This is a genomic window from Bacillus sp. FSL R5-0709 (genome assembly GCF_038004785.1).
Taxonomy (GTDB): Bacteria; Bacillota; Bacilli; order Bacillales; family Bacillaceae_G; genus Bacillus_A; species Bacillus_A mycoides.
This window is the reverse complement of sequence record NZ_JBBORT010000001.1, coordinates 4,749,611-4,807,281: the sequence shown is the minus strand read 5'-3', so window position 1 is coordinate 4,807,281 and position 57,671 is coordinate 4,749,611. Positions and strand designations below refer to the sequence as shown.

Here is a 57,671-nt window from a genome sequence, read left to right as displayed (position 1 = left end):
GCAGTTAATCACCCACCTAACTTCTTTGTTTTCGCTGAATTTTGAGGTGGGGGTCTTACTGCCCGTTAAAGCGGGGTAAAAAGGGAGGTCCTAGCTCATAGCTAGGGCTATTTTTTTATGGTAAATTTACATGAAAAAACCAATTATTTAGGAATATATTAACATATAAAAATATTTTAAAATTTATATTGCATTTCAATTAGTTAACGCTTACAATTTGATTTGTAGGTGGTATCAATTTCAGACTTTCAAGTATGGTAGGAGAGAAGAGGCTACCTTTTATAAATTGCAATTTATGTAAACGCTTACTGATTTTAGATAACAGTTGAATAATATTTAGGGGTTTTAAATTTTTTTAACATCAATGGTCAGACGTCATTCGTTATACGTTATACGACCAATAACTCGTGAGAGAAGTGGAGGATTCACATATGAAAATAGTAATGTTTCTAGTCGGTTTACTTGTAGTGTTTGTACTAGGTTTCCTTATAAGTTCAGATCGTAAGAAAATTAAATATAAGCCAATTGCACTTATGCTTGTAATTCAATTGGTACTTGCGTATTTCTTACTAAATACAAAGGTCGGATTTGTGTTAGTAAAAGGAATTGCAGATGGGTTTGGCGCTATTTTAAAATTTGCGGAAGCTGGGGTTAATTTCGTATTTGGTGGTTTAGCGAACGATGGACAAGCACCATTCTTCTTAACAGTATTATTACCAATTATTTTCTTAGCAGTACTAATCGGGATCTTACAACATATTAAAGTTTTACCGATTATCATTCGTGCAGTCGGTTTCGTATTAAGTAAAATTAACGGTTTAGGAAAACTTGAATCATATAACGCAGTAGCAGCTGCAATTGTTGGTCAAGGTGAAGTATTTATTACAGTAAAAGATCAACTAAGCAAATTACCGAAAAATCGTTTATACACACTTTGTGCATCATCAATGTCAACAGTATCAATGTCAATCGTCGGTTCTTATATGAAAATGATTGATCCGAAATATGTAGTAACAGCACTTGTACTAAACTTATTTAGTGGATTCATTATCGTTCATATCATTAATCCATATGACGTAAAAGAAGAAGACGATATTTTAGAATTACAAGAAGATAAGAAACAAACATTCTTTGAAATGTTAGGCGAATATATTATGCTTGGTTTCTCTATCGCTGTAACAGTAGCGGCGATGTTAATCGGTTTCGTAGCATTAATTACAGCAATTAACGGTGTATTCGATTCAATTTTCGGAATCACATTCCAAAGCATTTTAGGATACGTTTTCTCACCGTTAGCATTTGTAATGGGTATTCCAACATCAGAGATGCTAACAGCAGGACAAATTATGGCAACGAAATTAGTAACGAACGAATTCGTTGCAATGCTTGACCTTGGAAAAGTAGCTGGTGATTTATCAGCTCGTACAGTAGGTATTTTATCAATCTTCCTTGTATCATTTGCGAACTTCTCATCAATCGGAATTATCGCAGGTGCAACGAAGAGTATCGATGGCAAACAAGCAAACGTTGTATCTTCATTCGGATTAAAACTTGTATACGGTGCAACGTTAGTAAGTATATTATCAGCGATTATCGTTGGGGTTATGCTTTAATAAAAACAAACGAAGTCGTTTATCTCTCACTTCGGGGGATAAACGACTTTTTGTTTAACTTGCTTTATCCAAGTCCTTCTTAAACCGTGGTTTCTCTAAATAAGTTCCCAATCTCCACACATATTCCACAGGCCCCATTCGGTATTTCTGTAGCCAATAGGTACTAACGAATAATTGAATCGTATAAATTCCAATGGTTAAAAGAATACCGAAGAAATAGCCAATTTTACCGTATAAGCCAAATCCATATGCGTAAAAAATAGTTGTTGCGATAATAGATTGCGCTAAGTAATTACTAACCGACATTTTTCCCATGTTCGCCATGTATGTTAGTAAACGCGCTACCTTTTTGTAATGGAATAATAAAATAATCGTGCTTCCGTAAAAGAAGGTCATGGTTACTGGTAAGACTATCTTGTAACATAATTAAAATCGGATGCTTTACGAACATGGTTAAAATTTTGATTGTAAAAGAAAAAATACCAGTAATAAGCCAGATTTTTTTGACAGCAGGTATATGTTTATCAATCTCAAATAGCCATCCCTTTTTTCCTACGTACATGCCGAGTAAGAAGAGTGGAGACATAAAAATTAATGCGAAAATTGACAGGATAACTAATCCGAAGATACCGTTAATTCCCATGTAATCAAAAGGATTTTCAGTTAATCTAAAGTTGATATGATCCATATAGCTTCCAGTTTCATGAACTTTATGCTCTTTTTCAATATAAGGTGCGACATCATTGAATGTGTTTGATGTTGGTTCAGATTGATAAGATGCGAACATAATGAGTGCTAATAAAATGGATGCCCAAATGAGTAACGTTTTTGGTTTTCGATTGATGAACATCATTAAGAAAATCCCGACAATCCCGTAGGCAAATAAAATATCTCCCTCCCAAACAAAAGTGCCGTGAATGTAGCCTAGTAGTAAAAGAATGCTAATACGCCTTATATATGTAGGGAAAAACTTTTTTCCTTTTGCGATAATACTTTTTTGTAACAAAATAATGCTAAGCCCAAATAAAAAAGAGAATAGGGAAATAAAATTCTGTGTGCCGAAAAATTGAATAAACCAATTAGCACTTTCATCGAGTTTTCCGAAAATATAAGTGGGTTTTTCATTAGCGAATAACCCGAATTGAATTAATGTTATATTAACAAGTAAAATGCCAAATAAAGCGAAACCACGAATGGCGTCAACAAATTCTACACGTTGGTTCATTTTTTCTCTCCTCATATATTGTTTTATATTGAAAATAATACCATTTATTTACTGGTACTATGTCAAATACAAGGAAATTTAAGGTGATTTTAAGCTAGAGAGAAAATAAAAAAATCACCTTAATACATTCATTAAGGTGATTGAAATATTATTCAGCTGGTGGCGTAAATGTACGTTTCTCTAATTCAGCATCTAGCATAAATAATGCGTTTGAATCGCTTGTAATACGTTTTAATTTTTGGATGATGCTATCAAATGAAGCTTCTTCTTCTACTTGCTCGTCAACGAACCATTTTAAGAAGGTAATTGTTGCGTGTTCACGCTCATCCCAAGCGATATCAGATAAGTGATAAATGCGCTTCGTTACTTCACGCTCGTGCTCAAGTGCTACTTCAAAAGCATTCAATACAGACTCATATTCGTTATTAGGATGATCAAATCCAGTAATAATAGCGCGCTCGCCGCGGTCATTAATGTAGTTGTAAAGTTTCATTGCGTGGAAACGCTCTTCTTCAGCTTGTACAAGGAAAAAGTTAGCGAATCCATCGTAGCTTTCCGCTGTACAGTAAGCAGCCATTGCCATATAAGCGTGGGCAGAGTAAAATTCAAAATTCATTTGTTCATTTAGTGCGTCGTGCAATTTTTTAGATAACATAAAATCCCCCTTATTATTTTGACAAGAACATTATATCACAATTGATAATGTTCTCATTTAGATGTTTCGAATCTTTTTGAAAGCTTTGTAACGTGTGTTTCCATAATGTCTTGTAAATCCAAATCATATTTTTGTGAAAGAACAATAAGATTAGATAGTACATCACCAAGTTCTTCTTTTAGTTCTTGTTTTAGCTCTTCTTGTGTTTTCGTTTGTTCATCAGGGCGATCACGACCGATTTCAATTGCGCGAACAACGCGTGAAACTTCCCCAACTTCCTCAGTTAAGAAATTTAAGCGAATAAAGGAGTTGTACTGTGACCAGCTTCGTTTTTCGTAAAATTCCTCCACCCATCTTTGAAATGCGACGATATCCATTTCTTCCTCATCCCTTCAATATGTTGTACAATACTCATTGTATCATAACAATATATAGTTTCGGGGTGTAGGAATGAGAAAGATTTGTGTGTTTGCAGGTTCAAATTTAGGGGGAAGACCAGAATTTAAAGAGCAGGCAATAGAGTTAGGGAAAATGTTTGTTGAGAACGATTATGAGCTTGTATACGGCGGTTCATGCGTTGGATTAATGGGAGAAGTAGCAAACGAAGTTCTTCGTTTAGGTGGACGTGTAACAGGTGTTATGCCGCGTGGTTTATTCCGTGGTGAAATCGTTCATACAGGATTAACAGAATTAATTGAAGTAGAAACGATGCACGAACGTAAAGCAAAAATGGCAGAGCTTGCGGATGCTTTCATTGCATTACCAGGCGGATACGGAACATTTGAAGAGCTATTTGAAGTTGTATGTTGGTCACAAATTGGTATACATGATAAGCCAGTTGGTTTATTAAACATTAAAGACTTCTACGGACCAATTCTGCAAATGGTTGATCGCGCAGCTGAAGAAGGCTTTATGAACCCGTCGAATAAAGAGTTGATTGTTTCAGCTGAGACGGCAGCTAAATTAATTCATGAAATACAAAATTACGAGCGTCCTGTTTTGGGAACTAAGTGGAAGCAGTTATCATAGTACATTTTTATAGTGGATTTTGGAAACACATGTCTTTTTATCGCAAAAAGACATGTGTTTTTAATTTGGTTAAATATATTGATAGTGAGATGTGAAATCGTTCCAAGAGGGGAAGTAGATGGAGGTATGTTTTGCTGATTTAAAAAAGAACATCTGAATAAAAGGTGAGTAAGAAATTATTGAGTGATATAGAATTGTTCCGTTAAAGGGTCAGATTGTGGAAGATGGCGAATGTTTTTTATGAAGTTAATAGAGGTTTTTCTAATCGGAATCAGAATAAATTTTATAAATCTAATCCTTTGGGAATTTTTAAGCAGCTATGTATCATAATCTAATCAGTAAAATGAAAATTGGAGGAGAAATGAGCATGGGGCGTTCGGTATTAAAAATGTATAACTACCACTTATGGGCAAATGAAGTTATTTTAAATCGCTTAAAAGAACTACCGCAAGACATTTTCCATAAGGAAGTTAAGAGTGGTTTTTCTTCGGTGGCAAAAGTAATGTCTCACATATACCTCACAGATTTAGCCTGGCTTGAGATTATTTCTGGTAAAAGTATGAGTGATGCAATGGTACACACAGACCAATTGAAAGAACAGCTAGAAACAAAAAATATTGAGGAAATGGAAACTAGTTTTTATGAATTATCTAAACGATATAAAGAACTTTTAAGTAGTCAACAAGATTATGAAAAAGTGTTTGAGGTTGATAATCCGTATGCTGGGCTCCTGGATACGACGGTTTCTGAAACAATACTACACGTCGTCACCCACGGAGCATATCACCGTGGGAATATAGCCACAATGTTGCGGCAAATGGGGCATACCTCTGTTATGCAAGATTTTGGACTATTTCTATATTCAAAATGAATTCTTTTTATTTACCATAGAATATGGATTGTATGATGTTTTTGAGGACTGCTTTTATTAGTGGTTTAAGCTTAATTATGTATTAGAGAAAAAAGGCATTCCATATTATTTCGGAATGCCTTTATCATTTTGATTACTTTGTTTTTTATACAGGTACCAGCCACCCCAACCGCCACCAATAGCTACAACAACGAGGAAAGCATAGTCTTTAACCTCGACACGTATATTGAAAATATTAGCTATAAGTAAGAGAATCCCAACTGTTATTAACGCAAAAAATGCTCTAATTAAGTAGTCTTTCAACTGAACCACTCCCGTCATTTAAGTAGTAAATGATGAACTTGGACAAGCTTTTTGGATCTAATTACTAAAGGGTGTTTCCTATATTTTAACATAAAAGAGATTGTAATATATTGATAAAAGTAGTGGAGGGGAGTGCTATTATTGTCGTGATTTGTTGGTAAAGCGATATTCTTTGTCGAAACGTTGATATATCGTGAGTTGCGATCGATATAATTTTATGTATTATCAAGTGCGACCAATCAATAGAAAAAAGCGACTCTGAACGAGCCGCTTCCGCTTTAAGTGGTATCCAGCTCCAGCGGCTAGAATCTCCGGTCATTTCGCTCTCTCGCTCGAAGCAAAAAGCGCTTCAAGGTCGAGAGCTCCAATGTCCTGCGATTCTGAGCGAGCCGCTTCCGCTTTTAGTTGATATCCAGCTCCAGCGGCTAGAATGTTCGGTGGCTTCGCTTTTTTCTGCGAGGCAAAGAGCGCCTCTACGTCAAAAGCTCCATCCCCCTCACATTCTGAGCGAGCCGCTTCCGCTTTTAATGATATCCAGCTCCAGCGGCTAGAATCTCCGGTCATTTCGCTCTCTCGCTCGAAGCAAAAAGCGCTTCAAGGTCGAGAGCTCCAATGTCCTGCGATTCTGAACGAGCCACCTCCGCTTTAAGTGGTATCCAGCTCCGGTGGCTAGCTCTTCGTGTCTAAGAACCTTCCACATAAGAAGGCAAAAAGCGCCTTCTATGTGAAAGAACCTTAGCCAGTCAGAGCTGAACGAGCCACCGGAGCTTTTAAATATATTATTGATTCAAGAATGCACGTAGCATCCAAGCGTGTTTTTCTAGTTCTGTGTAGATGCCTAGCAATAGGTCAGATGTCATTTCGTCGTCAGATTCTTGAGCGATTACCATGCCTTTTTTCAGTTCAGTTAGCATCATTTCGTAGTCTTTCATGATTGCTTCGACCATCCCTTCTGCAGTTTCTCCGTAAGCTGCTTCTTGAATAGAAGATAGTTCTAAGTATTCTTTCATTGTTGCTACTGGTTTGCCGCCAATTGCTAAAATGCGTTCTGCGATTTCATCGATGTGAGTAGCTGATTCTGTGTAAAGCTCTTCAAATTTTTCATGTAGTGTGAAGAATTGAGGTCCTTTTACGTACCAATGGAAGTTGTGTAGTTTTGTAAATAAAACGCTCCAGTTTGCTACTTGTTTGTTTAATGCTTCGATTACTTGTGTATTCATTATGATCAATCTCCTCTTGAGTTATTATTTTATATGAATTACTAATTTATAATTATTATAATCTAGTAATTTGTATAAATCAACCCTTTTGCTGGAATTAATTTGAACAAATTATGAACGGTTGTAAATAAAAAATCCCTATTACTATGAAGTAATAGGGATTTTTTATTATATAGCTCCAGCGGCTAGAATATTCGGTGGCTTCGCTTTTTCCTGCGAGCCTCTTCCGCTTTTAGTTGTTATCCAACTTGTTTCTTCTCTTCTAAATCTTCCCCATCCCAACACTCTGTATTCTTTAAGCCAGGGATAGAACTTGCAATGAAAACAGGATCTTTTCCTTGTTTCTTTTGTTTAATATAGTCTACTAATGCTGCGTAGGCGAACTTGCTAAGGAATGAGATGGCAATTAAGTTTGTAAATACCATTAGTCCCATAAAGAAATCAGCTAAACTCCAAACCGTTTGAAGGGCAGCGATAGATCCGAAGAACACCATTCCGACAACTGCAACACGATAAATCAGTAACCATGTTTTGCTTTCTTTAATGAATGCGATATTTGTTTCACCATAATAGTAGTTTCCTAGTAAAGAACTGAAAGCGAATAGGAAAATAATAATCGCTAAGAAAGTGCTTGCCCACGGTCCAATTTGTGAACTTAATGCTTGTTGTGTTAATTCAATACCTTCTAAATTCGATCCTTTGTAAAGTCCAGAACATAATACGATAAACGCTGTTGATGTACATACTAAGAATGTATCTACGAAAACACCTAATGCTTGAACAAGTCCTTGTTTTACAGGGTGAGATACATCTGATGTTGCTGCTGCATTAGGAGAGCTACCCATACCTGCTTCTGTCGCGAATAAACCGCGCTGAATTCCGAATTTGATTGCTGCTCCAATACCACCAGCGATAGCTTGGTCTAAACCAAATGCGCTGTTAAATATTTCTGTAAAAATGCTTGGTAACATAGTGAAGTTGTTAATTACGACAAAAACAGCTACGCCGATATAAATGATTGCCATTGGAGGAACAATCATTTCTGTAATACGTGAAATGCTCTTGATACCACCAAAAATAATAACTGCAACTAATAAAGCTAATAGAGCTCCTACGATCGTTCGCTCTAGTCCAAAAGCATTTTCAAATGCTATTGTTACCGTGTTTGCTTGTACAGAATTGAAAATTAATCCGTACGCAACTGTAATAAGAAGTGAAAACCAAACACCCATCCAGCGTTTGTTTAACCCTTTTTCCATGTAATACGCTGGTCCACCACGGAATCTGCTTCCATCTTTTACTTTATAAATTTGCGCGAGCGTACATTCTACGAAACTAGTAGCTGCTCCAAGGATAGCGATAAACCACATCCAAAATATTGCGCCAGGTCCACCCATTGAAATGGCTAATGCTACACCAGCTAAGTTTCCGATACCGATACGTGCCGCTGCACTTAAGCAAAATGCTTGGAATGGAGAGATGCTATCTTTCTTTTTTTCTTTTCGATTAAATCCTTTACTAATTAAACTGACCATCTCACGGAAATGAGTAATTTGGACAAATTTTAATTTGAAAGAGAAATAAAGACCGAAGCCGATTAACATTGCAATAAGAATATATGACCATAAAATATTATTCGTTACCTCAAGGAATCTGCTAAAGATATCAACCATATAATACACTTCCTTTTTTTCATAATAAGAAAATTATATGCAAAAAATATACCAGAATCAATTTTTCTAAAAAATCATGTTACTTAAACGTGCTTTGTGTTATGATTATGTTACATCGTAATATTTTTAGAATTATTTACATTTTAAAAAACTAAATTTAAAGCGAAAAAGAGGGGATAATTTGAAAGAAGAATCTTTATTGAAAGTAAGTCTTAAGAGTTTGAAAATAAGAAGTAATTTATTTTTTATCATTACATCTTTAAGTATCTTTTTAGGAGCCACTTATTATTACAATAAAAGATTTCCAAGTCATAGGTATCCTGAATGGTTAGAATTTCTAAAATTGATTGGATGAACAAAAGACAGAAAAACAGAAAATTAAAATAAAGAAGTTATGGAGGAGCTAAATATGAATATTAGAGAAAGTGAACTTCCGGGTATTGGTTATAAATTTCAAATCGTTACGAAAGGTAACGAAAAGATGGTGATCGTCATTCATGATGATGGGCGTAGAGAAATGTATCATTTTGATTCAGATCATGAAGAAAGCATCTCAAGTATTTCATTACGTGACTCAGAGGCGAGACAAATTGCAGCAATATTAGGTGGAATGGTATACAAACCTAGAGCATTAGAAAATGTTGAGATGGTCTTTGAAGGTTTAGCAATTGAGTGGTTTAAAGTGGAGAATGCAGCTCCGGCAATCGGAAAAACAATTGGCGACCTTGAAATAAGAAAAACATATAGCGTAACGATAATTGCAGTTATGAAAAAGAATATGAAAAAGCTATTTAATCCAGGTCCAGACACGGTGATTGAAGAAGGAGATATGCTTGTAGTTTCTGGTGAGAGAGAAGAAATTAAAAAGATTATTAATGAATTACTTTCGAATAGGGGGACTGACTAGATGGATACTTTAATTTTTGAAGTTGGTACAGCTTTAGTTTTAGTAGCAATTGCGGCGGTAATCGCTGGAAAGTTTAAATTCTCAGTAATTCCTTTTCTAATTGTTCTTGGCATGTTAGTAGGGCCGCACGCGCCGACAATAGGTGTTATCGATCTCAAATTTATTGAAAGTGCAAGTGTGATATCCTTCCTTGGAAGGATTGGTGTTCTGTTCCTTCTTTTCTATCTGGGATTAGAGTTTTCGATGAAAAAACTAATTAAATCTGGACGTTCTATCGCGATTGGCGGAACAATCTATATTTTGATTAACTTTTCACTAGGATTATTATACGGATTTATAATGGGATTCCCGTTACTCGAAATCTTAATTATTGCGGGTATTATTACGATTTCTTCTAGTGCTATCGTTGCAAAGGTATTAGTTGATTTAAGAAGAACTGGTAATAATGAAACCGAATTAATTTTAGGAATTATTATGTTTGAAGATATATTCCTTGCTGTATATTTATCAGTAGTTTCTGGCTTAGTTCTTGGGGATCACGCTTCCTTCTTAGGTGCCCTTACGTCAATTGGAATTGCTTTAGGATATATGCTTCTATTCTTTATTGTGGCTAGAAAAGCAACGCCGTTATTAAATAGATTGCTCAATATTAGTTCAGATGAAATTTTTATTATTGTAGTATTTGCTTCGTTGTTCTTTATTGCAGGTTTTTCAGAAACAATTCACGTTGCAGAAGCAATCGGGGCACTTCTTTTAGGGTTAGTTTTCTCTGAGACAGAGCATAGTGATCGAATTGAACATCTTGTTGTTCCATTTAGAGACTTCTTCGGAGCTATCTTCTTCTTCAGTTTCGGATTAAGTATCGATCCGTTTTCATTGGGCGGAGCAATATGGTTAACGTTAGGTGCTGTACTTCTGACGATAATCGGAAACTTTGTAGCAGGGATGATTGCAGGAAGACAAGCTGGATTATCTCATAAAGCATCAACAAATATTGGATTAACAATCGTTTCAAGGGGAGAATTCTCAATCATTATGGCTAATATCGGTATCGCGGGTGGGTTAATGTCGGTATTGAAACCATTCTCAGCACTATACGTGCTTATACTATCGATCTTAGGTCCACTTCTGACGAAAGAGTCAAAGAATGTATATAAATTTTTAAATAAAATCTTTAAGTGGGATACGAAGACTAGATAAATTTTGAAAAAATAAAAGTACAAGATATTTACTGCTTGTACTTTTATTTTTTGCAATGAAAACAGTAAAGAGAGGTAAATGATGTTAGGAGAGTTGATTCATTCAGTTTTAGTTTTTCTAGAAGGACTTGGTTATTGGGGAATTATGCTGGGATTAATGATAGAGGTTATCCCAAGTGAAATCGTATTATCTTATGCAGGTTATTTAGTATCAACAGGAAGCATTACATTTTGGGGGGCTGTCGCGTTCGGTACAATTGGTGGTGTAATCGCACAACTATTCATTTATTGGATCGGTCGATACGGAGGAAGACCTGTTCTTGAGCGATATGGAAAATATATTTTGATTCAGAAGAAACATATTGATTATGCTGAAGCGTGGTTTAATCGTTACGGAACTGGTGTTATTTTTACAGCGCGTTTTATTCCTGTTGTGCGTCATGCTATTTCGATACCAGCGGGTATTGCGAAAATGTCACATGCTAAGTTTATTACGCTAACTACACTAGCTATTATTCCATGGTCAATTGTATTTGTATATTTAGGTTTTAAATTAGGAACAGAGTGGGAAAGTATTAATAAAGTAGCTGGGCCATATGTGAAATACTTTGCACTTGCTGCTATTGTTTGTGCAATTGGTTATTTTATATTAAAAAAAATGATGAAAAAAAAGTGATTACGGAAAAAGAATCTATGCTGACATAGATTCTTTTTTATTGTCATTTTTTAAAGGATGAAAGTGTATGTTTAATATTTACCATATTGTGGCATATATATAGGAAAAGGGAGTTTAGGAAGGGGATTATTGAGAAATGGAACTCCAGTTTCAAAATGTATATCAACAAGTCGAGAATTGGTATGTGTTGGATTCGGAGCTTCCTTGGGATGTCAAAAAGTTGAGAAATGATTTGTTTTCTCTTATTGAAGTAAGTGCAACGCCAGTTATTTTTTGTGATACGTGTGATGCGAATCATGTACTTTTATCATTAGGAGAAGAAGAAGAGGAGTTTTTATTCCCAGTAGGTGGTTTTTATCATAAAGAAAAACAATTAATTTTCGTTTGTATGTGGGAAGAATATGAGCAAGTGCTCAAAACGCTATTGCATGAATTCAGGCATGCGATGCAGCATAAGGACGATGTACTATATGTTGGAAATGAACTATACGAAGAAAGATGGATTGAGAAAGATGCGAGGCGTTTCGCGGAGAGGAAGCTAGATGAATATAAAAATAGAAATTTAATCTGAAGCATAGTGGATAAAAATCACTGTGCTTTTATTTATTGCTAATTAAAAATAAGTAGTTGACCTTTAATAAGTTTAGTTCTAAACTAATAGTATCAAATGAGCGAGGTGATGGAATGAAAGCAGGGGAAAGACTTGGAGTACTATTATGGTTTCGTTTATCACGCTTTTATAATAGAAGTATTCGTGAGACGAATCAGCATTTGAAAAAGTGGAATGTATCTGCCGCTCAGTTTGATGTATTAGTTCAAATTGGAGGAAACGATCGTTTAACGCAGCAAGAACTTGGAAATAAGTTGTTTGTTACGAAAGGAAATGTTACTCAACTTTTAAATAAGATGGAGCAACTAGATTGGATTCAGCGTGAACAAGAAGGTACTACGAAATATATTTCATTAACAGAAAAGGGAAAGGTTCTATATGAAGAAATAGTCCCGCCGCAAGAAACATTTCAAGCAGAGCAATTTGATAAGTTAAATAGAGAAGAACAAAAACAATTATTAGAATTACTGAAGAAGTTGCAGTGATAAAATTAAAAATAAATATCTCGATTTCGAGATAATATGAGGTGAAGGATATGTTTAGAAAAGTTGATCATAAAAATATGGGAAGAGCAAATCACAGTTGGTTAAATACACATTTTCATTTTTCCTTTGCAAATTATTATAATCCAAACAACATGAATTTTGGAGCAGTACGTGTTATGAATGATGATTTAATAGCGCCACAAACTGGTTTTGATATGCATCCGCACCGTGATATGGAGATTATCTCTTACGTTATAGATGGTGAATTAACACATGAAGATAGTATGGGGAACCGCGGGACAATTGAGCGTGGGCATGTTCAATATATGAGTGCAGGTACTGGTGTATTTCACAGTGAGCATAACTTAGGAAGTGAAACATTACGTTTATTGCAAATTTGGATTTTACCAGACCGCGACGGTCATAAACCAAACTATGGTGAGTTTAAATTTGATTGGAGTAAACGTGAAAATGAGTGGTTCCATATGGTATCTCCTTCTGATGGAGATGCACCAATTCATATTCACCAAGATGCAAATTTATATTCTTTATCATTAGAAGCTGGTAAAGAAATTCATTTCCCTGTTAAAGAAGGACGTCAATTGTACATTGTACAAATTGAAGGTAGCAGCGTTGTAAACGGTGAAACACTCGTAATGCGTGATGCAGCGGAGGCTGTAGAAGAATATATTCGCATTCAAGCGAAAGAGAAGTCTCACTATTTAGCAATTGAAATGAAAATGCAATAAAGTGAGGCTTTAATCAGTGGTGGCTTTCCAGCATATAAATAGCGGAATGAAAAGTTATAGGAAAGAGGACATCGTTTTTCGATGGCCTCTTTTTGGTGAGTTTAATTATCAGAAAAAACTTTCTCAATTTTTGAGAGCAGGTATTAGAGAGATTATTCAGAATATTTATAAAGGTGTTAAAAACTTTTAGGGAAATGGGGAGTGTTAGATTGAAAAAGCAAGTAATTTCATCAGCATTAGCATTAACTGTTATCGCAAGTGGGTTTGGGGCATTTGGAGCAACTACGACGAAAGCAGAAGAGCAAAAAATCCAGTATCACCAAGAGTTTAAAACACCAGCTTACATAGGTGAAGAATGGAAAGCGCCGGAAGGACTAGATAAAAAAGAGACGGTCTTTCAATATTTAGAGAGTAAAAAAGATATGTTTAAACTAGCAGGAAATATTGACAAACATTTCAATATCGTTGGTGAAGAAAAAGATGCTGAGTCTGGTACAACACATGTGAAGTTAGTTGAGAAGCATAATAACATTCCTGTGTATGGTTCAGATCAAACAGTTACGCTTGATAAAGAGAACAATGTAAAAGCATTTTTCGGACAAGTTATTCCGAGTTTAGATGATAAAAATATTCCTACATCTGCAAGTATTAGTGCGGAACAAGCAGAAACGATTGCAAAAGCTAATATTGAGAAAGAAATTGGTAAAGTAAAGAATTATGATGGTGTGAAAAAAGATTTATATGTGTATGAAAAAGATGGTCAATACTATCTTGCATATCTTGTAAAAGCGTCGGTTTCGAAACCAGCTCCAGGATATTGGCATTACTTTGTTGATGCAACAAATGGAAATGTTATTGAGAAATATAATGCTGTAGATAACATTACTGGATTTGGTTACGGAGTATTAGGTGCTAGACAATCATTTGAAATTGCTCAAGATACGAAAACAGGAGCGTTCAACTTATTTGATGGTACACGAGGACAAGGTGTCCATACATTTGATGCAGAGAATATGAACGAAGACTGGTTTAATTTATTCTCACAAATTCTTGGATATACAGGAGAAGAAATTGGAAGTAAATCTAAGTTCTTCGAAGATAAAGCGGCAGTTGATGCGCATGTGAATGCAGGAAAAGTATATGATTATTATAAAAAGACATTTAACCGTAACTCTTTCGATGATAAAGGTGCAAAACTTATTTCTGCTGTTCACGTAGGTGAATCTTGGAATAACGCAGCGTGGAACGGTGTACAAATGATGTATGGTGATGGAGATGGTAAGACATTTATTCCATTATCAGCTGGCCTAGACGTTATTGGCCACGAATTAACGCATGCTGTAACTGAACATACAGCAAACCTTGTATATAAAAATGAATCAGGAGCGTTAAATGAATCGTTATCTGATATTATGGGCGTCATGGTTGAGAAGAAGAGCTGGGATTTAGGTGCTGATATTTATACACCTGGTAAACCTGGAGATGCACTTCGTTCTCTAAAGGATCCAGCATCTATTCCAAACCCATTAAAACCAGGTGAAGGTTACCCAGATCACTATAATAAACGTTATACTGGAACAGCTGATAATGGCGGCGTTCATATTAACAGTAGTATTAATAATAAGGCGGCGTATTTAGTGTCTGAGGGCGGCACGCATTACAATGTGAAAGTAACTGGAGTGGGCCGTGAAGCGACAGAAAAAATTTACTATCGTGCTCTTACAAAATATTTAACTGCAAACTCTGATTTCAAAATGATGCGTCAAGCTGCACTTCAATCAGCAGAAGATTTATTCGGTAAAAACTCTAAAGAGGTACAAGCTGTAACGAAAGCTTATGACGCTGTAGGAGTAAAATAATAAGAGAAAAAAGACCTGACTGGATTGTCAGGTCTTTTCCTTATTTAGTCACGAATACCTAATGCGATTTTCGCCATACGCGACATACGTTCTTTTGTCCATGGCGGATTCCATACAACGTTTACTTCTATTTCATTTACTTCAGGTACGTTCGTTGATAATACTTTTTTAACGTCTGATACGATTTGGCCAGCCATTGGACAACCGATAGAAGTCATCGTCATTGTAATGACAGCATTATTATTTTCATCCGCTGTAACGTCATAAACTAATCCGAGATTGATAATATCAACACCTAGCTCAGGGTCAATAACAGCTTCTAAGTTTGCATATAACTTTTCTTCAAATGCTTGTTGTGACATGTGTAGCACCCCCTAAATATTAATGATATCGGTTCTCATTATAACGGATATGCGGGATAAGTGCAGGAAATGAGCTCAAAAAAATATTCCTCCCTGAGAGAGGAATATTTTTTTGAAAAGCTATTCAGTTTTAAAATGAGATACAAGCTGATCTAATTCTTCAACTGTTTGTTTCATTTGTTTTGCAGTGAGAGTCATTTCATTCATCACGATGACTTTCTGTTCAGCAGATTGTGCCGTTGCGGCTGTTTCACTAGATACTTCATTTGAAATAGAAGCGATGTTATTAAGTGAAGCGTTCATTTCTTCAGCGCTTGCAGCCATTTCTTCAGCAGTTGCTGATATGTCTTGCATTTGAGTTGATACTTTATTTACTTGTTCAACAATTGTTGTGAAAGAAGTACCAGCCTCACGAACGACAGTAATGCCTTCAAATGCTTCAGAGCGGCCTTGAGACATCATAGAGCTAGCAGTTTCCGTATCATTTTGAATTTGATGAAGCAATTGGTTAATATCTTTTGCCGCTGTTTTTGATTGTTCCGCAAGTTTACGAACTTCATCAGCTACGACAGCAAATCCTTTTCCTTGTTCACCAGCACGAGCCGCTTCAATAGAAGCATTTAAAGCAAGTAGATTCGTTTGCTCAGCGATATTAGAAATAGATTGTACAGCCGTATCAATATATTTCGTATGGGTGATTAGACGTTCGACTACTTCTGATGTAGCATTTACAGCTTCATGTATCGTTGTCATTTGTGAAACAGATTTTTGGATAACAGTACTTCCGTCGTTAGCGTGTTCATATGTAGCTACAGCAAGTTCGGCTACAGATGAAGCAGATTCAGCGATACGCTGAACACTTATTGCCATATCATCCATCGCAGTCGAGCTTTCTTCCATACTAGAAGTTTGCGATTGAATACTTGAATTTAAGTTGGACATCGAGCTTTGAACTCTTATTGTTGCCTCGCGTGATGTATTAGTCTTTTCTAGCATATTTTCAGAAGCTGTTTGTACTTCTACAGATGTTTTTTGAACACGATTAATGATATGCTGCAAGTTTTCTAACATTTTATTAAATGATGTGGCAATAGCACCGATTTCATCATTGCTATTTACTTGTAGACGGGCTGTTAAGTCGCCTTCTTGAGAGGCTAATTCTTTTAGTTTAGTATCAATTTGTTGAATTGGTTTTACAAGCTTACCAGAGAACCACCATGCAAGAATAATTGCAGTTACAATACAAATAACAAGTGATAAGAAGACAACATATTCAATTCGTAGTGAAGATTGATCGATTTTTTCAATAGATTGTTCACGTAATTTAGCTTGTTCATTAGTGTAATTTGTGAAATCACCGATTACTTTATAAACAGTGCCATTCTCTGTAGAAGCTACTTGTAAAGCTTCTTCCCATTTTTGTTCTTTTGCAAGAGTGAATACTTTCTCTTCAATGAACTTTCTCCAAGTGGATCCTAATTCCATTGTGCTTTTCACGGACTGAGAAGTGTTAGGGTTAGAAAGAAGTTGCCCTTTTGTATCTTCAAGACGTTTACTCATCTCATTAAACTTGTCTAATTCGACTTGATCATGTTGTAGTAAATAACCTCTTAAAGCAGAAAGTTGTACTTGATAAGCGTCTCCGCGCTCTTTCAATTCTGTTGCAAGAGGAGAAATTTCTTTTTGTAATGTTTCAGCTTTATGAGACTGATCCATGGTAAAGAATAAAATAAAAGCTAAGGCGATGCCGAATAAAGCGCAAATCATTCCCATCATGAACATTAGTTTTTTTCGAATGCTAATAAAATTCATATGATAAAAATCCTCCTTGTAAAATCTTAGTATTAGAATTAATTAATTAATGTAAAAAATTGAAAGAAAGCTTTACTCCATCTGGAATAAAGCTTTCTTCTTTCCTTTAGGAATTATAGCAGACAGAATGGGAGATAGAAAGAGATATTTTAGCGTGAAAAAAGAGAGACTCTAAATCGCTCTTTCTAACAATTTAGAGTTCGTAGAAGTATAAATGAAATTTTCATTTTAACTATTTGTTTTGAAATGAGAAACGAGCACTTCAAGTTCTTGCACAATTGTTTTCATTTCTGATGATTTTTTAGCAACGACACTCATTTTGTTTACTTGGTCACCAGCTGAAGTTGCTGTTTTCGATGTTTCGGCAGCAACTTCATTTGAAATAGAAGCGATATTATTTAAAGCTGCATTCATTTCTTCAGAACTTGCGGCCATTTCTTCAGCAGTTGCAGATATTTCTTGTATTTGTGTAGAGAAATTGTTAATGTGATTAACAATTTCTGAGAATGAAGATCCAGCGGTACGAATGACTGTAATTCCTTCAGAAGCTTCTGACTGACCTTGTGTCATCATGTCATTTGCTATTTTTGTGTCCGCTTGAATTTGATGAAGTAAATGGTTAATGTCATTTGCTGCTAGCTGAGATTGTTCAGCAAGTTTTCGTACTTCATCGGCAACAACAGCGAATCCTTTTCCGTGTTCACCAGCACGGGCCGCTTCAATAGAAGCATTTAAAGCGAGCAAATTCGTCTGCTCGGCAATATTAGAAATAGATTGAAGTGCAGTATCAATATGATTCGTATGTGTAATGAGTCGCTCTACCACTTGTGATGTAGCGTTAACAGCTTCGTTAATTGTATGCATTTGTGTAATAGATTTTTCAATGACTTTATTTCCATCATCTGCTTTTTCAGAAGTTGTAACAGCTAGGCTAGCGGCAGAAGAGGCAGCTTGTGCAATGCGCTGAACACTCGTTGCCATATCATCCATTGCGGTTGAACTTTCTTCAATGCTAGAAACTTGTGAACGAATATTGTGCTCAAGAGCATTCATAGTCTCTTTAGTTTTTGCGGTATTTTCCATAGAAGCAGTTGTTTCGATAAACACATTTTCAGAAGCTTCTTTTACACTTGTTGATGTTTGTTGAACTTGCTTTATTATACGCTGTAAGTTAGCAAGCATTTGATTAAAGGAATTTGCGATGTCACCAATTTCATCTTTACTCGTTACGTGTAATCTAGCGGTTAAATCGCCATCTTGAGAAGCTAATTCTTTTAACTTCGCATCAATTTGTCGAATCGGTTTAACGAGTTTACCAGAGAACCACCATGCCAATAGAATAGACGTTAATGTACATGTAATGAGTGAGAAGAAAATAATATATTGAATAAGGGATGAAGAAGACTCTACGTCGGCAATTAATACGTCCCGTTTGTCATTTTCTTCATTTGCATATTTAGTAAAACGACTTAAAAGATCATTTACATAATCTGTTTGAGCAAGAGCAATTTTGGATGCTTCATCCCATTTTCCTTCCCGTGCAAGAGGGAGGACTTCATTATCTACGACGCTGCGCCATTTTGCTCCCATTAAAATGGCCTCTTTCATTCCTTCTGGGAGTTTTTTATCACTTGTTACTTTCTCCCTAGTATCAGCTAGTTTTTTTCCTTCCCGGTTGAATTTATCCAATCCTTTTTGGTCATGTGATAGTAAATATTCTTGTAAACCAGCGACTTGCGCTTGGAACCAATCGCCACGTTCTTTTAAAATCGTTGCTCTTTTCGATACATCATTCTTTAATGTTTCGATTTCACTTGCTTGATTCATCGCGAATGAAAGAATAACAATAAGAGCAATGCTAAATAAGGAAGAAATGCTTAAGAGTGTGAACAGTAGTTTTTTTCGAATGCTAACATATTTCATTGTTACCCCTACCTTTTTAAAAACTATTTATTGTAATTTATAAATATTGAGAACGAAACTAATAAAAACATAATTAAGAAGTTACTAATCTGTTCAATGAAAATTATAGCAGATAATGGAATATGGCATATTAATGTGATTAAATGTTCTTAAAATGTATACATTTGTATATCAAAAAATTCATAAATAAAAATCAGAAATGGTATTGTAATTTGAAATAACATCCTGTATACTTCTAATTAGTTGATAACGATTATCACTATCAACTGAACATTACTCTTCGTTATGTTGGTCATACCCCTTTTTGACGACGTAAGTCAGAGACGAATGTTGAAATATCTTGTGTCCTATTCTACAGAATTATGGTAATCTCCAACCTCAACTTATATGCGTAAGCATGCAAAAAAAGGATCCTATCCGTGAAGGGATCCTTTTTTGCATGTTGTCGCAATTAATGTGTATAGACCTGGTATACGTTCTTCAATTCCTTCGGGTGAAGTAGAAGGGAAAACCCACCTTTGATGAGACCCGTGTTCTTCAACTAGCTTTTCAATTTTAAAACGTTCTTCCGCAAGTGTTGTAACAATTTCTCCTAACGTCCAGCGGCGTATGCTTGTCTTCGGTAATGATTCTTTCTGCGATTCTGTAAGAAGAATGCTATAAGCAACATCATCTTCAATCAATTCTTCATCGAAATAATTTCCATTGGCCCGAAATGATGGATGATCTACACCTAATAATTTAGTGTAAATAGGATGATAGTCACGAAGGATAAGCATTCCATCTTGTTTAAGTAAGTTAGCAATCTTTTGAAAGAGTGGTTTTAAATCTAAAAAGTAATGAAGTACACCAAGTTCCAGCAATACGACATCAAATGATTCGGAAAGATTTACATCCAGTACATCAGAGACGATGTATTGGATAGAGACACCAGCAGCTTCGGCTAGTTCGGTTGCGTATTTTTCATTACTTGCTGAAATGTCTACAACTGTTACATCGGCTCCTAAAAGAGCAAGAGCAACTGCTTTATTTCCTTTTGATCCGAGTAAATTAATAATACGCTTTCCTTTTGGAGATTGTATGTAAGGTAAATAATGATTTACCTCGCGCACGGGATCTTCCATGAGCTTTTTCGCATAATCCTCTGGCGCCCCGTGGCGATTTGTCCAAGCTTCATAAGCAGCTGCGTTCCAGCTTTTTTCATTAATAGTACTTAGTTGTTTTTGATTCAATTTTATCACTCCTTTTGTGAACGTATAGTTATTCGGTGAATGAGTAGGATTTCCTGTTTTTTGAATAAAAGTTTGATTTTTCTGTTGTTAAGTCGTAAAATACGTTTTATACATAAAAGCGTTGAAAAGGAAAAGTAGAATGGAACCATTCTTTCCAGAGAGCTTCGGTAGCTGAGAAGAAGCAAGAATATTCATTTGAACAATGGCCTTTGAGCTTCGTCCTGAACTTATCAAATGATAATAGTAGGCGGCGACGAGAGTTGGTACTCGTTATCAAAACCACAGTATAAGAGCATATAGCTCCGTACTTGTTAAGGTTAGTTATGCGAATGACTGACGAAATAAGGTGGTACCGCGACTGTTTATACAGCCCCGCCCTTATCTTTTTTAAGATAAGGGCGGGGCTTTTTATATTTTAAAGGAGGAATATAAGATGAGTATTTTTATTGGAGGCGCTTGGCCGTATGCAAATGGTTCGTTACACCTTGGACACATTGCTAGTTTGTTACCAGGAGATATTTTAGCACGTTATTACAGGGCAAAAGGTGAGCATGTGTTGTATGTTTCAGGAAGTGATTGTAATGGAACACCGATTACAATTAGAGCAAAGCAAGACGGTGTGACGGTGAAAGAAATTGCTGATAAGTATCACGAAGAGTTTGAGCGATGTTTTCGTAGCCTTGGTTTTACTTATGATTGCTATACACGTACAGATAGCGAGCATCATCATGAAACTGTTCAAAAAGTCTTTTTGCGACTATTAGAAGAAGGTTATATTTATAAAAAAGTAGTTGAACAAGCTTATTGCGAAACGTGTACGCAATTTTTACCGGATCGATATGTAGAAGGTATTTGTCCGCATTGTCATGAAGCAGCAAGGGGCGATCAATGCGATGCTTGTTCCGCTATTTTAGATCCACTCGATTTGTTAGAAAAGAAATGTAAGTTATGTGGTAGTACGCCATCAGTACAGGAAACAGAGCATTTCTATTTTGCATTGCATAAATTTCAGCAGCAAATTAAAGAGGCCGTAGAAATTGCAAAGCAGAAAGGAACATGGCGCGACAATGCAATTCAATTAACAGAGAGATATTTAAAGGAAGGATTACAAGATAGGGCAGTGTCACGTGATTTACCAATTGGGGTACCAATTCCAGTGGCAGGATATGAAGATAAGAAAATTTACGTATGGATTGAAGCAGTGACAGGATATTATTCGGCGAGTAAACACTGGGCTGAAGAAACAGGGAAAGATGATCAAGAGTTTTGGGATAAAGAAGCGAAAACATATTATGTACATGGTAAGGATAATATTCCGTTTCATTCAATCATTTGGCCAGCGGTATTACTTGGAATAGGAGAAGAAGCGATCCCGCGTCATATCGTTTCGAATGAGTATTTAACAGTAGAAAAAAGAAAATTATCGACAAGTAAAAACTGGGCAGTATGGGTGCCTGACATATTAGAACGCTACAATCCCGATTCTATTCGTTACTTTTTAACAGTTAACGCACCAGAAAATCGTGATACTGATTTTTCATGGCGTGAATTTATTTACAGTCATAATAGTGAATTGTTAGGTGCATACGGGAACTTTGTGAACCGGACATTAAAGTTTATTGAAAAATATTATGGTGGTACTGTACCGAAGGGAAGTATTGATGTAGAGCTGAAAGATAAAGTAGAAGGATTATATAAAAGTGTAGGAGAGGCGATTGAACAAACTAAATTTAAGGTGGCACTAGAAACAATATTTGATGCAGTACGCTTTGCAAATAAATACTTTGATGAAAAGCAGCCTTGGAAACAAAGAGAAGACGACCCAGTTTCATGTGAGGAAACAATTTATAATTGTGTTTACCTAATAGCAAACTTTGCACAACTGCTTGAACCATTTTTACCGTTTTCAAGTGAAAGAGTTAGAAATACATTATCGAGTGTTAAAGTAAATTGGGAACCTCAAAATACGTTGCCAAACCGAATTGATAATGTGCAGCCATTATTTGAGCGAATCGATGTAAAACAAATTGAACATGAGGTAGAGAAGTTATATGGAGCGGTAAAGTGAAATATAAGGAAAAGACCTTTCAAATAAATGAAAGGTCTTTTGTTATGCTGTATAACCCTCTTTCTTATCTTTCAAAAAGAAAAGCACAGCAAGGATTACGAGAATAATAGCCGCAATATCATATGTTATTTTGAAGGTAGTAATAAAGTTTAACATATCGTAACTTTATTCACATTTATATACAAGTTGATGTTGTCACGCACTATGCACACGATTATGTTTTTTTTCTTTCCTAGCAGTAAGTAGTTGTGGTGTGAAAATACCGAGTAATATAACCACAATACCAATCCACTGCATTGGCGATACAACTTCATGAACAAGTGTAATAGAAGCGATAATTGCTGTTGGTAATTCAGCTGCACCTAATATTGTACCAAGTCCCGTTCCGACTTTTGGTACCCCAATTGAAAAACAAATGACAGGTATAATAACCCCGAACAGTCCAAGGAAGAAAGCATATTTCCATAGGCCTGCTTGTAAAGCGCCGTCCGTTAAAAAGGTAGGCGGGAAAAATAAGCATACAATAAGAGTAGCACTTGTTGTCATAAGAAAGCTTTTCGTATAAGGCGGAACATCTGTAGCAACGCGCCCGCTTACAAATACATAGAATGAGAAAGAGACGGCAGCTAATAGTCCGAAAATAATACCTTTCGTGGAAAAGTTTTGTCCAAGACCTTCAAATACTCCACCAGCAAACAATGTACCAGTAAATAAAATAATAATAGATATAACTTTCTCACGGCTTGGGAATGTCCGGTTGGCAATCGCTTCGATGACTACACCAATCCAAGTGAACTGAAAGAGTAAAACGACAGCGATAGAGGCTGGCAATTCTTCTACGGAAATAGCATAGAAAATACCTGTCATACTCATTGTTGTGCCGACTGTTAGTAACGAAAAGAATTGTTTTTTTGATACTTTATGACGTGAAAAGAACAGAACGAGTAAAAGTAGTCCAATCCATCCGAAGACATATTGCCCTCCTAGTAGTTGGTGTGCGGAAAATCCGTCGATGAATCCGAGTTTAAAAATAGTTGAAAGTACGCCGTAGCTACAAGCGCCGAATAAAACTAGTAATGAATACTTAAACTTCTCCATAAAAATCCTCCTTTTAAATAATAAAAAACGCCCGCTATCCAAATAAGGATAACGGGCGAACGAAACAGAGTAAGATACTCTACAAAATTCCGCCATTCATACGAAGTATGAATTTGGGGTATGAAATTAGAGTAGGTTTTACATTGCTTTTGGGAATACAATGGAGCATTTTACACCTTGAGGTGTGTTTTGTATTCCATAAGGAAACTGATGTTTATCTAATATTTGTTTTACAATATATAACCCAAGACCACTACCTTGTACTAAGCCATGTTTGTCAGGATTTGCGCGATAGAATGGTTCAAATAAATGGGCAAGTTTATCTTCATCAATTTGAGAACCTGTATTTAATACTTCTAATGCGTAACCGTTTGGCTTTTCATAAAGTTTTATATATACATGCTGATGGTCAATTGTATAATGAATTGCATTTGAAATAATGTTAAAAATAGCAGTTTGCATAAATTTAGGATCAGCTAAAATTTGTACATCTTGTTTAATGTTAGATTGAACATTTAATTGTTTTACAGATACAAAATAATCTACTTTCTTTATAACGTCCTCAATAATATTAGTTAATGAGATAACTTTTAAATTTGGTTTAAATTGAGGGTTTTGTATTTTGGATAATTCTGACACTTTTTCCGTTAATATGTTAATATCTTGCATCATCTCATATGAACGTTTTAAATATTTATCTCTATCTTTATAAGCGCCAATTCCGTGAATCATGCCATCGAGTTGTCCCATAACGGCTGCGATTGGCGTTTTTAATTCATGGGATATCATAGACATAAATTCTTTACGAGATTGTTCTAACTGTTGTTCCTTCTTGAGTTCATTTCTTAAATCTTGATTGCTTTCATGTAAATTTTTCACAATAGTAGGTACTTGTGAGGCAGCTACTTGCAAATTAAAATCTGTTTGATCTATATTTTTGTTAAGTAGCTTTTTATCTGAGAAATCAAGATTCATAATATCTTTTAAAGCATCGCTCATATATCGGAAAGGTTTGGCGATTATTTTTGCGTAGATTAAAGATCCAAGCAGAGATAATGCAAGCATTGTCGCCCCAATATGTGGAGCTAACTGCTGCAACACATCTGTTAACTTTGGATTATCATGTGTATCATTTGCTTTACTTGCTGCATTTTGTGTATGTAAGGCATCATTGTTAGTAACTTGCTTTTCCGCTTCTGTAAGTGAAGACGTTGTGTTACTTTTCCCCGGAATATTTTGTGCATGTTCTTTTGCTTTTGCAGTTTGGCTAGGCTGCAAAAGATGATTGATGGCTGTAGAGAGTGTTTTCATGTCTATTTGAGAAGATTGAAAATTAGAGATGCTACTCTCTGACACAGCTTTATTTTGCTTTGTTTTACTTTGGTCGTTTTGTTTGTCTGATTCCGCTTGTTCCGCAGTTTGCGTTCCAGAAGCTTTCAAACGATCTTTATCGTAATTTGAGGCTAGAAAATAAATAATTTGATAAAGACAAAGTGATAATAGAATACAAAATAATAAGGTTTTGATGAATATATTTTTGGTGATGTTGTCTTTGCTACGATTCGATTTTGTAGCCAATGCCTTTCACCGTTTTAATATAAGGAATTTCTAATTTTTTTCGTAAGTTTTTAATATGTGTATCTATAACCCTCACATCACCATAATGTTCATAGCCCCATACCTTATTCAACAAATCACTTCTTGATAGTACTTTTCCCCGATTTTGCAGTAAAGTATATATAATTTCAAATTCTTTTGTAGTCAATTCAATTTGATTACCATGAACATAAGCGGCATATGCTGTAGAATTTAACATCAATTCATGGAATTGTAGTATAGTTGCAGCTTCTGCTTCCTTTGTTGCTGCCCTTCTTAATACAGCTTCTACACGTTTTATAAATACGGTGTAATGGAACGGTTTTGTAATATAGTCATCAATACCTAACTCAAATCCTTTAATTTCACTTTCTTCATTATGTAAGCCTGTTAACATAATGATTGGTACATCAGATTGTCCTCGCATAATTTTACAAATACTATAGCCATCTATATCTGGTAACATTACATCGAGGAGGACAAGATCGTATGAATTTTTTTGGAAAAGAAGAATGCCTTCTGTTCCAGCACCAACTACATCAACAGTAAAGTTTTGTGCCATTAGAAATTCACGAATAAGTTCTTGTATATCTGGGTTGTCTTCAATCACCAGTATATGCGTCATAGTAACACCTCCTAAATAACGCTTTTTACTGCAATATTCGAATTCGTCATTTTTCGGATGACTCAGATTGTTTATACATATAATAAGCCCCCGCTATAAAATAGTAATGAAAGTAGCAAGGGGGATTGTTTAGTGTCACTGAATAGTTCAGAATTACAGTAGTTCTATTATAGTATGTATTGTAAAATTTATAAAACATTATAACTGTATAATTTTAATATCCATGTTTATCAATGTTACGATGATGTTGAATGCAATCTATTTTTATTATATATGTAAATACAGTTACTTTGCTACTGTAAATGAATAAATAAAATAAGCCAAGACATAAAATTCTTGGCTACACATAAATCTTGTTCTTAGGCTAATTTACAGTGACAGTAGCTTGCTGCTGAACGCGCTCAAATAACCAGTGAATATCATTGTTAAACATACGAATACAACCAAGTGTTGTTGCTTTCCCGATTGCTTGATTATTGTTAGTTCCATGAATCGCATACGTTGTTCCGTAAGTTCCTGCCATATTTAATCCGAGCCAGCGGTCCCCAAGTGGATTACGTGGATCGCCGCCTTTAATTTTTCCTGTATAGTAAGGACGGTTTTTAATTTTATTTACGATTTGAAAAGTACCCTTAGGTGTTGGTGTTGCTGCTTTTCCAGTAGCGACAGTGAAACTTTTTATGAATTTTCCATCTTGATAATAATCCATTTTATTTATTTTTGTGTTTACGATAAGCTGATCTTTCGTCGTAGCTGCTTCTGCAGTAGTGAATGGAAGAGTTAAAAATCCTAATGATAATAGCGCACTTAATAATAGTTTTTTCATTATATTCTCCTTTTACTTATTGTAGTAGTCTTACATACAATGAATTTGTAATCCTCGTAATGCTTGATTGACATTTTCATCTAATGTTTCAAAGAAGGTAGTAATCTTTGTATTACATTTGTTGTTTTTATCGATAAGTAATCTTTCATTTAATAAAAGCTCACCATGTAGTCCAAAACTTTGAACTCGAATATTTAGTTCATCTTCAGTTTCAGAAATAATCGGTAAGAAATAGTGAAAAGCTTTCGTTGGAATGATGTAGCTTTTGCCAATCATGCTTTCTTGATTTGAATTAACCCATTTTCTCGTGACGATCTTAATGTTCTTTTTTGAAACGATAAAAGACAGCGTTGTAGATTTTGTTAAACTTACGTCAAATTCATTTGTTTCACATATTTGTAAATTAAAAACGGTTTCATTTTGATGAGATTCAACATTCGTATTAATAAAATCGTGCATTTTATAAGCTTCCATTTCTTATTCACCCTTTTTTCAATTTCGAAAAGCGACTTATATTTATTCAGTTTAATGTTTAGTCATATATTAGCTAAATTTTTCAACAAATTCCGATATAATCTTACAATACGTATATGAAGCTAATATGAAGTTCATATGAGTTTGTGGTGGTTTTTTATAGAGAACAAAATAAGGTGGTTTTCGAGAGTTAAAAACTGGATGAAAAATGTATATTAATGGATTTCCTTCGCGTGATATATAGTTGTTAGCTTGTTTTTAAATGCTAATAGATATAAGTAAATAGAGAACAAAAAACTTTAGAATGAGCCTTACAAAAATGTAATAAAAATGTAAGCTATTGTGATAGTTATTTCGACAATTTTTTTATACAATAATAGTAACAAGTTGTACGTGAATGAAAGGGGAGATGACATGGAATGGGTTCATGAATTATTTCAGCAATATGGGTATTATGTAGTACTTGTAGGCCTGCTGTTAGAATATATTGCACTTCCGTTTCCGGGAGAGCCAACATTAGCATATGCGGGGTTTTTAGCACAGAAGGGTGATCTAAGTTTACCTATTTTAATTATCCTATCCTTTATTGGGACAAGTGTAGGAATGACGATTCAATACTTTTTAGGTAATAAGCTTGGTATGCCTTTTGTTCAAAAATACGGGAAGTACGTATTTTTAACACAAAGAAAAATTGATTTAACGAGAATGTGGTTCGATAAATATGGATATTTCCTTATCTTTATTGGCTTCTTCATTCCTGGTGTACGTCATTTTACAGGATACTTTGCAGGTATCATTAACTTACCGTTTCGCCGCTTTGCAATTACAATTTATTCAGGTGCTTTATTCTGGGTATCGTTCTTCTTAATTGGCGGCTACTGGTTAGGTGGTAACTTACATGATATTTTCGGATTACTGGGAGATCATATCGGCAAAATCATTTTCGGAGCGATTGTCATTGTAGCAATTACGTTAAGCGTTCGTTTCCGCAAGCAACTAAAACGAGTATTTTTACAAAACGCAAGTTAATATGGAATCCATTCTATGTCAGATTTTAGGGAGGCAGTGCAAAAGCACTGCCTTTTTTATTGTATTTTCCAGTTTGCTTTTATTTTTCCATCGATACCGTAACCGGTGGCTGGTATATAATACGTTCCCGTTCTATTAGGTGAAAGTTCATACGTATCGTCACTTAGTTCGGAAAGGGGTTCATATTTATTAAATTCACTAGAAAAGCCAGTGCTATAACCTTGGTAGGTGCTATTTTCAGTAATAAGGAAGTTTACGTTGACCTCAATTATGTAGTTCTTGAAGATTATTATATACGTTATGTTTAGTATAATATATATTCGTTTTTGACATGTATCTACGTCAAAATGACAATTATAATTGACAAAGATAAGGATATTATTTACAATTTTAATTAAATAAATGAAAAAGAGGGAAGACATGAAGCTTCAAAATCGAGTGAGGGAATTTCGAGCAAAGCATCGTTTATCACAAGGGGATTTAGGGAAAGCGATTGGCTCATCACGGCAAACCATTAGTTTAATTGAGCGTGGAGATTATGCACCATCTATTGTGTTATCGCTAAAAATCGCACAAATTTTTGGAGCGCCGGTGGAGGAGATATTTATGTTGGTGGAGGGGGAAGAGGACGATGAAGATGAAGAGTAAACGAAAAAAACAATTTGATTTTGTGGGGAAAATAGCATTAAGTATGATGGGTGGCTTTTTAACATCTTATATAGCTTTAAATTTACTCTCGAATGAACCGAGAAAATTATCATCTAATACATTTATAGGTGTATGTACTATTTTTGGAATCTTAATGATGTACTACACTTGGAAGAATACACGTATGTTAGCGGAGGCACGCGATGAAGAAGAGAGCGTACAAGGCAGAAAATTAGGCATTATAAGTATATATTTACGTGTAGGTGATATAGTTACGCAGGCATGGTTTGTATATGCAGTTATTACATGTAGACGTGCACTGTTACAGGATACAAATGTGTCATTTGCAGTGTGGAATTTAGTAGCTTCTATTGTCTGTTTAACTATTGTAGTGGTTATCGGGCTCATAACAAAAAATCGTTATAATAAGCTATATCCTGAACAAGGTGTAACATATATGGAATCTATGAAAATGTGGACGAAAAACGCAGATGAAGGATTAAAGCACATTGTGCATGAGGCTGGATATAAAGCATATGAATTTACGAATACAATATTGGCATATGTATGGTGGGCTGCCGTTATATATACAGCGGCTAGTGATATCGATTTTGTATTAATTGGCTTAATCTCATTTATTTGGATATTGCATCTCGGAAAATTCATGTACGAAATGCAGAGAAAAATGATTTATTAAGGGGAGAAAAAGGTGGATATTTTAAGAAGGCCAGCTGGTTCCATGACGGCGGCGCTAGTTCTGTCCATTTTATACGGAGTAATTCGAACTGGGAAATTAGAAGTAATGTTGAATATATGGGCAGTATTTGGAATTGTATTATTAGTGTTAGCCATTCATGAGCTAGGGCACGTAGTATTTGGTTTGATAGGTGGTTTGAATTTTAAATTTATGACAGTAGGACCTATCACTGTTCAAAAAGAAAAGGGGAAATTACGCATTCGAGAAAATAAATTATGGGCGTACTTTGGTGGTGTGGTGATGTTAGCACCGTCTTCTATAGAGACACCGAACCTTTCAAAGAAATGGGCGTGGATGACTTTAGGCGGACCAATTATGAGTTTATTATTCGGTATTACTTCAGGTTACATATACATGGTGAGCTATTATCAATATCTTTTATATTTTTCCGTTTTCCACTTTGTGATTTTTGCAGTTACAATCGTGCCGATAAAGGGAACGCTACTAAGCGATGGCATGCAATTTCTCATTTTAATTAAAGATGATGAAAAAGCTAAGCAGCATTTATATACGATTCAAATATCGAGTGAGTTATTTAGTTATAAAAGACCGAAAGATTGGGATGAGAGATTAGTAGAACTTAGTGAGGAAAAATTAAAAGAGGATAAAAGTATAAGAGAGATAATGAGCGGACTTATGCTCGTCTTTTATGCCCGAGCTGATCAAAAGGGAATGGAAAGAGCGATACCGTATATAGAACAAATTGTTCAGCTATCTGTAACGAAGGAAAATAAATTTTTCGTTGGTAGTTTTCATAGTTGGTATCTTTTATATAAAGCTCTTTATCAGACGGATAGCCTTTCTCTGCAAGAAGCAAAGGAACATGCAAAGGCCATTACCAAAATGGATTTAAACGGATATTACCGTACACAAGGAATTATTAAATATTTAGAGGACGATATGGAAGCTTCCCGCATTTATATGAAGAAAGCTGATAAAGAATTGGAGAGTGCTGAGAAGAGTGGAATGGGATATTTACAAGTAGAGAGAGAATGGTTTGAGCAGCTACAGGCGAGGGTATCTTACGATGGGTGAGGTATCCTCTTTTTTATATGTCATCTTATTCGATTTCATAAAAAACGAAGTACAGGTAGAATAAAAGAGATAGGAGGAGATACATATGGAAATTTTATCGATTATTTTGATAGTCTTGCTCATTTATGCTGTTTTTAAAGTGGCGTATGTAGCATTAAAGATACTCGCGATCCTATTAATTATCTTTTTAATCGTTGAGTTCGGCAGTAAGTTACTTGGGGGATAGGCATGTTGTGCGTTTTGAGTGTCGAACCGTCGATATAATGAAAAAATCGCTGATATAAGTGGAGAAACGATCGATATATTTTAAAAATCGTTGATATATTTAATTGAATACTAAGTGGGGTATATGGGAAAGAAGTTGCCGTGGAGGTAACTTCTTTTTATTTTGGTGATGGGGTATGAACACATCGCTATCAAGCTAATATTTTTAATTACCCCCATAACGAAAATTTTATGCATCGTTGACTATTGATAATGAGACGTTATGTTAACCGAGCATGTATACTATATACAACCAAAATCAAACAACATATCACTTCCTTCAAATGGTAAAATAGGGAAAAAGGAGGTTCTAAATAATGCCTTTAGAAACCAGTATTTATTACATAGAAGTTGCTATTATTTTAGTAATCATCGGTGCACTGTTTGGCGGGATTATACGTATAATTCGGCATACCAGCAATCGCAAAAAGCAAAATCCAATTGAGCAAAAGTTAGATAGGGTTATTCAACTATTAGAAAAACAAAACAAAGATTGACCCTCCCTCCAAACAGGAGGGGTTTGCAATAACTTCCAATAACGATAATTATGTAAATGAGCTGTCCATATGGGCAGCTTATTTTATTTTTTACTTAGCGTGGGTTTTTTCCGAAATGCTGGCGATACTCCTCAATGAATAAAATAACTTAACATGATAAAATAATATTTGGATGGGAGTCCAATACATATTATTAAAAGTAAAGTGGTTCAAGTCGGAGGAAGGCACCTTAGGTGTCTTTTTTACTGTAATTATATTAATGTTTTCTTTGTCATTTGTAATGCATTCAAAGAGTTTATAAGAAGCTTGATGGACGTCAACAAGGGCGATTCGCTAAACAATTAGCTTTATATGTCAAAATGTTACGTGATAACAAAGACATACTGTGATTTGACTTTAGAAGAAATTTTCCCCAATGAAAAACGGTAAAATTTCACACTATTTTACCATTCCTACCAGTGAGAGCTACGGCTCTCTTTTTTTTATTTTTATTCGACAAAATACGACAAAATAGTTGTAACCGTTTCTGTTATGATAGTTTCAGAAATCTTACATTCTACATAACTGGAGGAAACATAATGTATAAAAAAATGGGTACAATTGCATTAACTGGAGCACTTGCTTTTAGTTTGGCTGCATGTGGTGAAACAGAAGTAAAGGAAGTAAGTAAAACTGACGCTCCTAAACAAGAGGAAAAAAAGGACAAAAAAGCATCTACTGAAAACAAAGTTTATAAAACTGGCGAAACAGTAGAAGTTAATGGATTACAAATCACTTTCAATTCAGCTCAATTCGTCGAACCTAATGAGTATTCAAAAGCCGAAAAAGGAAAAGTACTAGAAATTGCTTTCTCTGCAAAAAACAACGGTAAGAAAGATGCTTATATTGGAACAGAAGAATTGAAGATCGCTGATGCTAGTGGTAACCAATTCAAAGAATATTTCGGCGCAGATAATGCATTTATGAATGAAAATGTTGGTCCAGGTAATCAAATTACAGGGAAAATGTACTTTGATGTATCTGAATCAGATAAATATACAGGTACATATAAACCAAACTTTACGTTGGACGATAAATCTGTGAAGTTCGAATTCACACCTGGTAAATAAAAGGAGAAATTATAAATATGAAAAGAACAACTGAATTTGTATTAGGACTTATTGGTGGTATTTTCGGTATTATTTGTGCATTTATCGCTTTAATGATCGGCGGTATGGGAGCTGCGTTTGAAGCTGAAGGTGCAGATAGCATTATCGGTTTAGGATGGGGAGCTGTCGCTCTATCAATCTTAGGGATTGTTGGCTGCGTAGTAGTTAAAAAGAATGCTAAAGTTGGCGGTATCATGATGACAATTGCTTCTATTGGCGGATTCATCTGTATCTCTATCGTTTACTTATTACCAGGAGTATTATTATTAATCGGTGGATTAATGGGCATCTTCCGTAAAGATAAAGCTGCTGTATCTGCATAAAACAGGCACTCGAAAGAGTGCTTTTATTTATGAATTAATACACAAAAGGAGATTAAACAGTGAAACTGACTTTATTTACAATATCTAACGAACAAATTAAAGAACAATTGAGCAAATTACAAACGAAGGTTGAATCTTTGGAATCTATAAAAGAGATTCAAGATAAAATAATCGCAACGAAAGATAGCCAAATAGCTTTTTTAAACGGGCAAATTGCAAATAAAATTAGGAGTAAGTCGAAATTAGGCACTCGAAAGAGTGCTTTTACTATTTCTCAATACTCGAAATTACTTAACGTGGTAAAATAATAATTGGATTGGCATCCAATACCATATTACGATGGTTCAAATCGCAGGAAGGCACCTTAGGGTGTCTTTTTTTTATTTTTAAAAAGGTATCGACAGCGTTTCAGAAAAATACCACGCTAAGAGCATGCAAGATTTTATACAGTTTTTCGGCTAATCCAGTAACAAACGAGAACTCTAAAACCGCGACAGAATAGGAATATATATAAAATACATAGATCGATAGAACAAAAAAGGAGGTTCCCCTGTGAAAATGGGATTCCCCCTTATCCTTGCTACCGATAATGATACGTTATGTTAACCGATCATGTATGGAATATACAGGGATTTATAACTTGATATAGAACATAAAAGGAGGAGTTTATACTGTAAATAAGGAGACATACATGATGTGGTGAATCTTTACACCCTTATTATAGTAAACGTTTATATATATATAATAATAATGCATTTTAATATGAAATATTGCATTTTTATACATTTAGACCTCTATTAGTCATCTCTTAATGGTATCATAGCGAGGTGAGAGTCTTCAAGGGTTCTCCTTAATGGGAGGAAACGATATATGGAAAGAGTGCAATCGATTGACAGTAATATGAAACTCAAGAGCTGGGGTAAACAGGTATTAGCTGTAGGCGGAATGTTAGGGTTCTGCTATTTGGTGTTATATGTTTTCAGTTTCTTAGTTGTTATATAAATACTATACAACTACACTAGTGGGGTCTTGCCTACAGAGGTAAGGCTCTTTTGTTGTACCTGAGGTAAACATACTATACACAATACCTCTCAAGATTTTCGGATTACCCTGTATGGTGCCTTGTTCCTCAGATGGTACAAATATAGGTTGATGGGCATGTGGCGGTACCCTATCGCTATCAAGCTAAGCTCATACAACGTCAATTATAGTAGAGAGTGTTTCTTTTTTCTAAAGGTTATGTGTAAGGAATTTAAAGATTTGCATACGAAATAAACCCTAGCGGGTTTCATTTTTTTGAATTAAGCCGCTTGATTATCAGACATGGTACAATTGTAAACGACACCTAATATATCAAAGACTGTTTTCTTCTCATATCGATGAGATTTTCTCCCGTTTTGCTGTAGGAGATTGAACAGGCGAAGTAACACCTTTGATAGCTCTTGGGTGTTTTTTTTGTATAGTTTGGAATAGAAGAAGGAAATAGTCTTTAATCATATATATGGCTTTATACTCACTAAGCTCTCGTTTTTTCTTCATGAGGAGCAATTGGCGCATTTGAAACATGATAGAAGAACAGAGTAGAATGGCAATCAATTGACCATATAAATGGCACTCCAATCGTTCTTGTTTTATCTTTTTACAATGATGGATTTGAAAGAATGACTTCCACGTTTTAAATAAAATTTCGATTTGCCAACGCAAAGAATACCAGTCATGTACATGTCCCATCGGGACAATATCTGTAGGGGTGTCTGTCATATATACATTGATACCACTGAGTCGTTTACTACGAGGAGAATACTTCATTCCTTTCTTTTTTTCTCTTACAGCTTGATCTTGTAATCGTTTTTGTTGCTGTTGTTTTGTTAATCGATGAACAATTACACGAGCTGGCACTTTATCAATCATTCCTACATAAGTATCAGCTATTTCACATGTTTTTCCTGGTTGAAGGGAGTTCATTAACGTCTCCATATCTATCTGTATATACTCTGTACCTTTCTTAATTCTTCCATCTTGAAAATAATCAGGGTTAGGATTTTTTTGATAAATACGCGTATTCGACTTGATACGAGAGATATAGTAGGCCTCTTTATCTTATATATATTGAAGGTCTTTTAAATGAAAATAACCTAAATCTCGGATACATAAATCATTCGCTGTCACAGTTGGGGCACACAGAGAGCCGTAAGTGCGATTATGTTGTTTACCTGGTCCTGTATGAATATGGAGGAATTGTCCACTTAAAAGGTCATATTCAAGTTGAATTTTTACACCAGCCTTATGGCTACAACCTCCTGCACCAGGATAAACCGATGAAAATACATCTGGAAGTTGAAATGCAGTGGAATCTAAGATACGAATACGCTTAAAAATAGAAGTAAATGAAGAAGAAAACAACCTAGATGAAGATAATTTTTGGTTCAGAAGTTTAGCTAATACTGGTTGTAGAAACTGCACGGCTGCGGCATTAAATCGTTGATTTAGTCCTTCAGGACTGATGAGTACTTCTGTTGATGCTTCTAAACAACTACATAACTGGATTAAGGAAGTTTTTGCTACACTCTGGCTTATCCATACGCATAAAGCTACTAAATCTTGTGCTTGATACTTACTTGTTCGCTGTACAAACCCAACATCCCTAGCTAGATTCTGTAAGATATTTGGGGATGAAAAATTCTGAATCTCCTGTGCAAATAGTTGTAACTCGTCAGATATCGACATATAAAAACACCATCCTTTCCTATGATTCTACAGAAAGAATAGCGTATTTTTTCATTTTAAGAAAGTTTAGTTTTGTTAGCTTAATAGCGATGGGTCTTTACTCCAACAAGGGGATTTATGGAAAATTGTAGAATGTATTAATTTTAAATTCTTATACCCAATTTTTTAGGAGTGACTACAAATGCGAATATACCCTGATTGTCCAATTATTACTAGAACAGTAGAGGTTGGCGGACTTACGAAATCACAGCTTATTCAGAAATTGCAACAATACTCCATTTTGATGAATGAGTATGGAGAAAGACTGCTAGCTGATGATAAATTTACGACTTCTAATACAAAGTACAGCCTGCAGACCGTTGAACTAACCGTTATAGACCTTGGCTTTCCTGATGGAGCTACTACGGCTCAGCTCTTTAAAAGAGCGAGCGAACTTGGTTTGGAATTGTGTCCGCTTGAGCTGGGACCTCAACTAAGATTGGAGTATCTGGAACAGCCTGAAGGTTATTTGGGGAATGCCTCACAACAACATCAAGCTCCATCTGGCTCCATCACAATAGCATCGGAAATATTAACTAAAGACGATGATTTTCCGAAAGGCTTTTATCTTAGACAAATTAATGGCGTGTTTTGGCTACGCGGATACATCGCTGACCATCTGCACGTTTGGAAGCCTGAAGACCACTTTATCTTTGTCAAACAAAAAAATTTTAAAAAGTGAGAAATCATGAGAAACTTACCTGCTTTTGTTCAACTAAAGGGGGGCTTTACTTCATGAGACCGTCGTTAGACGGTCTTTTTTATTGCCCTTGTTTTTAGGGATCACCACATCACCATCAAGCTAAGAAAAGCAAATACCTCAAAACAAAAAAATAAGCTTTTTTGTTACAAGTTAATACAAAATTTCGTTCTGGGGGTACTATAAAATATTAGCTTGATAGCAATGGGGTATGAACAGGAAAGAACAGGAAACAAAAAAGCTGGAAGAATATCTTCCAGCTTACGAGTTACTTTCAATTTGACGACCATTTTCTTCTTCGTGGTCTTGTAGTAGGTTGAATACGTCTGCTAGGCAGAATGCGATAAACCAAGTCCATAGACCGTGGAAGAAAGCTGAGCTTAATTGAAGTGGTAATGTATAGTTTGTCATTGAGTAGGAAATACATCCACCAACGATTCCGATCATTGTTAATAACATTGTTTTTTGAGCATTTTCTTCTGGATTGAAGAGGAAGAAAATGTATCCGCCTAAAATTGAAGCGCTTACAAGGGTTTCGATTCCATTAAAAATGATATTCTCTCCAAGCTCTGTGTTTGTCCAGAAACAGATCACGCCGCCGACGATCGCAAATAGGACAGCTAGTGTGTATCGTATATATTGATTCATATGTTCATCTCCTTATGTAATAAGATGATTTGGAAGTCAAAAAGGTAGGTATAGTATATTGAAGTGAATTTTAGTTGTACGTATCTTTTATAAAAAGATCAGTGAAGAATAACTAAGATGATCGGTTTTTTTAAACCGTTACGTGTATGGTGTCTGAAATATACCCGACTGCTCGTTTCTTTTTGCTTATAAAAATAAGAGAAACTTCCAAGTCTATATACTCTTTTTTGTAAGTCTAGTTTTATTATAACATATTTAGTGATACAATAATAGAATTATCTGATTTTGTAATAAGTGTAAAAAATAAAAAACGCAAGGAATTGTAGTTCCTTGCGCCTTTTTATATACGTTTGAAACGGCCGACAATTTCAACTGTTTCAGTAATGTTCATAAATGCTTTATTATCCACTTGGCGGATAATACGTTTCATTTCGCCCAACTCGTAGCGAGTTACGACAGTGTAAATCATTTTTTTCTTATGGTTTGTATAGCCGCCGACAGCATCTACCATTGTTACGCCACGTATGCCGTGATGTAATAGTGAGCTTTTTATTTCCTCACCTTTTTCTGTAATTGTCATTATCGTTAATTTAATATGTTTTGTATGCACGGCATCAATTACTTTGCTGACTACAAACCGACTAATTAACGTATAAAGCGTAATATCCCATCCGAAAATAAATCCTGCTGCAACAAGTAAGATTAAGTTGAATCCAAAGATGATTGCTCCAATTGAAACATCGCGATGTTTCGCTACAATCAATCCAACAACATCAAAACCACCTGTTGAAGAAGCAAATCGGAATATGATTCCTGAGGCAGCACCGCAGATGACACCACCGAATACAGAAGACAGCAAAATATCATCTGAAACTTGGTGTACTGGGATAATGTTCATCGCTAAAGATGATACAGCCACAAAGTATGCCGTTAAAAAGGTTGTCTTCTTTCCTAAGTAAAAGTGACTTAAAATAAGAAGCGGAATGTTTAGTAAAAAGATAAGTGCTCCGATATTGTAGTGCATTAAATAACCGATAATCATCCCTACACCAGCGAATCCACCGCTAATCATATTATGCGGGATAAAAAACATATTCATAGAAATTGCATACAAAATAGAAGCTATAAAAATAACAACTAACTGTATGATGAATTCTAAATGAAATGTTTTAGCTGCTGGGAAGGATAAAAAGGCGGTGTCGGGAACGTAATCGGCGTCTCCTAGTTGACCCATAGTATGTTTCATCTCCATATTCATTTTTGATTACAAGAAGAGAATAAAGCTTTTTTCAAAAACTGGCAATAGTTTTATTATAATGCAAAAATTTTATAAATTTCTAACAAATTAAACCTATTCAAAGATACGTGTGAATATACTAAAGAAAGCGGATACATTAGTTTTCTAGCATAATTTTTTGAGAAAATATGCAAAAAAAATTTTTGAGAACAAAAGGAAATAGAGAATGTTTGCTGAATATGCTAAAATGACTTTATTAAGGATGTGAAGCGATGGAATTTTTATTGCAGGATGCAATTCTATATATATCGTTTGTAACGACAGCGCTTTGTGTATTAGAAGTCTTTTTTCTTGCTAACGTTTCTCGCTTTGTGCGTCAGCAAGCATCGAGCGGTAGACAGAGAGCTTTTAAACTAGTAGATACGTGTGAAGAGGGTACAAGAAATGTACCGCTATTTTCTATTTTTTATAAATATGGAATGATTCGTTCTGTCCGCAGACAAGAATCGAGTGGAGAGAGTGACGAGGTAGGTCCGTATACACCAATGTTTCGCTAATTAATTACGAAACATTGGAGGAATGAACATGTTAAAATCATACCGAGCTAGGCTCATTAGTTTATCATTATTACTTGTTTTTGTTTTATCTGGCTGCAGTAATGCAGGCACAATTGATTCACATAGTACGGGAATTTGGAACCATTATTTCGTATATCCAATCTCATTTATGATTCAATTTGTTGCTCATCATATACCTGGAGCTAGCTTCGGGATTGCCATTATTATCATGACGCTCGTTATTCGTTCAGCAATGATTCCATTAGCTGTTTCGCAATATCGTAGCCAAGCGAAAATGAAAAAAATGCAACCTGAATTACAGAAGCTGAAACAGAAATACGGTGATGTGGGTAAAGATCTTGAAAAACAAAAGCAGTATCAAAAAGAAATGTCAGAACTAATGAAATCAGGCGGTTGGAATCCGTTAGCTGGGTGCTGGCCAATCTTTATACAAATGCCGATTTTCTCTGCTTTGTATTATGCGATTAGCCGAACTGAAGAGATTCGTACATCTTCATTTTTATGGGTGAACCTAGGACATGCAGATCCATATCATATATTACCGATTATCGCAGCGTTAACAACATTTATTCAAATGAAGGTGTTCCAATCAAATGTAACGCCTGGAGAACAAGTTCAAATGCTGAAAATACAGCAAATTATGATGCCTGCAATGATTCTATTTATGGGATTTGCGGCGCCATCAGGACTGGTGCTGTATTGGATTACAGGTAACTTATTTACAATGACACAAACAATTGTATTAAGAAAAGTAATGGAACGTGAAGAATTACAATTACAAAAAGCTTAGAAAAACGCCGCTCGTGATGAGCGGTGTTTTTTATTTAAATCGTTAAGGAAATTTTAAGAAACCAACATTACTATTGGCATTGTATACGAAAGTGTACATGCTTTAGAACTATGAAGGAGGAAATTTCCTATGAAGAAGAAAACAGTTGGGTATGTAGCAATTGCAGGTGCTTTATCATTTGGAATTATAGGAGGAGCTTGCATACCAGCGTTTGCGGCAACGAATACTCCAGCGGCCGAGCAAGTTACAAAAGGAACTGCGAAGAAGAATTTAGATGAGGCTACAAAACAAAAAGTAAAAACGATTATGGACGATACAAAGAAACAGTTAGAGGAACTAGGTGTGAAACTTCCAGAGAAGGAGAAACGCAAAGACATGCTTGCGGACTTAGATGAGGCGACAAAAGAAAAAGCGAAGTCGATTCTAGAGCAAGAAAAATCCGGAAAATTAACTCGCGAACAAGCAAATGAGGAATTAACAAAGCTAGGCGTGAAATTCCCAGAGAAAGGTAAGCACAAAGATATATTCGCGAATTTAGATGAGGCGACAAAAGAAAAAGCGAAGTCCATTTTTGAGCAAGAAAAGTCCGGAGCATTAACGCATGAGCAAGTGAAAGAGAAATTGAAAGAATTAGGCGTAACGCTTCCAGAGAAAGGGAAGCACGGTGACATGTTCGCGGATTTAGATGAGGCGACAAAAGAAAAAGCGGAAGCAATTTTGAAGCAAGAAAAGTCTGGAACACTAACTCGTGAGCAAGCAAAAGCGAAGTTGAAAGAACTAGGTGTGAAATTCCCAGAGAAAGGGAAGCACGGTGATATGTTCGCGAATCTAGATGAGGCGACAAAAGAAAAAGCGAAGTCTATTTTTGAGCAAGAAAAGTCCGGGAAATTAACTCGCGAGCAAGCGAAAGAAGAATTGGCAAAACTAGGTGTGAATCTTCCAGAGAAAGGGAAGCATGAAGACATCTTTGCAAACTTAGATGAGGTGACAAAAGAAAAAGCGAAAGCGATTCTAGAAAAGGAAAAGAAACAATTAGCAGATTTAAATGTGGATCTTCCAAATCATAAATTTTTTATGAAAAAAGATGAAAAATAATTGAACTATGTAGTATCTTTCATGTGGGCAACCGAAAGGTACATACGACAAATGCGAGGACCGATTTCTGTAAGCAGAAATCGGTCCCTTTTAATGATTCATTGAAATTCTTTTCATTGTTAGTATGTATCCAAAGATGCAGTAGAAGATTGCAAAACCGATAAACACTTCAGTATATTGGTATTTACCTAATACGTAGAAGGAAGCAGCTGGTATAATAGCTACCGCTAAAATGCTATAACCAGGATACTTATATCGATACATGATAGCGAATATAAAAGAAAGAACAGTAGCGATGATACAAAAAATAGCAATCATTATTAGTACACCTCCTACATGAATTATACCATTTTTAGGGAAATAGAGAAAAATGGTAACTTCTGTTATAATATAAGAAGAGAAATATTTCATATGTTATATAAAAAAATATATTGATTTTTTCTAACAATTCAATATAATGAACAATAACTACAAAATTCGACATCAAGAAGTGATGATGAGGACATGATCAATTTTTTACGATTCTCAGAGAGGGAAGCCTTTGGCTGTGAGCTTCCTAATACGGAAAACTGGATTACCACCTCTGAACTGCAGCAGTGAACGGATACCTAGTAATTGCTTGCCGGCAAAAACCGTTATTTTGACTTGAGAAATTGGTGAAGTGTGTTACTTTGCGAATTGAAACAAGGGTGGAACCACGAATACAACACTCGTCCCTTTTTTAGGGAGGAGTGTTTTTTTATTTCATTTTTGCATCACACTAGAATTGGAAGGAGGATACGCAGCATGCATCATGATGAGAAGAACAAAATTGGTTTAACAGTAGCACTTTCTATCGTAGTAGGAACGATTATTGGATCTGGTGTGTTTATGAAACCAGGGAGCGTATTAGATTACTCAGGGAGTTCTAATATGGCGATTCTTGCTTGGGTAATTGGTGGACTATTGACGCTAGCCAGTGGTTTAACAGTAGCCGAAATTGGAGCGCAAATCCCGAAAAATGGTGGGTTGTATACGTATTTAGAGGAGATTTACGGAAGTTTTTGGGGATATTTATCAGGCTGGATGCAAACAATTGTTTATGGACCAGCTATTATTGGAACATTAGGCTTGTATTTTAGTTCTTTAATGATTAATTTTTTCTATTTAGATAAAGTATGGAATTTACCAATTGCTATTGGAACAGTTGTGTTCCTTGGCGTTGTAAATAGTATGGGAACAAAATATGGAGGTATCGTCCAAACGGTTACGACAATTGGGAAGATGATTCCGATTGTATTAATTGTTGTGCTAGGTTTTTGGAAAGGGAATAGCGATATCTTTAATGTAGTTGTGCCGATATCAGAAAATCAAAGTATCGGTATGGCAATTTTAGCAACGTTATTTGCTTATGACGGCTGGATTTTACTCGCTTCTATTGGCGGAGAAATGAAGAACCCAACAAAGTTATTACCGAAGGCGATGACAGTTGGGATTTTAATTGTAACGGCTGCTTACGTGTTAATTAACTTAGCGTTATTAAATGTATTACCAGCAGCTAAAATCGTAGACCTTGGAGAGAATGCAACAGCGACAGCTGCGGGCATGCTACTTGGAGAATATGGCGGGAAAATCATTAGTATCGGTATTATCGTTTCTATTTTCGGTTGTTTAAATGGAAAGATTTTAACGTTCCCACGTATTCCGATGTCGATGGCAGAGCGTGGACACCTTCCGTTTTCTAAGTTTATCGCAAAGGAAAGTCCAAGATTTAAAACACCAGCAAATGCGATTACTGTTGAAATCATTTTAGGAATTATTTTAATGATTATTAGTGATCCGAATAAGCTATCTGAGATTTCCGTATTCATTATTTATATTTTCTATGTAATGACGTTTATTGGTGTCTTCATTTTAAGAAAACGTAACAAGAATAAAGAGCGTGCATACAGTGTACCGTTATTCCCGATTGTACCAATCATTGCGATTTTAGGATCATTGTTTGTACTTGGAAGTGCGATTATTAATGATCCGGTAAGTTGTTTCTTATCAATTGGAATTGTCTTTACTGGACTACCGGTATATTGGTATTTAAATAAGAAGAACAAAACTAGTGTTTAATAATTAGAAGGCAGGCGTATGATACGCCTGTTTTTTTATTGTAAAAAAATTGTACTTGTTTTCAATTTCTTTTTTGGTTACTATAGTCGTAGTAACCAAAAAAGAAAGCGTGGGGAGAGACTTGAATTTTCGTGTATATATTTTAGCTATCGCGGCTTTCGTAGTCGGAACGGTTGAGCTAATTATAGGAGGAACGCTCGATCTAGTTGCCAATGATTTAGGAGTATCTATTAGTGCAGCTGGTCAGCTTATAACAATATTTTCAGTAGTATTTGCTTTATCAGGTCCGGTTTTATTAGCGGTAACTGGAAAATTTGAAAGAAAAAGATTATACATTGGGGCATTATCAATTTTCTTAATCGGAAATATTATTTCAGCATTTAGTGTGAATTACGGGATGTTAATGTTTTCAAGGGTTGTTTGTGCAGCGAGTGGTTCGCTTATTATTGCACTATCAGTAACACTTGCTTCTAGCGTTGTAGAACCGCATTTTCGTGCGCGTGCAATTGGAATCATTTTCATGGGTATTAGTGGATCACTCGTACTTGGAGTACCACTAGGTCTTGTGCTCGGAAATGCATATGGATGGCGTGCACCATTTGTATTAATTTCGGTATTAACAGTTATAGCAATCGCTTGTATTTCATTATTTTTAACGAAAGTACCACCGACATCAGTACTATCGATAAGAGAACAAATTGCTACGTTAAAGGATAAAAAAATTGTAAGCGCACAGTTAACATCATTTTTATTTTTAACAGGTCATTTAACGCTATACGCATATTTAACACCGTTTTTAAAAGATGTCATGCATGTTGAAGCAAATTGGATTAGTGTGTTTTACTTCATTTTCGGAATTGCGGCGGTACTTGGAGGCGGCCTTGGCGGCTTGCTTGCTGATAAATGGGGATCGAAGAAAAGTATTATTTCCATCATTATCGTATTTGCATGTGCAATCTTTATGTTGCCGATGATGACATTCTCATTCCCGCTTTTCATTATTATGATGGGGCTTTGGAGTATGCTGAGCTGGGCAATTTCGCCAGCACAGCAAAACTATTTAATTGAAATTGCGCCAGAATCAGCTGGTATTCAGCAAGGTTTAAATAACTCTGCACTTCATTTAGGAATTGCACTTGGCTCAACAGTGGGCGGAGTTGTTATTGAGAAATCATCTGTTATATATAACGCTTGGGTAGGCGGCGTTTTCATTATATTGGCACTACTTTGTGCGATTTTCTCTATTACGAGAGGACGTTCGAATCAGCTTACGAAAGAAGAATCTATCATTTGATAGGTTCTTTTTTGTGTGAAAAATTGCAGGGGTTAGTAGAGAAATGGAGAAGGGAGTATATAGCGAGGTGATAGTATATGGAGTCTAATTTTTCAATTATTGGTTTTCTAATTTCTTTAGTCCCATTATTTCTTATTATTTTTGTATTTAGATGGATTCGTTTCATCTATCAAAATTCTGAGAAACAAGTAGAGCAAAATGAGAAGATTATTGAGCTTTTGATGGAGATAAAGGAGCAAAAAGAAGTCGTGAAATGAACGTTCTGTATTTACAAATCAAAACCATCCGAAAAACCAACTACATAAAATTGAATTAGTGAAAGCGTAAAAAAGAGCTGTACCAAATGAGTATGTAAAACTCCGTTTGATACAGCTTTTTTTGTATGGAAAATTATATTATCTATTCAAATGGTAGAATCGATTTTTGGATTTGTTAATATCTCAACTTCATCAACAATTCCTTAATTTCCTCATCCTGCATAAAGAGATCATGGTGCTTCTCTGTAATCTTCGCAAGTGCAACGTCATGATAGAAGAACTCCGTAAAGAACTTCACGAAAGGTTGTGACATTGTTTTCATCGCTTGCCATGATTCTTGCTCTACACCAGCAAATAAAATTTCACTATCGTCAACGATGAGTAGTAAATAACGCTCTAATGCGTTAGGTTCTTGAGCTGGGATTAAAAAATGCATGTTTTCTAAGTCAGTTTCCACTTTTCCAACTATGAGGGACTCGACTTGGACGCCTTGTTTTTCTTTTTGTTCTAGTAAAGGAAGATATTCTAAAAGGGTATCGTTCCATGCGGAGATGCGTATGGATTCTTTCGCATCTTCTATAAGTTGCCTACTTTGTACTTTAATAGAAGACTGCATTTTTAAACTCCAAACGCGGTCATCTGTAAATGATTTTTTAGAAATATTATTTTCAAGTTCTTTAATATTAGATTGGAATTCTGTCGTTAACTTTTCAATTGCTAGCTTGAGTGGTAATGCTGTATACAATTTTTTCTTTTCAGAAACAGAATCCATTACCATCCCTTTATCAATGAGTCGTGCTAACACTTCGTATATTTTTGCTTTTGGAACACCTGAATGTTTAACGATAGTTGTTGCATCTAATGGGTCATTGCTTGATACGACAACTTCATAAGCTTGGCTTTCATATTGTGAGAAACCGAATTTTTGTAGCATAGTTCCCTCCGAACGAATGAGATTATATGTTAAGGATAATGAACTATTTGTTTTTACACAAGTGTTGAGATAACAAGTAGGTTGATTGAAATGAGAATAAATTTCAATTTTTTAAACTATATGGATTGAGCTTTCTGATTTATCTATTATACTTAATATAGTGATTAATACGATTGAATTTTACCGAGAAGGGGATGCTTGAGGGAATATGTTGGGAAGTTTACGTTTAAAAATTGCAGTAGTATTTTCGGTACTTATTTCTATGATGTTTGTAATATTAGGTACAGCTGTGTATCAATTGCAAAAAGAGAAAGAAACGCACTCCTTAGACCAGTATTCTGAAAATACGATGGATCTTGTGACAGAGCAGTTAACTGCATTTATGCAGCGAATTGAAGAAGATATGGGTCATTATGGATCTCATGATGATATTCAAAACATGCTACAAGATGGGGTTACTCCAGAAGAAGAGAGTTTTATTTTAAAGGAATTTTCAAGGTTTAAAAAGAATCATCCTGATATTTTAGATGTCTACATTGGGACGAAAGATAAAAAAACGTTGAGTGCAAATCTTGCAGATGGTGGGACAGTTCCAGAAGGATATGATCCGACGAGTCGCCCTTGGTATAAAGCGTCAGAAGCAGCTACAGAATCGACTATTTGGGGAGAACCACAATATGAAATCGCGACGGGGAAGTTAAGTATTGGAGTTTCAAAAGCCATTGTCGGACAAGATGGTTCTGTGTTAGGCGTTGTAGCAATGGATGTATCACTAGGAACGATTCAAAAGCTACTCCATAATATTCAATATAATAATGGCGGAGAAATGTTTGTTATAAATGATAAAAATATCGCCATTGTGTACCCGGAGAAAGTAGGAAAAGATGTTTCGAAAGAACCACTTGTTAAAAGTTTAAATAAAGATGAAACGAAATTTGCGGCGGCGACATTAGGTGGCAAAGATGTAGTAGCCTATAGTCAATTGTTTGATAAGATGAAATGGAAAATCGGGATTGTATATCCGAAAGAGTCCATTGATAACTTACTAATAGAAACAAGAAATACAGTTATTATAATGGCATGTATAAGTTTATTGATTGGAATATTAGCTTCATATGTATTCTCAAGAAGATTAGCAAGACCATTGCAACTATTAACAAATCACGTTCAAAAAGTAGCAGAAGGTGACTTAACGTTGCAAATGAAAGTGACAAGTAAGGATGAAGTTGGAGAACTGACAAATCATTTTAATCATATGGTTGAGCAAATGAATGAAATGGTAAGTAAAATTAAAAATAGTGTATCGACAGTACAGAAATCGACTCACAATCTGCATTATTTAACGAATGAAACTGTAGCAGCTAGTAGAGAAGTTTCAGGTGCAATGGATGATGTGAGCGGAGGCGCGTCTACTCTTGCTAATAGTGTAGAGGAGGTTTCAGCGCAACTTGAAAATATGGCGCAGTCGATGGGAGAAATGAATAGTTCCGTTGGTGAAATAAAGGGAGTGACTGGTAAGGCGGAAGAAGCGTCTAAGCAGGGACTCAATACGATGCGAAATTTAGTTCGTACAAGAGAACAATCATCTTCTATCGTTGTTCATACGGAAGAAGCGTCCGGTAAGTTAGAGCAAAGGGTTGGATCGATTCAAAATGTGGTAGAACTTATAAAAGGTCTTTCGGATCAAACGAATTTACTGGCTTTAAACGCTTCAATTGAAGCAGCACGTGCAGGTGAGCAAGGTAAGGGCTTTGCTGTTGTTGCGGAAGAGGTTCGGAAATTAGCTGAACAATCAAAAGAGGCAACGGGTGAGATTACAATAATGATTAGCGATGTGCAGTTAGAAGTAAAACGAGTTGTAGAAGTTGTAAGTAAATTGAAAGACATTGCGGATATACAAAATAAAGTTACGACAGAGGCGGAGACAGAATTCCGCACAATTATGTCAGTTGTAAATACTATTAGTACCTCAGTTGAAAAAATTGTAGAAGAGGTAAATAACATAGGTCACGAGCAAGAAGAAATTACAGAAGTTATGCAAACAATTGCTAGCACGAGTCAAGAGAGTGCGGCTGTTTCTGAAGAGGTAAATGCAGCAACTGAGTCACAAGTGAATCATTTAGAAAAAGTAGCTCATACGATGGAAAGTTTGACAGAGAATATGCAGGACTTAGAAAAATTGATTGAGCAGTTTAAAGTAGAAGAGTAACGTATTAGTAAAATGATGAGAATTTCGGTAAAATAGACAATGGATATATAAGAAGCAGTAATAGGAGGAAGATTATTATGGCAATTGTTGATGTATCGATTATTCCAGTAGGAACAGGTAATCCAAGTGTTAGTGAATATGTAGCAGAAGTACAAAAGGTACTAGAGAAAAATGCTGATCGCGTGAAGTATCAATTAACACCGATGAATACAGTAATTGAAGGAGATCTTCCTGTCATTTTAGAAGTCATTCAACAAATGCATGAAGTTCCATACACGAAAGGTGCACAGCGCGTTGCGACAACAATTCGTATCGATGATCGCCGTGATAAAGTAAGTACGATGGAGAAGAAATTAAACTCTGTTCAATCAAAATTATAAGAAAAAGCAGCGATCTTCGCTGCTTTTTTCATATAGGAGGAAAATAAGATGAGTGAAAAGTTTAATGAGCAGTTTGATGGCTTGCTAGAGAAATACACGGAACTATTACTTGGAGAGAGCAACGAAGAGCGAAAAGAGCAGGTACAGAAATGGGCACTTTATTCTTATATGGCTAAGACGATGCCAGCTTTAGTGAAACATTGGAATGAGACGTATCCAGATGCAAAAGAAGAGATGGTACAGTTAATTACGAATATTAAAAAGCTGAATGATGAGAAGCGAAATGAGAAGTAAGAAGGCTTGAGATAATGTTACCTCAAGTTTTTGTTATTAATATCCTTATATAATTTACATGAAATATAAATGGTTTTGTGAGCATGTCGAATATTTTCGGCATGCTCATTTTTTCCCTAGTAAACCCGTTTTTTCTGAATGTCGAAAAATGTTTTCTTCATATTTACAAACGAGAATATAGAGTTTTAAATGTTTTGATAGTATTTTATAAATTATCTAAATAATTATTTGTATCAAATAATTTTAAACAATGATATAATTTTGAAGAGGGGTAAAAAACAGATAAATTATAGTCGTAGGGGTGAATTACATGGAACAATTAATGCGAAATTCGTTTCTTTTCTTATCTAAAAATAAAGCGCTAACAAAACTGGCTAAAAAGTACGGTTTACGCTTTGGTGCAGGTCGCTTCGTCGCAGGGGAAACGATTGAATTAGCGACAGCTGCAATTAAAGCATTAAATAAGCAAGGTCTTTGTGTAACAATCGATTATTTAGGTGAATTCGTTGATAACGAAGCGGAAGCAAATGAAATGGCTAGCGAATCGATTGAAGCGATTCGTGCAATTGGAAGAGAAGGTCTTAATTCGCAGCTTTCTTTAAAGATGACTTCTATGGGATTAGATATTTCTGACGAAATCGTAATGAACAATATGCGCCGTATTTTAGAAGCTGCAAAAGAAAATGATGTGTTTATTACAATTGATATGGAAGACTATACGCGCTGCGGAAAAACAATTGATATCTTTAAACAGTTAAAATCTGAGTACGATAATATTGGTACAGTTATTCAAGCTTACTTATATCGTACAGAAAAAGATATGGAAGAATTAAATGCTTATAGTCCTAATTTACGTCTTGTAAAAGGAGCTTATAAAGAACCTGAAGAAGTAGCGTTCCCAGAAAAGAAAGATGTAGATGACAATTATAAAAAAATTATTAAAATGCACTTATTAAATGGAAATTACACTGCAATTGCTTCACATGACGAAGCGATTATTGAATATACGAAAAAACTTGCGGAAGAACACAACATTCCAAGGGATCAATTTGAATTCCAAATGTTATTTGGTATTCGTACAGAGCGTCAACTTGAGCTAGTAAAAGAAGGTTACAAAATGCGCGTTTACGTGCCTTATGGAAACGACTGGTATGGCTATTTCATGCGCCGTCTAGCAGAACGTCCAGCAAACGTTGCGTTCGTATTAAAAGGTATGATCAAAAAATAACCAAGGAGAAAATACTCCTTGGTTATTTTAATTGCTGAAATGCGTAGTGTGACATTTTCTTCGTATCAGGATATAGCTGCGTACGAGTAGAAGATAACACGACGTTAATGACGCGTTTACCGTCTTTTTCATCAACTGTTACGACTGTGTATTTTCCGAGTGCTGATAAACCGCTTTTACTTCCAATCGCATATGGATCATCATATAGTTCTTCCCGTCCATAGTTTGCGATTTTCGGAGAACGCTCTGAAGTATGTAGTGTTGTATGTATTGAATTCATATATTCTAAAACGATCGGATACTTCAAGGATTCTTTCGTAATAATAGCAATATCATAAGGTGATACTTTATTTCCAAGTGCATCAGCACCGCTTGCGTTTTTGAAAGTCGCATGTTTTGTCCCAAGTTCCTTCGCCCTAGCGTTCATCATTTTCACAAACTCATTTTTTGATCCTGCGATATGTTCTGCAATTGACTCAGCGATTGGGTCTGCACTAATAATAAGCATAAGTTTTAATGCCTCATCACGTTTTAATTTTTCACCAGCGCGAAGCTTAATCTTCTTACTTTGACTTTCCGTTTTAATCGCATTCTCTGTAACCGTAATTTCTTCATCTTCTTTCACATTTTCTAGTAAGAGTAAGGTAGTCATCATTTTCCCTATACTAGCCGGATAAGAGCGTTCATCTTCCCGTTTTCCATACAAAATTTCACCTGTGTCTGCATCGATTGTAATCCCGTATTGCCCAGTAATGTTAGGCTGATCTGCTCTTACAACTTGTTGCCTTTGTGCATAAGAGAAGAAAATCATCCCTGTAAATAGTGTGGCAATCATTACAATCATAATTATTGTTCGTTTCATCGTCGTTCCCTCTTTTGTTTTCCATATGTACAAATAAATTGGGCAGAAAAAGCAGCCATTAATCATTATGCCACGTCCTCTGCCCAAAAATATAGCGTTATTTTTCGCCCATATTATGCTTCTTATATTGTTGGTTATTACTTTGACGCCCTTTTTCAACACTGTGATTATGCGGACCTGCATTTCCAGTTACACTTGCTGCGCTAATTCCAGCTTTTGAAGGGTTCTTCTTAAGTTTTGCCATATATATTCCTCCAGTTTCGTCAGATTATAAAAAGGAAAAGTGCATTTTAATGAAGAAAATACACATGTATAGCATAGCCAAATGAAAGAAATATATTTATTTCAGAAAATTTTATCAATAAATATATTGCGAAAATTCAAACTGTATCATATATTTATTAGTAGAGGCTCACTCATTGATTGCGACTCATGTCGAAAAATTGAATGAGCATTCATTCAAGAATAGGGGGAGAAATGGATGTTCCAAATTAAAAAGGCTGCTGTTCTAGGTTCAGGCGTAATGGGTTCAGGAATTGCGGCACACTTAGCTAATATTGGTATTCCGACATTATTGCTTGATATTGTACCACCTGCGCTTACGAAAGAAGAAGAGGCGAAGGGACTTACATTAGAACATAAAAGTGTGAGAAATCGTTTTAGTAATACGGCTGTGCAAAAACTATTAAAGCAAAAACCAGCTCCTCTGACAGTGAAAGGAAATTTAGCACTGATTGAAGCAGGTAACTTAGAAGATGATCTTGAGCGTCTAGCTGATGTAGATTGGATTATTGAAGTAGTAGTTGAAAACTTAGATATAAAGAAGAAACTATTTGAAAAAGTAGATGCTGTTCGTAAACCAGGCTCAATTGTGAGCTCAAATACATCAGGCATTTCCGTTGAAAAAATGGCAGAGGGTCGTTCAGACGACTTCCAGAAACACTTCTTAGGAACACACTTTTTTAACCCACCACGATATTTAAAACTTCTAGAGGTAATACCGACGAAAGAAACTGATCCACAAGTATTAAGCTTCATGAAACTATTTGGCGAAGACGTTCTTGGAAAAGGCGTTGTTATCGCAAAAGACACACCAAACTTTATTGGAAACCGCATCGGTACGTACGGTTTATTAGTAACTCTTCAAGAGATGATAAAACGCGGCTATAGCATTGGGGAAGTTGATTCTGTAACAGGCCCACTTATTGGTCGCCCGAAGAGCGCAACGTTCCGTACATTAGATGTTGTTGGTTTAGATACATTCGTACACGTTGCAAATAACGTATATGAAAACGTACAAGAAGAAGAGCGTGATGTATTTAAAGTACCAGCTTTCATGCATGACATGCTTGATAAAAAATGGCTTGGAAGCAAAACAGGTCAAGGCTTCTTCTTAAAACAAGGAAAAGAAATTTTAGAACTAAATCCTGAAACGATGGAATACGAAGCTCGCAAAAAATTAAAAGCTGCATCTATCGAGTTAAGTAAACAAGAAAAAGGTTTATCGAATAAATTGAAAGCGCTTGTATACGCGAAAGACCGCGCAGGAGAGTTGTTATGGAACATCATCACACCAACTCTTTTATACTCTGCAAAACTTCATAAAGAAATTGCTGACGATATCGTTGCAATTGACCAAGCGATGAAGTGGGGCTTCGGCTGGGAGCAAGGACCATTTGAAGTTTGGGATGCAATCGGCGTTGAAAAGTCCGTTCAAAAGATGGAAGAAAACGGCGTAGTTGTTCCGACTTGGGTGAAAGAAATGTTAGAGAAAGGTTTCACTACTTTCTACAAACACGATAACGGAGATAGCTACTATTACGATAATGGCGAATATAAGCTAATCGAACGTAATAAAAAGGCAATTTCTCTTAAACAATTAAAAGCGAAAAATGGCGTATTAAAGAAAAATAGCGGAGCGAGCTTAATCGATTTAGGCGATGGTATCCTTTGCTTAGAATTCCATTCGAAGAGCAATGCAATCGGTATGGATATTACGCAAATGATTAACTACGCTGTTGATGAAGTAGAAAAGAATTATAAAGGTCTTGTTATCGGTAACCAATCGAAGAACTTCTGCGTTGGTGCGAACCTAGCAATGATCTTAATGGAAGCACAAGATGACAACTACTTTGAAATTGAGTTGGTTGTGAAAAACTTCCAAGATGCAATGACGAAAATTAAATACTCTTCTAAGCCAGTTGTAGCGGCACCATATGGTATGACGCTTGGCGGAGGTACAGAAGTTTGTTTACCAGCAGCGAGCATTCAAGCTTCTAGTGAGACTTATATGGGCTTAGTAGAAGTAGGTGTTGGCTTAATCCCTGGCGGAGGCGGTAACAAAGAGTTATACATTAAACACTTAAACAAAATGGCAAACGGTGTAGAATTTGACTTACAAAAAGTTGCGAATAAAGTATTCGAATCTGTAGCGATGGCGAAAGTTTCTACATCAGCACAAGAAGCTGTATCGAACAACTTCTTAGGCGATAAAGACGGTATTAGTGTGAATGGTGATCACTTACTATATGATGCGAAACAAAAAGTACTTTCTTTATATGAAGCAGGTTATAAAGCACCTATCCGCAAAAAGATACCAGTTGTTGGTGAGACAGGATATGCAGCGCTTGTACTTGGTGCAGAGGCAATGCATTTATCAGGTTACATTTCTGAACATGATCTGCACATTGCGAAGAAACTGGCATATGTCATTGCGGGTGGAAAAGTGCCGTACGGAACAGAAGTTGATGAGCAGTATTTATTAGATGTAGAACGTGAAGCATTTATTAGCTTAGTAAGTGAGATGAAATCACAAGCAAGAATGCAGCACATGCTTGTAAAAGGAAAACCATTACGTAACTAATAACGAGGGGAGATATCGTTCATGAGAGAAGCTGTCATTGTTGCGGGAGCAAGAACACCAATTGGAAAAGCAAAGAGGGGTTCATTAAAAACAGTTCGTCCTGACGATCTAGGGGCGTTAGTAGTAAAAGAAACGTTAAAGCGTGCGAATTATGAAGGACCAATCGATGATTTAATTTTCGGTTGTGCGATGCCAGAAGCAGAGCAAGGTTTAAATATGGCTCGTAATATCGGCGGGCTAGCAGGACTTTCTTACGATGTTCCAGCTATTACAATTAACCGTTACTGTTCTTCAGGTTTACAAAGTATCGCTTACGGAGCAGAGCGCATTATGCTTGGTCACTCTGAAGCTGTATTATCAGGCGGAGCGGAATCAATGAGTTTAGTTCCAATGATGGGGCACGTTGTTCGTCCGAACAGTCGCCTTGTAGAAGCTGCTCCAGAATATTATATGGGTATGGGACATACAGCAGAGCAAGTTGCTGTGAAATATGGAATTTCTCGTGAAGAACAAGATGCATTTGCAGTAAGAAGTCATCAACGTGCTGCGAAAGCATTAGCTGCAGGGAACTTTGCGGATGAAACAGTATCTGTAGATGTGACGTTACGCTCGGTTGGATCAAACAACAAACTGCAAGAAGAAACAATCATTTTCGCACAAGACGAAGGTGTAAGAGCAGAGACGACGCTAGACATTTTAGGTAAATTACGTCCAGCATTTAACGTTCGCGGTTCTGTAACGGCTGGTAACTCTTCACAAATGAGTGACGGTGCAGCATCTGTACTATTAATGGATCGTGAAAAAGCAGTGAGCGATGGCATGAAGCCACTTGCAAAATTCCGTTCATTCGCAGTAGCTGGAGTACCACCAGAAGTAATGGGAATCGGCCCAATTGCTGCAATTCCGAAAGCGTTAAAATTAGCTGGTTTAGAGCTATCTGATATCGGTCTATTTGAACTAAATGAAGCATTCGCTTCTCAATCTATCCAAGTTATTCGTGAACTTGGTCTAGATGAAGAAAAAGTAAACGTAAACGGCGGTGCAATCGCACTTGGACATCCACTTGGCTGTACAGGAGCAAAACTAACACTATCTCTTATTCACGAAATGAAACGTCGCAACCAACAATTCGGTATCGTAACAATGTGTATCGGTGGCGGAATGGGAGCAGCGGGAGTATTTGAATTACTATAAAAAAAGTGTAAGCGGCTCGCTCAGAATGTGAGGGCGCTAAAGCAAAGAATGGAAGCAACAAAGGTTTATAAAAAAATGAGAGCCAGCTTCTTTCAAAATGAGAAAAGCGGCTTATGAAAATATGAAGGAGGAAATTTTCATGGAAAAAACAGTAGGAAATGCGGTTAAAGGCGGTAGCTTTTTAGTAGAGGAAATTACAATTGATCAAGTGTTTACGCCAGAAGATTTTTCATCTGAGCATAAAATGATTGCAAAAACGACAGAGGACTTTATCGTAAATGAAGTTCTTCCGGAGCTTGAATATTTAGAACAACACGAGTTTGATCGTTCTGTGCGTCTTTTAAAAGAAGCTGGTGAACTTGGTTTACTAGGCGCTGACGTACCAGAAGAGTACGGCGGAATTGGTCTTGATAAAGTAAGCTCAGCGTTAATCGCAGAGAAATTCTCGCGCGCTGGTGGTTTTGCAATCACTCACGGTGCTCACGTTGGTATCGGATCTTTACCAATCGTATTATTCGGTAACGAAGAGCAAAAGAAAAAATATTTACCACTACTTGCAACTGGTGAAAAATTAGCGGCATACGCATTAACTGAGCCAGGTTCAGGATCTGACGCATTAGGTGCAAAAACAACTGCACGTTTAAATGCAGAAGGTACGCATTACGTATTAAATGGTGAAAAACAATGGATTACAAACTCTGCATTTGCTGACGTATTTATCGTATACGCAAAAATAGACGGTGAGCACTTCTCAGCATTTATCGTAGAGAAAGACTATGCTGGTGTATCTACAAGCCCTGAAGAGAAGAAAATGGGTATTAAATGTTCTTCAACTCGTACGTTAATTTTAGAAGATGCGTTAGTACCGAAAGAAAACCTACTTGGTGAAATCGGTAAAGGCCATATTATCGCGTTCAACATTTTAAATATCGGTCGTTATAAATTAGGTGTTGGTACAGTTGGATCTGCGAAACGTGCAGTAGAAATTTCAGCACAATATGCAAATCAACGTCAACAATTCAAACAACCAATCGCTCGCTTCCCATTAATTCAAGAGAAACTTGCGAATATGGCAGCGAAAACATATGCAGCTGAAAGCTCTGTATATCGTACAGTAGGTTTATTCGAAAGTCGCATGAGCACATTATCTGAAGAAGAAGTAAAAGACGGTAAAGCAGTAGCAGCTTCTATTGCTGAATATGCAATCGAGTGCTCTTTAAATAAAGTATTCGGTTCTGAAGTGTTAGATTATACAGTAGATGAAGGTGTTCAAATTCACGGTGGTTACGGATTTATGGCAGAGTACGAGATTGAAAGAATGTACCGCGATTCTCGTATTAACCGTATTTTCGAAGGAACGAACGAAATTAACCGCCTAATCGTACCAGGTACGTTCTTACGTAAAGCGATGAAAGGTGAATTACCATTACTACAAAAAGCACAAAAATTACAAGAAGAGTTAATGATGATGATGCCAGAAGAAGTAGGCGATGAGCCATTAGCACTTCAAAAATATTTAGTAAAGAACGCGAAGAAAATCGGTTTAATGGTAGCTGGATTAGCAGCTCAAAAATACGGTAAAGCATTAGATAAAGAGCAAGAAATTCTTGTGAATATCGCTGACATCGTAAGCAATCTTTACGCAATGGAATCAGCTCTTCTTCGTACAGAAAAAGCAATTAAAACAACTGGTCTTGAAAAGAATAAACAAAAAGTGTTATACACTGAAGTATTCTGCCAAGAAGCATTCAACGAAATCGAAGCAGATGCGAAAGAAACACTTATCGCAGTTGAAAATGGCGACATGCTGCGCATGATGTTATCATCATTACGTAAATTAACTCGCCACACACCACTTAACGTAATTCCGAAGAAGCGTGAAATTGCTGCAAAAATTTTAGAAGATGAGCGTTACACAGTTTAATAGCTGTAAAGAACAGTAGTCGTATAAACGGCTACTGTTCTTTTTTTTTGCAAAAATGAAATTTTTAGTGACATAAAACTAATGCCATTAGTATAATAAAACTAATAGCATTAGTTTTTTCGGAAAGGGAGCTGGAAATATGAGAGTGATACATGAAAAAACGGTATATCAATTGTCATTTTTACCAAGAGTGTTTCCTGTGAATTGTTACTTTGTGGAGGAAGAAGATGGTTTAACTTTAATTGATGCGGCTTTGCCATATAGCGCAAAAGGTATTTTACAGGCGGCTGAGAACATAGGGAAACCCATTACTAAGATTGTATTAACACATGCGCATGATGATCATATCGGTGCACTAGACGCATTAAAGGAAGTACTTCCTAATGTTCCAGTCTATATTTCTAAGCGGGACGCAAAGCTGTTAGAAGGAGATACGACGTTACAAGAGGATGAACCGAATATACCAATAAAAGGCGGTGTACCTAAAAAGGTAAAAACGGTACCTGATGTTTTATTAGAAGATGGCGACCGAGTTGGATCGCTTCTTGCGATTATGACGCCGGGACATACGCCAGGATCCATGTCGTTTCTTGATGTACGAAATAAAGCTCTTATTGTCGGGGATGCATTCCAAACAAGAGGAGGTATGGCTGTTTCGGGTCAAATGAAATTTTGGTTTCCGTTTCCTGCGATGGCAACGTGGAGCAAAGAAATATCATTACAAAGTGCAGAGAAGTTAAGCGAATATGAGCCTTCCTTGCTTGCGGCAGGACATGGGAAAATGATAAAGAATCCAGGCACTGTCATAAAACTTGCTATTAAGGAAGCTAAGCGGAATATAGAAAGTAGGAAAGAAGGTTAATTTATGTCACCGAGAATCGGACTTACATTACAGAAAATTGTAGAAACAGCGGCAGAGATTGCAGATACAAATGGAATACAAGAAGTAACGTTAGCTTCATTAGCGAAAAGATTAGGGGTACGTTCGCCCTCGCTATACAATCATGTGAAAGGTTTACAAGATGTACGGAAAAATCTTGGTATGTACGGAATAAAACAGCTGCATAACAGACTGGAAGAAGCGGCCGAGGGTAAACGTATGGATGAAGCAATTCATGCTTTAGGAGAAGCGTATGTAGCATTCGTACGTAAACATTCTGGATTGTATGAAGCAACTTTTTTACGAGATGAAGAAGTAAGAAAAGCAGGTGACGGAATTGTAAAGCTTTGTCTTCATGTTTTACAACAATACGGCTTAGAAGGAGAGAATGCACTTCATGCGACACGTGGATTCAGAAGTATTTGTCATGGATTTGCGTCGATTGAACAGCAAGGTGGATTTGGTTTGCCGCTAGATTTAGATACAAGTTTACATGTATTATTGGAAACGTTTATTAAAGGATTACATGTAATGAGAGATTGAATAGGAAGCAAAAAAACGTGAATTTGTTACTGATCATGCTTTTTGTATAGTAGGCTGCGGTTTGCTGGAGACAAGATTACAAAAGGATGTGAAGTGAAATGTTT

The 57,671-nt window shown here is 35.9% G+C and carries 57 protein-coding genes, 3 pseudogenes and 2 other annotated features (1 of these 62 cut by a window edge); of the genes and pseudogenes, 38 read left to right on the top strand and 22 right to left on the bottom strand.

The window, feature by feature from the left end; all coding sequences use genetic code 11:
- Positions 1-431: 431 nt before the first annotated feature.
- Positions 432-1,613: a NupC/NupG family nucleoside CNT transporter gene (locus tag MKX37_RS24865; RefSeq protein ID WP_000706851.1), complete on the top strand. Its 1,182-nt coding sequence runs from the start codon at positions 432-434 to the stop codon at positions 1,611-1,613.
- A 54-nt stretch (positions 1,614-1,667) separates the two neighbouring features.
- Here MKX37_RS24865 and MKX37_RS24860 read toward each other — a convergent pair.
- From MKX37_RS24860 to MKX37_RS24850, 3 genes and pseudogenes are all read right to left on the bottom strand, one after another.
- Positions 1,668-2,838 (bottom strand): annotated as a pseudogene (locus tag MKX37_RS24860) (DUF418 domain-containing protein).
- 148 nt (positions 2,839-2,986) lie between these two features.
- Positions 2,987-3,493, bottom strand: coding sequence for a ferritin (locus tag MKX37_RS24855; RefSeq protein WP_002015996.1), 507 nt, complete (start codon positions 3,491-3,493; stop codon positions 2,987-2,989).
- A 53-nt stretch (positions 3,494-3,546) separates the two neighbouring features.
- The gene (locus tag MKX37_RS24850) at positions 3,547-3,870 is read right to left on the bottom strand and encodes a MazG nucleotide pyrophosphohydrolase domain-containing protein (protein ID WP_002089472.1); all 324 of its coding nucleotides are present in this window, start codon (positions 3,868-3,870) and stop codon (positions 3,547-3,549) included.
- Between the two features lie 73 nt (positions 3,871-3,943).
- Here MKX37_RS24850 and MKX37_RS24845 point away from each other — a divergent pair, with 73 nt between their 5' ends.
- Together MKX37_RS24845 and MKX37_RS24840 are read left to right on the top strand one after the other, a co-directional pair.
- The gene (locus tag MKX37_RS24845) at positions 3,944-4,522 is read left to right on the top strand and encodes an LOG family protein (RefSeq protein WP_033707925.1); all 579 of its coding nucleotides are present in this window, start codon (positions 3,944-3,946) and stop codon (positions 4,520-4,522) included.
- Positions 4,523-4,889: 367 nt separating this feature from the next.
- A complete protein-coding gene (locus MKX37_RS24840) occupies positions 4,890-5,393 on the top strand; it encodes a DinB family protein (RefSeq protein WP_000533787.1) in 504 nt (167 codons plus the stop codon).
- Between the two features lie 105 nt (positions 5,394-5,498).
- Here the strand turns inward: MKX37_RS24840 and MKX37_RS24835 are convergent, their stop codons facing one another.
- The 3 genes from MKX37_RS24835 to MKX37_RS24825 form a co-directional block, all read right to left on the bottom strand.
- Entirely contained in the window at positions 5,499-5,696 is a 198-nt protein-coding gene (locus MKX37_RS24835) for a hypothetical protein (protein WP_000656312.1), read from the bottom strand.
- A gap of 779 nt (positions 5,697-6,475) precedes the next feature.
- The gene (locus MKX37_RS24830) at positions 6,476-6,916 is read right to left on the bottom strand and encodes a Dps family protein (RefSeq protein ID WP_002034654.1); all 441 of its coding nucleotides are present in this window, start codon (positions 6,914-6,916) and stop codon (positions 6,476-6,478) included.
- 239 nt (positions 6,917-7,155) lie between these two features.
- The gene (locus MKX37_RS24825) at positions 7,156-8,589 is read right to left on the bottom strand and encodes an alanine/glycine:cation symporter family protein (RefSeq protein WP_078422085.1); all 1,434 of its coding nucleotides are present in this window, start codon (positions 8,587-8,589) and stop codon (positions 7,156-7,158) included.
- Between the two features lie 409 nt (positions 8,590-8,998).
- On the opposite strand from MKX37_RS24825, the gene MKX37_RS24820 reads away from it, so the two are divergent.
- The 7 genes from MKX37_RS24820 (at position 8,999) to MKX37_RS24790 (ending at position 15,074) form a co-directional block, all read left to right on the top strand.
- Complete coding sequence (locus MKX37_RS24820) at positions 8,999-9,496, top strand: cation:proton antiporter regulatory subunit (RefSeq protein ID WP_001026068.1); 498 nt, start codon at positions 8,999-9,001, stop codon at positions 9,494-9,496.
- Positions 9,497-10,696 (top strand): cation:proton antiporter, encoded by a 1,200-nt coding sequence (locus MKX37_RS24815; protein WP_002129832.1) that lies wholly within the window; start codon positions 9,497-9,499, stop codon positions 10,694-10,696.
- 81 nt (positions 10,697-10,777) lie between these two features.
- Positions 10,778-11,371: a DedA family protein gene (locus MKX37_RS24810; RefSeq protein WP_078422086.1), complete on the top strand. Its 594-nt coding sequence runs from the start codon at positions 10,778-10,780 to the stop codon at positions 11,369-11,371.
- Positions 11,372-11,507: 136 nt separating this feature from the next.
- Positions 11,508-11,942, top strand: a complete 435-nt coding sequence (locus MKX37_RS24805; RefSeq protein ID WP_002129830.1) for a DUF3920 family protein — start codon at positions 11,508-11,510, stop codon at positions 11,940-11,942.
- A 113-nt stretch (positions 11,943-12,055) separates the two neighbouring features.
- Complete coding sequence (locus MKX37_RS24800) at positions 12,056-12,466, top strand: MarR family winged helix-turn-helix transcriptional regulator (protein WP_002129828.1); 411 nt, start codon at positions 12,056-12,058, stop codon at positions 12,464-12,466.
- Positions 12,467-12,516: 50 nt separating this feature from the next.
- A complete protein-coding gene (locus tag MKX37_RS24795; RefSeq protein ID WP_078422087.1) occupies positions 12,517-13,215 on the top strand; it encodes a pirin family protein in 699 nt (232 codons plus the stop codon).
- Positions 13,216-13,424: 209 nt separating this feature from the next.
- Positions 13,425-15,074, top strand: a complete 1,650-nt coding sequence (locus MKX37_RS24790) for a M4 family metallopeptidase (RefSeq protein WP_002129824.1) — start codon at positions 13,425-13,427, stop codon at positions 15,072-15,074.
- Between the two features lie 44 nt (positions 15,075-15,118).
- Here the strand turns inward: MKX37_RS24790 and MKX37_RS24785 are convergent, their stop codons facing one another.
- From MKX37_RS24785 to MKX37_RS24770, 4 genes are all read right to left on the bottom strand, one after another.
- Positions 15,119-15,436, bottom strand: a complete 318-nt coding sequence (locus MKX37_RS24785) for a metal-sulfur cluster assembly factor (RefSeq protein WP_000082522.1) — start codon at positions 15,434-15,436, stop codon at positions 15,119-15,121.
- Positions 15,437-15,556: 120 nt separating this feature from the next.
- On the bottom strand, positions 15,557-17,248 hold the full coding sequence (locus tag MKX37_RS24780) for a methyl-accepting chemotaxis protein (RefSeq protein ID WP_002129823.1): 1,692 nt from the start codon (positions 17,246-17,248) through the stop codon (positions 15,557-15,559).
- A gap of 228 nt (positions 17,249-17,476) precedes the next feature.
- Positions 17,477-19,171, bottom strand: a complete 1,695-nt coding sequence (locus MKX37_RS24775; RefSeq protein ID WP_078422088.1) for a methyl-accepting chemotaxis protein — start codon at positions 19,169-19,171, stop codon at positions 17,477-17,479.
- Positions 19,172-19,584: 413 nt separating this feature from the next.
- A complete protein-coding gene (locus tag MKX37_RS24770) occupies positions 19,585-20,412 on the bottom strand; it encodes a class I SAM-dependent methyltransferase (protein ID WP_078422089.1) in 828 nt (275 codons plus the stop codon).
- Between the two features lie 103 nt (positions 20,413-20,515).
- Positions 20,516-20,786: a binding site (T-box leader), on the top strand.
- 50 nt (positions 20,787-20,836) lie between these two features.
- Here MKX37_RS24770 and metG point away from each other — a divergent pair.
- Positions 20,837-22,471 carry a methionine--tRNA ligase gene (metG, locus tag MKX37_RS24765; protein WP_002129820.1) on the top strand — a complete coding sequence of 545 codons (1,635 nt, stop codon included), beginning with the start codon at positions 20,837-20,839 and terminating at the stop codon, positions 22,469-22,471.
- A gap of 195 nt (positions 22,472-22,666) precedes the next feature.
- Here metG and MKX37_RS24760 read toward each other — a convergent pair whose 3' ends face one another.
- The 5 genes from MKX37_RS24760 to MKX37_RS24740 all read right to left on the bottom strand — a co-directional run bounded on the left by MKX37_RS24760 (position 22,667) and on the right by MKX37_RS24740 (position 27,090).
- Positions 22,667-23,569, bottom strand: coding sequence for an EamA family transporter (locus MKX37_RS24760; protein ID WP_002015976.1), 903 nt, complete (start codon positions 23,567-23,569; stop codon positions 22,667-22,669).
- Positions 23,570-23,707: 138 nt separating this feature from the next.
- On the bottom strand, positions 23,708-25,147 hold the full coding sequence (locus MKX37_RS24755) for a sensor histidine kinase (protein ID WP_078177973.1): 1,440 nt from the start codon (positions 25,145-25,147) through the stop codon (positions 23,708-23,710).
- Positions 25,125-25,790 carry a response regulator transcription factor gene (locus MKX37_RS24750; RefSeq protein WP_000148832.1) on the bottom strand — a complete coding sequence of 222 codons (666 nt, stop codon included), beginning with the start codon at positions 25,788-25,790 and terminating at the stop codon, positions 25,125-25,127. The genes MKX37_RS24755 and MKX37_RS24750 overlap by 23 nt, the downstream gene beginning before the upstream one ends.
- A 364-nt stretch (positions 25,791-26,154) precedes the next feature.
- Entirely contained in the window at positions 26,155-26,616 is a 462-nt protein-coding gene (locus tag MKX37_RS24745) for a L,D-transpeptidase (RefSeq protein ID WP_002015973.1), read from the bottom strand.
- Positions 26,617-26,646: 30 nt separating this feature from the next.
- Positions 26,647-27,090 carry a DUF3978 family protein gene (locus MKX37_RS24740; RefSeq protein WP_002034632.1) on the bottom strand — a complete coding sequence of 148 codons (444 nt, stop codon included), beginning with the start codon at positions 27,088-27,090 and terminating at the stop codon, positions 26,647-26,649.
- 414 nt (positions 27,091-27,504) lie between these two features.
- Between MKX37_RS24740 and MKX37_RS24735 the strand changes: the two genes are divergently transcribed.
- From MKX37_RS24735 to MKX37_RS24690, 10 genes and pseudogenes are all read left to right on the top strand, one after another.
- Complete coding sequence (locus MKX37_RS24735) at positions 27,505-28,119, top strand: DedA family protein (RefSeq protein WP_002129815.1); 615 nt, start codon at positions 27,505-27,507, stop codon at positions 28,117-28,119.
- A 402-nt stretch (positions 28,120-28,521) separates the two neighbouring features.
- Positions 28,522-28,767, top strand: a complete 246-nt coding sequence (locus tag MKX37_RS24730) for a helix-turn-helix transcriptional regulator (protein WP_002067963.1) — start codon at positions 28,522-28,524, stop codon at positions 28,765-28,767.
- On the top strand, positions 28,757-29,464 hold the full coding sequence (locus MKX37_RS24725) for a DUF3169 family protein (protein ID WP_033713416.1): 708 nt from the start codon (positions 28,757-28,759) through the stop codon (positions 29,462-29,464). The genes MKX37_RS24730 and MKX37_RS24725 overlap by 11 nt, the downstream gene beginning before the upstream one ends.
- A gap of 42 nt (positions 29,465-29,506) precedes the next feature.
- Positions 29,507-30,559, top strand: coding sequence for a site-2 protease family protein (locus tag MKX37_RS24720; protein ID WP_002129811.1), 1,053 nt, complete (start codon positions 29,507-29,509; stop codon positions 30,557-30,559).
- 85 nt (positions 30,560-30,644) lie between these two features.
- Positions 30,645-30,785 (top strand): DUF3985 family protein, encoded by a 141-nt coding sequence (locus tag MKX37_RS24715; RefSeq protein ID WP_000404757.1) that lies wholly within the window; start codon positions 30,645-30,647, stop codon positions 30,783-30,785.
- A 355-nt stretch (positions 30,786-31,140) separates the two neighbouring features.
- Complete coding sequence (locus MKX37_RS24710) at positions 31,141-31,320, top strand: DUF4083 family protein (RefSeq protein ID WP_002129810.1); 180 nt, start codon at positions 31,141-31,143, stop codon at positions 31,318-31,320.
- 284 nt (positions 31,321-31,604) lie between these two features.
- Positions 31,605-31,709 (top strand): annotated as a pseudogene (locus MKX37_RS24705) (XRE family transcriptional regulator); the annotation flags it as partial.
- A 189-nt stretch (positions 31,710-31,898) separates the two neighbouring features.
- Positions 31,899-32,429, top strand: coding sequence for a DUF4352 domain-containing protein (locus MKX37_RS24700; RefSeq protein ID WP_002129799.1), 531 nt, complete (start codon positions 31,899-31,901; stop codon positions 32,427-32,429).
- Between the two features lie 17 nt (positions 32,430-32,446).
- Positions 32,447-32,791, top strand: coding sequence for a DUF4064 domain-containing protein (locus MKX37_RS24695; protein WP_002129797.1), 345 nt, complete (start codon positions 32,447-32,449; stop codon positions 32,789-32,791).
- Positions 32,792-32,850: 59 nt separating this feature from the next.
- Complete coding sequence (locus MKX37_RS24690; RefSeq protein WP_002129794.1) at positions 32,851-33,099, top strand: hypothetical protein; 249 nt, start codon at positions 32,851-32,853, stop codon at positions 33,097-33,099.
- Positions 33,100-34,092: 993 nt separating this feature from the next.
- Here MKX37_RS24690 and MKX37_RS24685 read toward each other — a convergent pair.
- Positions 34,093-35,518: pseudogene (locus MKX37_RS24685) on the bottom strand (IS4 family transposase).
- 181 nt (positions 35,519-35,699) lie between these two features.
- Here MKX37_RS24685 and MKX37_RS24680 point away from each other — a divergent pair.
- Complete coding sequence (locus MKX37_RS24680) at positions 35,700-36,239, top strand: hypothetical protein (protein ID WP_002129788.1); 540 nt, start codon at positions 35,700-35,702, stop codon at positions 36,237-36,239.
- Positions 36,240-36,518: 279 nt separating this feature from the next.
- Here the strand turns inward: MKX37_RS24680 and MKX37_RS24675 are convergent, their stop codons facing one another.
- Both MKX37_RS24675 and MKX37_RS24670 read right to left on the bottom strand, forming a co-directional pair.
- Positions 36,519-36,905, bottom strand: a complete 387-nt coding sequence (locus MKX37_RS24675) for a DUF3938 domain-containing protein (RefSeq protein WP_002192344.1) — start codon at positions 36,903-36,905, stop codon at positions 36,519-36,521.
- Positions 36,906-37,245: 340 nt separating this feature from the next.
- Positions 37,246-38,139 carry a YitT family protein gene (locus MKX37_RS24670; RefSeq protein WP_000530031.1) on the bottom strand — a complete coding sequence of 298 codons (894 nt, stop codon included), beginning with the start codon at positions 38,137-38,139 and terminating at the stop codon, positions 37,246-37,248.
- Between the two features lie 275 nt (positions 38,140-38,414).
- Here MKX37_RS24670 and MKX37_RS24665 point away from each other — a divergent pair, with 275 nt between their 5' ends.
- The 3 genes from MKX37_RS24665 to MKX37_RS24655 all read left to right on the top strand — a co-directional run bounded on the left by MKX37_RS24665 (position 38,415) and on the right by MKX37_RS24655 (position 40,605).
- Positions 38,415-38,699: a hypothetical protein gene (locus MKX37_RS24665; RefSeq protein WP_002015967.1), complete on the top strand. Its 285-nt coding sequence runs from the start codon at positions 38,415-38,417 to the stop codon at positions 38,697-38,699.
- Between the two features lie 28 nt (positions 38,700-38,727).
- Positions 38,728-39,510: a membrane protein insertase YidC gene (gene yidC, locus MKX37_RS24660; protein WP_002015966.1), complete on the top strand. Its 783-nt coding sequence runs from the start codon at positions 38,728-38,730 to the stop codon at positions 39,508-39,510.
- 129 nt (positions 39,511-39,639) lie between these two features.
- Positions 39,640-40,605, top strand: coding sequence for a hypothetical protein (locus tag MKX37_RS24655; RefSeq protein WP_002129785.1), 966 nt, complete (start codon positions 39,640-39,642; stop codon positions 40,603-40,605).
- A gap of 90 nt (positions 40,606-40,695) precedes the next feature.
- Here the strand turns inward: MKX37_RS24655 and MKX37_RS24650 are convergent, their stop codons facing one another.
- A complete protein-coding gene (locus MKX37_RS24650; protein ID WP_002015964.1) occupies positions 40,696-40,923 on the bottom strand; it encodes a hypothetical protein in 228 nt (75 codons plus the stop codon).
- Positions 40,924-41,089: 166 nt separating this feature from the next.
- Positions 41,090-41,326, top strand: a binding site (T-box leader).
- 65 nt (positions 41,327-41,391) lie between these two features.
- Between MKX37_RS24650 and MKX37_RS24645 the strand changes: the two genes are divergently transcribed.
- The 3 genes from MKX37_RS24645 to MKX37_RS24635 all read left to right on the top strand — a co-directional run bounded on the left by MKX37_RS24645 (position 41,392) and on the right by MKX37_RS24635 (position 44,256).
- Positions 41,392-42,705: an APC family permease gene (locus tag MKX37_RS24645; protein ID WP_000546329.1), complete on the top strand. Its 1,314-nt coding sequence runs from the start codon at positions 41,392-41,394 to the stop codon at positions 42,703-42,705.
- A gap of 49 nt (positions 42,706-42,754) precedes the next feature.
- The gene (locus MKX37_RS24640) at positions 42,755-43,999 is read left to right on the top strand and encodes an MFS transporter (RefSeq protein WP_078422091.1); all 1,245 of its coding nucleotides are present in this window, start codon (positions 42,755-42,757) and stop codon (positions 43,997-43,999) included.
- A 77-nt stretch (positions 44,000-44,076) separates the two neighbouring features.
- Positions 44,077-44,256, top strand: a complete 180-nt coding sequence (locus tag MKX37_RS24635) for a hypothetical protein (RefSeq protein WP_078422092.1) — start codon at positions 44,077-44,079, stop codon at positions 44,254-44,256.
- Between the two features lie 175 nt (positions 44,257-44,431).
- On the opposite strand, the gene MKX37_RS24630 is transcribed toward MKX37_RS24635, so the two are convergent.
- Entirely contained in the window at positions 44,432-45,190 is a 759-nt protein-coding gene (locus MKX37_RS24630; RefSeq protein WP_002034606.1) for a TrmB family transcriptional regulator, read from the bottom strand.
- A 208-nt stretch (positions 45,191-45,398) separates the two neighbouring features.
- On the opposite strand from MKX37_RS24630, the gene MKX37_RS24625 reads away from it, so the two are divergent.
- From MKX37_RS24625 to MKX37_RS24610, 4 genes are all read left to right on the top strand, one after another.
- Positions 45,399-47,399 carry a methyl-accepting chemotaxis protein gene (locus MKX37_RS24625; RefSeq protein ID WP_078422093.1) on the top strand — a complete coding sequence of 667 codons (2,001 nt, stop codon included), beginning with the start codon at positions 45,399-45,401 and terminating at the stop codon, positions 47,397-47,399.
- 77 nt (positions 47,400-47,476) lie between these two features.
- Positions 47,477-47,779 carry an MTH1187 family thiamine-binding protein gene (locus tag MKX37_RS24620; RefSeq protein WP_002089423.1) on the top strand — a complete coding sequence of 101 codons (303 nt, stop codon included), beginning with the start codon at positions 47,477-47,479 and terminating at the stop codon, positions 47,777-47,779.
- Between the two features lie 48 nt (positions 47,780-47,827).
- Complete coding sequence (locus MKX37_RS24615) at positions 47,828-48,073, top strand: YusU family protein (RefSeq protein WP_001290599.1); 246 nt, start codon at positions 47,828-47,830, stop codon at positions 48,071-48,073.
- 310 nt (positions 48,074-48,383) lie between these two features.
- Entirely contained in the window at positions 48,384-49,301 is a 918-nt protein-coding gene (locus MKX37_RS24610) for a proline dehydrogenase family protein (RefSeq protein ID WP_078422094.1), read from the top strand.
- A 22-nt stretch (positions 49,302-49,323) separates the two neighbouring features.
- Here the strand turns inward: MKX37_RS24610 and MKX37_RS24605 are convergent, their stop codons facing one another.
- A complete protein-coding gene (locus MKX37_RS24605; protein WP_078422095.1) occupies positions 49,324-50,163 on the bottom strand; it encodes a D-alanyl-D-alanine carboxypeptidase family protein in 840 nt (279 codons plus the stop codon).
- Positions 50,164-50,260: 97 nt separating this feature from the next.
- The gene (locus MKX37_RS24600) at positions 50,261-50,407 is read right to left on the bottom strand and encodes a YuzL family protein (RefSeq protein WP_002129775.1); all 147 of its coding nucleotides are present in this window, start codon (positions 50,405-50,407) and stop codon (positions 50,261-50,263) included.
- 237 nt (positions 50,408-50,644) lie between these two features.
- Here MKX37_RS24600 and MKX37_RS24595 point away from each other — a divergent pair, with 237 nt between their 5' ends.
- The 6 genes from MKX37_RS24595 to MKX37_RS24570 form a co-directional block, all read left to right on the top strand.
- Positions 50,645-53,026, top strand: a complete 2,382-nt coding sequence (locus MKX37_RS24595) for a 3-hydroxyacyl-CoA dehydrogenase/enoyl-CoA hydratase family protein (RefSeq protein WP_078422096.1) — start codon at positions 50,645-50,647, stop codon at positions 53,024-53,026.
- A gap of 21 nt (positions 53,027-53,047) precedes the next feature.
- Positions 53,048-54,220 (top strand): acetyl-CoA C-acetyltransferase, encoded by a 1,173-nt coding sequence (locus MKX37_RS24590; protein WP_001206332.1) that lies wholly within the window; start codon positions 53,048-53,050, stop codon positions 54,218-54,220.
- Positions 54,221-54,359: 139 nt separating this feature from the next.
- The gene (locus MKX37_RS24585; protein WP_002089410.1) at positions 54,360-56,144 is read left to right on the top strand and encodes an acyl-CoA dehydrogenase family protein; all 1,785 of its coding nucleotides are present in this window, start codon (positions 54,360-54,362) and stop codon (positions 56,142-56,144) included.
- A 139-nt stretch (positions 56,145-56,283) separates the two neighbouring features.
- Positions 56,284-57,006, top strand: a complete 723-nt coding sequence (locus MKX37_RS24580) for an MBL fold metallo-hydrolase (RefSeq protein ID WP_002129770.1) — start codon at positions 56,284-56,286, stop codon at positions 57,004-57,006.
- Between the two features lie 3 nt (positions 57,007-57,009).
- Positions 57,010-57,567, top strand: a complete 558-nt coding sequence (locus tag MKX37_RS24575; protein ID WP_002129767.1) for a TetR/AcrR family transcriptional regulator — start codon at positions 57,010-57,012, stop codon at positions 57,565-57,567.
- A 98-nt stretch (positions 57,568-57,665) separates the two neighbouring features.
- Positions 57,666-57,671 carry the 5' end (the start) of a hypothetical protein gene (locus MKX37_RS24570; protein ID WP_002129765.1) on the top strand. It continues 561 nt past the right edge of the window, so 6 of the gene's 567 nt are visible here — the first part of the coding sequence; it begins with the start codon at positions 57,666-57,668; its stop codon lies off the right edge, out of view.

What these genes read in the sequence shown, in the direction of transcription:
- MKX37_RS24865 (WP_000706851.1), top strand. Translation starts at nt 432, where the DNA reads ATGAAAATAGTAATGTTTCTAGTCGGTTTACTTGTAGTGTTTGTACTA.
- MKX37_RS24855 (WP_002015996.1), bottom strand. Translation starts at nt 3,493, where the DNA reads ATGTTATCTAAAAAATTGCACGACGCACTAAATGAACAAATGAATTTT.
- MKX37_RS24850 (WP_002089472.1), bottom strand. Translation starts at nt 3,870, where the DNA reads ATGGATATCGTCGCATTTCAAAGATGGGTGGAGGAATTTTACGAAAAA.
- MKX37_RS24845 (WP_033707925.1), top strand. Translation starts at nt 3,944, where the DNA reads ATGAGAAAGATTTGTGTGTTTGCAGGTTCAAATTTAGGGGGAAGACCA.
- MKX37_RS24840 (WP_000533787.1), top strand. Translation starts at nt 4,890, where the DNA reads ATGGGGCGTTCGGTATTAAAAATGTATAACTACCACTTATGGGCAAAT.
- MKX37_RS24830 (WP_002034654.1), bottom strand. Translation starts at nt 6,916, where the DNA reads ATGAATACACAAGTAATCGAAGCATTAAACAAACAAGTAGCAAACTGG.
- MKX37_RS24825 (WP_078422085.1), bottom strand. Translation starts at nt 8,589, where the DNA reads ATGGTTGATATCTTTAGCAGATTCCTTGAGGTAACGAATAATATTTTA.
- MKX37_RS24820 (WP_001026068.1), top strand. Translation starts at nt 8,999, where the DNA reads ATGAATATTAGAGAAAGTGAACTTCCGGGTATTGGTTATAAATTTCAA.
- MKX37_RS24815 (WP_002129832.1), top strand. Translation starts at nt 9,497, where the DNA reads ATGGATACTTTAATTTTTGAAGTTGGTACAGCTTTAGTTTTAGTAGCA.
- MKX37_RS24810 (WP_078422086.1), top strand. Translation starts at nt 10,778, where the DNA reads ATGTTAGGAGAGTTGATTCATTCAGTTTTAGTTTTTCTAGAAGGACTT.
- MKX37_RS24805 (WP_002129830.1), top strand. Translation starts at nt 11,508, where the DNA reads ATGGAACTCCAGTTTCAAAATGTATATCAACAAGTCGAGAATTGGTAT.
- MKX37_RS24800 (WP_002129828.1), top strand. Translation starts at nt 12,056, where the DNA reads ATGAAAGCAGGGGAAAGACTTGGAGTACTATTATGGTTTCGTTTATCA.
- MKX37_RS24795 (WP_078422087.1), top strand. Translation starts at nt 12,517, where the DNA reads ATGTTTAGAAAAGTTGATCATAAAAATATGGGAAGAGCAAATCACAGT.
- MKX37_RS24785 (WP_000082522.1), bottom strand. Translation starts at nt 15,436, where the DNA reads ATGTCACAACAAGCATTTGAAGAAAAGTTATATGCAAACTTAGAAGCT.
- MKX37_RS24780 (WP_002129823.1), bottom strand. Translation starts at nt 17,248, where the DNA reads ATGAATTTTATTAGCATTCGAAAAAAACTAATGTTCATGATGGGAATG.
- MKX37_RS24775 (WP_078422088.1), bottom strand. Translation starts at nt 19,171, where the DNA reads ATGAAATATGTTAGCATTCGAAAAAAACTACTGTTCACACTCTTAAGC.
- metG (WP_002129820.1), top strand. Translation starts at nt 20,837, where the DNA reads ATGAGTATTTTTATTGGAGGCGCTTGGCCGTATGCAAATGGTTCGTTA.
- MKX37_RS24760 (WP_002015976.1), bottom strand. Translation starts at nt 23,569, where the DNA reads ATGGAGAAGTTTAAGTATTCATTACTAGTTTTATTCGGCGCTTGTAGC.
- MKX37_RS24750 (WP_000148832.1), bottom strand. Translation starts at nt 25,790, where the DNA reads ATGACGCATATACTGGTGATTGAAGACAACCCAGATATACAAGAACTT.
- MKX37_RS24745 (WP_002015973.1), bottom strand. Translation starts at nt 26,616, where the DNA reads ATGAAAAAACTATTATTAAGTGCGCTATTATCATTAGGATTTTTAACT.
- MKX37_RS24740 (WP_002034632.1), bottom strand. Translation starts at nt 27,090, where the DNA reads ATGGAAGCTTATAAAATGCACGATTTTATTAATACGAATGTTGAATCT.
- MKX37_RS24735 (WP_002129815.1), top strand. Translation starts at nt 27,505, where the DNA reads ATGGAATGGGTTCATGAATTATTTCAGCAATATGGGTATTATGTAGTA.
- MKX37_RS24730 (WP_002067963.1), top strand. Translation starts at nt 28,522, where the DNA reads ATGAAAAAGAGGGAAGACATGAAGCTTCAAAATCGAGTGAGGGAATTT.
- MKX37_RS24725 (WP_033713416.1), top strand. Translation starts at nt 28,757, where the DNA reads ATGAAGAGTAAACGAAAAAAACAATTTGATTTTGTGGGGAAAATAGCA.
- MKX37_RS24720 (WP_002129811.1), top strand. Translation starts at nt 29,507, where the DNA reads ATGACGGCGGCGCTAGTTCTGTCCATTTTATACGGAGTAATTCGAACT.
- MKX37_RS24715 (WP_000404757.1), top strand. Translation starts at nt 30,645, where the DNA reads ATGGAAATTTTATCGATTATTTTGATAGTCTTGCTCATTTATGCTGTT.
- MKX37_RS24710 (WP_002129810.1), top strand. Translation starts at nt 31,141, where the DNA reads ATGCCTTTAGAAACCAGTATTTATTACATAGAAGTTGCTATTATTTTA.
- MKX37_RS24700 (WP_002129799.1), top strand. Translation starts at nt 31,899, where the DNA reads ATGTATAAAAAAATGGGTACAATTGCATTAACTGGAGCACTTGCTTTT.
- MKX37_RS24695 (WP_002129797.1), top strand. Translation starts at nt 32,447, where the DNA reads ATGAAAAGAACAACTGAATTTGTATTAGGACTTATTGGTGGTATTTTC.
- MKX37_RS24680 (WP_002129788.1), top strand. Translation starts at nt 35,700, where the DNA reads ATGCGAATATACCCTGATTGTCCAATTATTACTAGAACAGTAGAGGTT.
- MKX37_RS24675 (WP_002192344.1), bottom strand. Translation starts at nt 36,905, where the DNA reads ATGAATCAATATATACGATACACACTAGCTGTCCTATTTGCGATCGTC.
- MKX37_RS24670 (WP_000530031.1), bottom strand. Translation starts at nt 38,139, where the DNA reads ATGGGTCAACTAGGAGACGCCGATTACGTTCCCGACACCGCCTTTTTA.
- MKX37_RS24665 (WP_002015967.1), top strand. Translation starts at nt 38,415, where the DNA reads ATGGAATTTTTATTGCAGGATGCAATTCTATATATATCGTTTGTAACG.
- yidC (WP_002015966.1), top strand. Translation starts at nt 38,728, where the DNA reads ATGTTAAAATCATACCGAGCTAGGCTCATTAGTTTATCATTATTACTT.
- MKX37_RS24655 (WP_002129785.1), top strand. Translation starts at nt 39,640, where the DNA reads ATGAAGAAGAAAACAGTTGGGTATGTAGCAATTGCAGGTGCTTTATCA.
- MKX37_RS24650 (WP_002015964.1), bottom strand. Translation starts at nt 40,923, where the DNA reads ATGATTGCTATTTTTTGTATCATCGCTACTGTTCTTTCTTTTATATTC.
- MKX37_RS24645 (WP_000546329.1), top strand. Translation starts at nt 41,392, where the DNA reads ATGCATCATGATGAGAAGAACAAAATTGGTTTAACAGTAGCACTTTCT.
- MKX37_RS24635 (WP_078422092.1), top strand. Translation starts at nt 44,077, where the DNA reads ATGGAGTCTAATTTTTCAATTATTGGTTTTCTAATTTCTTTAGTCCCA.
- MKX37_RS24630 (WP_002034606.1), bottom strand. Translation starts at nt 45,190, where the DNA reads ATGCTACAAAAATTCGGTTTCTCACAATATGAAAGCCAAGCTTATGAA.
- MKX37_RS24625 (WP_078422093.1), top strand. Translation starts at nt 45,399, where the DNA reads ATGTTGGGAAGTTTACGTTTAAAAATTGCAGTAGTATTTTCGGTACTT.
- MKX37_RS24620 (WP_002089423.1), top strand. Translation starts at nt 47,477, where the DNA reads ATGGCAATTGTTGATGTATCGATTATTCCAGTAGGAACAGGTAATCCA.
- MKX37_RS24615 (WP_001290599.1), top strand. Translation starts at nt 47,828, where the DNA reads ATGAGTGAAAAGTTTAATGAGCAGTTTGATGGCTTGCTAGAGAAATAC.
- MKX37_RS24610 (WP_078422094.1), top strand. Translation starts at nt 48,384, where the DNA reads ATGGAACAATTAATGCGAAATTCGTTTCTTTTCTTATCTAAAAATAAA.
- MKX37_RS24605 (WP_078422095.1), bottom strand. Translation starts at nt 50,163, where the DNA reads ATGAAACGAACAATAATTATGATTGTAATGATTGCCACACTATTTACA.
- MKX37_RS24600 (WP_002129775.1), bottom strand. Translation starts at nt 50,407, where the DNA reads ATGGCAAAACTTAAGAAGAACCCTTCAAAAGCTGGAATTAGCGCAGCA.
- MKX37_RS24595 (WP_078422096.1), top strand. Translation starts at nt 50,645, where the DNA reads ATGTTCCAAATTAAAAAGGCTGCTGTTCTAGGTTCAGGCGTAATGGGT.
- MKX37_RS24590 (WP_001206332.1), top strand. Translation starts at nt 53,048, where the DNA reads ATGAGAGAAGCTGTCATTGTTGCGGGAGCAAGAACACCAATTGGAAAA.
- MKX37_RS24585 (WP_002089410.1), top strand. Translation starts at nt 54,360, where the DNA reads ATGGAAAAAACAGTAGGAAATGCGGTTAAAGGCGGTAGCTTTTTAGTA.
- MKX37_RS24580 (WP_002129770.1), top strand. Translation starts at nt 56,284, where the DNA reads ATGAGAGTGATACATGAAAAAACGGTATATCAATTGTCATTTTTACCA.
- MKX37_RS24575 (WP_002129767.1), top strand. Translation starts at nt 57,010, where the DNA reads ATGTCACCGAGAATCGGACTTACATTACAGAAAATTGTAGAAACAGCG.